General features: G+C 42.1%; 51 protein-coding genes and 1 riboswitch. Of the genes, 28 read left to right on the forward strand and 23 right to left on the reverse strand.

The window, feature by feature from the left end:
* Nucleotides 1-27 precede the first annotated feature (27 nt).
* The 3 genes from BCU57_RS14030 to BCU57_RS14040 form a co-directional block, all read right to left on the reverse strand.
* Entirely contained in the window at nucleotides 28-438 is a 411-nt protein-coding gene (locus tag BCU57_RS14030) for a hypothetical protein (RefSeq protein WP_241903494.1), read from the reverse strand.
* A gap of 158 nt (nucleotides 439-596) precedes the next feature.
* Nucleotides 597-782, reverse strand: a complete 186-nt coding sequence (locus BCU57_RS14035; RefSeq protein WP_102437637.1) for a DUF3012 domain-containing protein — start codon at nucleotides 780-782, stop codon at nucleotides 597-599.
* A gap of 36 nt (nucleotides 783-818) precedes the next feature.
* The gene (locus tag BCU57_RS14040; protein WP_102437635.1) at nucleotides 819-1,172 is read right to left on the reverse strand and encodes an STAS/SEC14 domain-containing protein; all 354 of its coding nucleotides are present in this window, start codon (nucleotides 1,170-1,172) and stop codon (nucleotides 819-821) included.
* Nucleotides 1,173-1,344: 172 nt separating this feature from the next.
* Between BCU57_RS14040 and arfB the strand changes: the two genes are divergently transcribed.
* The 3 genes from arfB (at nucleotide 1,345) to BCU57_RS14055 (ending at nucleotide 2,764) form a co-directional block, all read left to right on the forward strand.
* Complete coding sequence (arfB, locus tag BCU57_RS14045; protein WP_076538839.1) at nucleotides 1,345-1,761, forward strand: alternative ribosome rescue aminoacyl-tRNA hydrolase ArfB; 417 nt, start codon at nucleotides 1,345-1,347, stop codon at nucleotides 1,759-1,761.
* Between the two features lie 129 nt (nucleotides 1,762-1,890).
* Nucleotides 1,891-2,334, forward strand: a complete 444-nt coding sequence (gene aroQ / locus BCU57_RS14050; RefSeq protein WP_076538836.1) for a type II 3-dehydroquinate dehydratase — start codon at nucleotides 1,891-1,893, stop codon at nucleotides 2,332-2,334.
* A gap of 37 nt (nucleotides 2,335-2,371) precedes the next feature.
* Entirely contained in the window at nucleotides 2,372-2,764 is a 393-nt protein-coding gene (locus BCU57_RS14055; protein ID WP_102437633.1) for a DUF3859 domain-containing protein, read from the forward strand.
* Between the two features lies 1 nt (nucleotide 2,765).
* On the opposite strand, the gene BCU57_RS14060 is transcribed toward BCU57_RS14055, so the two are convergent.
* A complete protein-coding gene (locus tag BCU57_RS14060; RefSeq protein WP_102437631.1) occupies nucleotides 2,766-4,724 on the reverse strand; it encodes a tetratricopeptide repeat-containing diguanylate cyclase in 1,959 nt (652 codons plus the stop codon).
* 442 nt (nucleotides 4,725-5,166) lie between these two features.
* Between BCU57_RS14060 and BCU57_RS14065 the strand changes: the two genes are divergently transcribed.
* The 3 genes from BCU57_RS14065 to gltS all read left to right on the forward strand — a co-directional run bounded on the left by BCU57_RS14065 (nucleotide 5,167) and on the right by gltS (nucleotide 8,489).
* On the forward strand, nucleotides 5,167-6,174 hold the full coding sequence (locus BCU57_RS14065) for a class I SAM-dependent rRNA methyltransferase (RefSeq protein ID WP_102437629.1): 1,008 nt from the start codon (nucleotides 5,167-5,169) through the stop codon (nucleotides 6,172-6,174).
* Nucleotides 6,175-6,488: 314 nt separating this feature from the next.
* On the forward strand, nucleotides 6,489-6,698 hold the full coding sequence (locus BCU57_RS14070) for a TOBE domain-containing protein (protein WP_076538818.1): 210 nt from the start codon (nucleotides 6,489-6,491) through the stop codon (nucleotides 6,696-6,698).
* Nucleotides 6,699-7,265: 567 nt separating this feature from the next.
* Nucleotides 7,266-8,489: a sodium/glutamate symporter gene (gene gltS, locus BCU57_RS14075; RefSeq protein ID WP_076538815.1), complete on the forward strand. Its 1,224-nt coding sequence runs from the start codon at nucleotides 7,266-7,268 to the stop codon at nucleotides 8,487-8,489.
* Between the two features lie 114 nt (nucleotides 8,490-8,603).
* Here the strand turns inward: gltS and BCU57_RS14080 are convergent, their stop codons facing one another.
* On the reverse strand, nucleotides 8,604-8,870 hold the full coding sequence (locus tag BCU57_RS14080; RefSeq protein ID WP_102437627.1) for a YecH family protein: 267 nt from the start codon (nucleotides 8,868-8,870) through the stop codon (nucleotides 8,604-8,606).
* Nucleotides 8,871-9,056: 186 nt separating this feature from the next.
* On the opposite strand from BCU57_RS14080, the gene BCU57_RS14085 reads away from it, so the two are divergent.
* A complete protein-coding gene (locus tag BCU57_RS14085) occupies nucleotides 9,057-9,383 on the forward strand; it encodes a DUF2956 domain-containing protein (protein WP_102437626.1) in 327 nt (108 codons plus the stop codon).
* A gap of 106 nt (nucleotides 9,384-9,489) precedes the next feature.
* Here BCU57_RS14085 and BCU57_RS14090 read toward each other — a convergent pair whose 3' ends face one another.
* The 6 genes from BCU57_RS14090 to BCU57_RS14115 all read right to left on the reverse strand — a co-directional run bounded on the left by BCU57_RS14090 (nucleotide 9,490) and on the right by BCU57_RS14115 (nucleotide 17,426).
* Nucleotides 9,490-10,752, reverse strand: coding sequence for a hybrid-cluster NAD(P)-dependent oxidoreductase (locus tag BCU57_RS14090; RefSeq protein WP_102437624.1), 1,263 nt, complete (start codon nucleotides 10,750-10,752; stop codon nucleotides 9,490-9,492).
* Between the two features lie 102 nt (nucleotides 10,753-10,854).
* Nucleotides 10,855-12,516, reverse strand: a complete 1,662-nt coding sequence (gene hcp, locus BCU57_RS14095; protein WP_102437623.1) for a hydroxylamine reductase — start codon at nucleotides 12,514-12,516, stop codon at nucleotides 10,855-10,857.
* A 299-nt stretch (nucleotides 12,517-12,815) separates the two neighbouring features.
* The gene (locus BCU57_RS14100) at nucleotides 12,816-14,489 is read right to left on the reverse strand and encodes an FG-GAP repeat domain-containing protein (protein ID WP_102437621.1); all 1,674 of its coding nucleotides are present in this window, start codon (nucleotides 14,487-14,489) and stop codon (nucleotides 12,816-12,818) included.
* Between the two features lie 157 nt (nucleotides 14,490-14,646).
* A complete protein-coding gene (locus BCU57_RS14105) occupies nucleotides 14,647-15,426 on the reverse strand; it encodes an EcsC family protein (protein WP_102437619.1) in 780 nt (259 codons plus the stop codon).
* A gap of 51 nt (nucleotides 15,427-15,477) precedes the next feature.
* Entirely contained in the window at nucleotides 15,478-15,972 is a 495-nt protein-coding gene (locus BCU57_RS14110; protein WP_102437617.1) for a peptidylprolyl isomerase, read from the reverse strand.
* 101 nt (nucleotides 15,973-16,073) lie between these two features.
* The gene (locus BCU57_RS14115; protein WP_102437615.1) at nucleotides 16,074-17,426 is read right to left on the reverse strand and encodes a M20 metallopeptidase family protein; all 1,353 of its coding nucleotides are present in this window, start codon (nucleotides 17,424-17,426) and stop codon (nucleotides 16,074-16,076) included.
* 168 nt (nucleotides 17,427-17,594) lie between these two features.
* On the opposite strand from BCU57_RS14115, the gene BCU57_RS14120 reads away from it, so the two are divergent.
* Both BCU57_RS14120 and BCU57_RS14125 read left to right on the forward strand, forming a co-directional pair.
* Nucleotides 17,595-18,032 (forward strand): cold-shock protein, encoded by a 438-nt coding sequence (locus BCU57_RS14120; RefSeq protein WP_241903497.1) that lies wholly within the window; start codon nucleotides 17,595-17,597, stop codon nucleotides 18,030-18,032.
* 207 nt (nucleotides 18,033-18,239) lie between these two features.
* Nucleotides 18,240-20,066 carry a mechanosensitive ion channel family protein gene (locus BCU57_RS14125; RefSeq protein WP_102437613.1) on the forward strand — a complete coding sequence of 609 codons (1,827 nt, stop codon included), beginning with the start codon at nucleotides 18,240-18,242 and terminating at the stop codon, nucleotides 20,064-20,066.
* An 85-nt stretch (nucleotides 20,067-20,151) separates the two neighbouring features.
* Here the strand turns inward: BCU57_RS14125 and BCU57_RS14130 are convergent, their stop codons facing one another.
* Nucleotides 20,152-20,412 carry a DUF5062 family protein gene (locus BCU57_RS14130; RefSeq protein ID WP_102437611.1) on the reverse strand — a complete coding sequence of 87 codons (261 nt, stop codon included), beginning with the start codon at nucleotides 20,410-20,412 and terminating at the stop codon, nucleotides 20,152-20,154.
* Between the two features lie 223 nt (nucleotides 20,413-20,635).
* On the opposite strand from BCU57_RS14130, the gene BCU57_RS14135 reads away from it, so the two are divergent.
* Complete coding sequence (locus BCU57_RS14135; RefSeq protein ID WP_102437609.1) at nucleotides 20,636-21,688, forward strand: phosphotransferase; 1,053 nt, start codon at nucleotides 20,636-20,638, stop codon at nucleotides 21,686-21,688.
* Nucleotides 21,689-21,991: 303 nt separating this feature from the next.
* Entirely contained in the window at nucleotides 21,992-24,076 is a 2,085-nt protein-coding gene (locus tag BCU57_RS14140; protein ID WP_102437608.1) for a diguanylate cyclase, read from the forward strand.
* Nucleotides 24,077-25,048: 972 nt separating this feature from the next.
* Here the strand turns inward: BCU57_RS14140 and BCU57_RS14145 are convergent.
* Nucleotides 25,049-25,381, reverse strand: a complete 333-nt coding sequence (locus BCU57_RS14145; RefSeq protein ID WP_102440695.1) for a DUF6482 family protein — start codon at nucleotides 25,379-25,381, stop codon at nucleotides 25,049-25,051.
* 657 nt (nucleotides 25,382-26,038) lie between these two features.
* Between BCU57_RS14145 and BCU57_RS14150 the strand changes: the two genes are divergently transcribed.
* The 6 genes from BCU57_RS14150 (at nucleotide 26,039) to BCU57_RS14175 (ending at nucleotide 33,478) form a co-directional block, all read left to right on the forward strand.
* Nucleotides 26,039-26,941, forward strand: coding sequence for a hypothetical protein (locus BCU57_RS14150; protein ID WP_102440696.1), 903 nt, complete (start codon nucleotides 26,039-26,041; stop codon nucleotides 26,939-26,941).
* A 56-nt stretch (nucleotides 26,942-26,997) separates the two neighbouring features.
* Nucleotides 26,998-28,188, forward strand: a complete 1,191-nt coding sequence (locus BCU57_RS14155; RefSeq protein ID WP_241900991.1) for a DUF5692 family protein — start codon at nucleotides 26,998-27,000, stop codon at nucleotides 28,186-28,188.
* Nucleotides 28,189-28,312: 124 nt separating this feature from the next.
* Nucleotides 28,313-29,161 (forward strand): hypothetical protein, encoded by an 849-nt coding sequence (locus BCU57_RS14160; protein ID WP_102440697.1) that lies wholly within the window; start codon nucleotides 28,313-28,315, stop codon nucleotides 29,159-29,161.
* A gap of 100 nt (nucleotides 29,162-29,261) precedes the next feature.
* Entirely contained in the window at nucleotides 29,262-29,825 is a 564-nt protein-coding gene (locus BCU57_RS14165) for a chalcone isomerase family protein (RefSeq protein WP_102440698.1), read from the forward strand.
* Between the two features lie 207 nt (nucleotides 29,826-30,032).
* Entirely contained in the window at nucleotides 30,033-31,481 is a 1,449-nt protein-coding gene (locus BCU57_RS14170) for a methyl-accepting chemotaxis protein (protein ID WP_102440699.1), read from the forward strand.
* A 322-nt stretch (nucleotides 31,482-31,803) separates the two neighbouring features.
* Nucleotides 31,804-31,936: riboswitch (glycine riboswitch) on the forward strand.
* Nucleotides 31,937-32,092: 156 nt separating this feature from the next.
* Complete coding sequence (locus tag BCU57_RS14175; protein WP_102440700.1) at nucleotides 32,093-33,478, forward strand: alanine/glycine:cation symporter family protein; 1,386 nt, start codon at nucleotides 32,093-32,095, stop codon at nucleotides 33,476-33,478.
* Between the two features lie 151 nt (nucleotides 33,479-33,629).
* On the opposite strand, the gene BCU57_RS14180 is transcribed toward BCU57_RS14175, so the two are convergent.
* The gene (locus BCU57_RS14180; RefSeq protein ID WP_102440701.1) at nucleotides 33,630-33,944 is read right to left on the reverse strand and encodes a DUF3861 domain-containing protein; all 315 of its coding nucleotides are present in this window, start codon (nucleotides 33,942-33,944) and stop codon (nucleotides 33,630-33,632) included.
* Nucleotides 33,945-34,226: 282 nt separating this feature from the next.
* Nucleotides 34,227-35,072, reverse strand: a complete 846-nt coding sequence (locus tag BCU57_RS14185; protein WP_102440702.1) for an SDR family oxidoreductase — start codon at nucleotides 35,070-35,072, stop codon at nucleotides 34,227-34,229.
* 401 nt (nucleotides 35,073-35,473) lie between these two features.
* On the opposite strand from BCU57_RS14185, the gene BCU57_RS14190 reads away from it, so the two are divergent.
* Together BCU57_RS14190 and BCU57_RS14195 are read left to right on the forward strand one after the other, a co-directional pair.
* On the forward strand, nucleotides 35,474-35,656 hold the full coding sequence (locus tag BCU57_RS14190) for a hypothetical protein (RefSeq protein WP_076538754.1): 183 nt from the start codon (nucleotides 35,474-35,476) through the stop codon (nucleotides 35,654-35,656).
* A gap of 163 nt (nucleotides 35,657-35,819) precedes the next feature.
* A complete protein-coding gene (locus BCU57_RS14195) occupies nucleotides 35,820-36,185 on the forward strand; it encodes a response regulator (RefSeq protein ID WP_102440703.1) in 366 nt (121 codons plus the stop codon).
* An 88-nt stretch (nucleotides 36,186-36,273) separates the two neighbouring features.
* Here BCU57_RS14195 and BCU57_RS14200 read toward each other — a convergent pair whose 3' ends face one another.
* Nucleotides 36,274-36,771, reverse strand: a complete 498-nt coding sequence (locus BCU57_RS14200; RefSeq protein WP_102440704.1) for a hypothetical protein — start codon at nucleotides 36,769-36,771, stop codon at nucleotides 36,274-36,276.
* 17 nt (nucleotides 36,772-36,788) lie between these two features.
* Nucleotides 36,789-37,598 (reverse strand): cytochrome C, encoded by an 810-nt coding sequence (locus BCU57_RS14205; protein WP_102440718.1) that lies wholly within the window; start codon nucleotides 37,596-37,598, stop codon nucleotides 36,789-36,791.
* A 557-nt stretch (nucleotides 37,599-38,155) separates the two neighbouring features.
* Here BCU57_RS14205 and BCU57_RS14210 point away from each other — a divergent pair.
* From BCU57_RS14210 to traF, 3 genes are all read left to right on the forward strand, one after another.
* Nucleotides 38,156-38,905, forward strand: coding sequence for a winged helix-turn-helix domain-containing protein (locus BCU57_RS14210; protein ID WP_102440705.1), 750 nt, complete (start codon nucleotides 38,156-38,158; stop codon nucleotides 38,903-38,905).
* Nucleotides 38,898-39,422: a hypothetical protein gene (locus tag BCU57_RS14215; RefSeq protein WP_133149402.1), complete on the forward strand. Its 525-nt coding sequence runs from the start codon at nucleotides 38,898-38,900 to the stop codon at nucleotides 39,420-39,422. Before BCU57_RS14210 ends, BCU57_RS14215 begins: the two co-directional genes overlap by 8 nt.
* Before the next feature lie 289 nt (nucleotides 39,423-39,711).
* Complete coding sequence (gene traF, locus BCU57_RS14220; RefSeq protein WP_157936473.1) at nucleotides 39,712-40,917, forward strand: conjugal transfer protein TraF; 1,206 nt, start codon at nucleotides 39,712-39,714, stop codon at nucleotides 40,915-40,917.
* 174 nt (nucleotides 40,918-41,091) lie between these two features.
* Here the strand turns inward: traF and BCU57_RS14225 are convergent, their stop codons facing one another.
* Entirely contained in the window at nucleotides 41,092-43,122 is a 2,031-nt protein-coding gene (locus tag BCU57_RS14225; protein ID WP_102440708.1) for an alpha/beta hydrolase family protein, read from the reverse strand.
* A 326-nt stretch (nucleotides 43,123-43,448) separates the two neighbouring features.
* Between BCU57_RS14225 and BCU57_RS14230 the strand changes: the two genes are divergently transcribed.
* Nucleotides 43,449-44,156, forward strand: a complete 708-nt coding sequence (locus BCU57_RS14230; protein WP_102440709.1) for a hypothetical protein — start codon at nucleotides 43,449-43,451, stop codon at nucleotides 44,154-44,156.
* Nucleotides 44,157-44,282: 126 nt separating this feature from the next.
* On the opposite strand, the gene BCU57_RS14235 is transcribed toward BCU57_RS14230, so the two are convergent.
* Nucleotides 44,283-45,803 carry an aldehyde dehydrogenase family protein gene (locus BCU57_RS14235; protein ID WP_102440710.1) on the reverse strand — a complete coding sequence of 507 codons (1,521 nt, stop codon included), beginning with the start codon at nucleotides 45,801-45,803 and terminating at the stop codon, nucleotides 44,283-44,285.
* Nucleotides 45,804-46,085: 282 nt separating this feature from the next.
* Here BCU57_RS14235 and BCU57_RS14240 point away from each other — a divergent pair, with 282 nt between their 5' ends.
* Entirely contained in the window at nucleotides 46,086-46,994 is a 909-nt protein-coding gene (locus BCU57_RS14240; RefSeq protein ID WP_102440711.1) for a helix-turn-helix domain-containing protein, read from the forward strand.
* 20 nt (nucleotides 46,995-47,014) lie between these two features.
* Here BCU57_RS14240 and BCU57_RS14245 read toward each other — a convergent pair whose 3' ends face one another.
* The 4 genes from BCU57_RS14245 to BCU57_RS14260 all read right to left on the reverse strand — a co-directional run bounded on the left by BCU57_RS14245 (nucleotide 47,015) and on the right by BCU57_RS14260 (nucleotide 52,335).
* A complete protein-coding gene (locus BCU57_RS14245) occupies nucleotides 47,015-47,695 on the reverse strand; it encodes a Fe2+-dependent dioxygenase (RefSeq protein ID WP_102440712.1) in 681 nt (226 codons plus the stop codon).
* Nucleotides 47,696-47,709: 14 nt separating this feature from the next.
* Nucleotides 47,710-50,025, reverse strand: coding sequence for a TonB-dependent receptor (locus BCU57_RS14250; RefSeq protein WP_102440713.1), 2,316 nt, complete (start codon nucleotides 50,023-50,025; stop codon nucleotides 47,710-47,712).
* A 385-nt stretch (nucleotides 50,026-50,410) separates the two neighbouring features.
* The gene (locus tag BCU57_RS14255) at nucleotides 50,411-50,839 is read right to left on the reverse strand and encodes a hypothetical protein (protein WP_102440714.1); all 429 of its coding nucleotides are present in this window, start codon (nucleotides 50,837-50,839) and stop codon (nucleotides 50,411-50,413) included.
* A gap of 293 nt (nucleotides 50,840-51,132) precedes the next feature.
* Nucleotides 51,133-52,335, reverse strand: coding sequence for an ammonium transporter (locus BCU57_RS14260; protein ID WP_102440715.1), 1,203 nt, complete (start codon nucleotides 52,333-52,335; stop codon nucleotides 51,133-51,135).
* 443 nt (nucleotides 52,336-52,778) lie between these two features.
* Here BCU57_RS14260 and BCU57_RS14265 point away from each other — a divergent pair, with 443 nt between their 5' ends.
* The 4 genes from BCU57_RS14265 (at nucleotide 52,779) to BCU57_RS14280 (ending at nucleotide 57,566) form a co-directional block, all read left to right on the forward strand.
* Nucleotides 52,779-53,840, forward strand: coding sequence for a polysaccharide lyase family 7 protein (locus BCU57_RS14265; RefSeq protein ID WP_102440716.1), 1,062 nt, complete (start codon nucleotides 52,779-52,781; stop codon nucleotides 53,838-53,840).
* Between the two features lie 959 nt (nucleotides 53,841-54,799).
* Nucleotides 54,800-56,455: a SulP family inorganic anion transporter gene (locus BCU57_RS14270; RefSeq protein ID WP_198589947.1), complete on the forward strand. Its 1,656-nt coding sequence runs from the start codon at nucleotides 54,800-54,802 to the stop codon at nucleotides 56,453-56,455.
* 188 nt (nucleotides 56,456-56,643) lie between these two features.
* Entirely contained in the window at nucleotides 56,644-56,889 is a 246-nt protein-coding gene (locus BCU57_RS14275; RefSeq protein ID WP_102439323.1) for a YdcH family protein, read from the forward strand.
* A gap of 227 nt (nucleotides 56,890-57,116) precedes the next feature.
* The gene (locus tag BCU57_RS14280) at nucleotides 57,117-57,566 is read left to right on the forward strand and encodes a hypothetical protein (RefSeq protein WP_198589337.1); all 450 of its coding nucleotides are present in this window, start codon (nucleotides 57,117-57,119) and stop codon (nucleotides 57,564-57,566) included.
* Nucleotides 57,567-57,671: the final 105 nt, after the last annotated feature.

The raw sequence follows: 57,671 nt of genomic DNA on the forward strand, positions 1-57,671 counted from the left end.
ATTAATCACATAAAAATCAAAAAGGATTTATGCGATAGGGGGGCGGTAACTTAGACGAGATTCAGGCGGTAAGTAATCTTCAATGAAGGTTTTTGGTGATTCAGAAAAGGGAATACTTGGCAGCAGATTAGCCACAATGCCAATGGCAGTGGCTGAACCACCGTGACACTGACAATCTAAACAAAGCTCATAGCTTTGGTTTTGAGTATTATCATTGGTCGCATGTTGATGGTCTGCTACGGCAAATAAACTATCAACATCATTCTTATCACAAATATCTACTGGGGCAGAAAAAACCAAATGTGAATGATTTACGTCTTCTTGTTCGCTTTCTCCAAGATGCAGTTGATGCCCGCCAAAGTTAGTACTGAAAAACTGCAGTAACATAACGGCGATCATATACTTGGCATATTTTTGAATAACGACCAATGAGTGCAAAGCGTACCTTAGTGGTTCTGAGTGATTAAATCTTAGCGATTAAGTTGTGTAACTGAATCGGTAAATATGACTGCGAGTGTAACTGAAAGTTCACCACTCGCGACCATTAAATTCATCAAGCAATACTTAGATCACAAATTATCATGCTAAAAAATCAATTAAAATACACAATGCTTCGCATAATCAGCCGCTTCATTAGCAGTCCAATCACCGCTAGGTTTTTCTTTCATTTGCTTACACCACGCCTCACTGCCTACTTCTGGTGAACAGGCACTTAGACCGATAATTAATAAACCTGCGCTTAATACAGCGGCGATTTTTGAATATGATTGTGTCACTGACATATTTTCTACTTCCTTGAGATAATTAACCAAATATAATTATTGTTGTAGCCAAGCTATGGCTTGCTGCTTTTGTTCAAGTGGAAACCATGCCACTTCGCCCTGCATAAAAGGGCCGAGTAAATTTACCGCATTACCAACCCAGTCAGGGCCGCCGACAAACACTAATGCATCAAAATGGGGTAATTGCACTTTATCGCCCCCAGACAAGGAGCTGACATCCCAACCTTCAAGTAACACGTCCGCCTCTATGTATAAGAAAACCTTACCAGTTTGCTCGCGATAGTCTGTGATTAAAGGTTGTAGTTGAGTGCGATAGTCTTGGGTAGATAAACGCCCACTAACGAATAAGCTAATAACGCCTTTAGCGATATCGGGGATTTGGCACAACATAAAGCAACTCCAAACGGTCAATGTGGCCTAGTTTCTAGATAATTATTGATAGTAACAAATCTTATCCGCAGTACTAAACAAAAGTTTGTTAAACTCAAGTGGTAACAAACAATAAACTCGAATCAGCCCCCTTAAATAGACCCAAGTAAATGGTAAAAAGTAGAATCATATAATGATCAAGATAACCAACAGCGTCAGCATCGAAGATAATGAAATTGAATGGCAATTTATCCGTTCAAGCGGCGCTGGTGGGCAGCACATTAATAAAGTTTCCACTGCAGCGCAGATTATTTTTGACATACGTCAGTCATCGCTACCTGAGTTTTATCAGCAAAAGCTATTGGCCAAAGCCGATCATCGCATTACTAAGAGCGGTAAAGTGATCATAAAATGCCAACAAAGCCGCAGCCAAGATTTTAATCGTCAGCTGGCATTAGAGCAGTTTATTGAGCTAGTAAAAAGTGTCGGTATAGTGCAAAAAAAACGTATTGCCACCAAAGCAACTAAAGGCAGTCAACGCCGCAGAGTCGATGCCAAAAAGCAGCGCGGCGCTACGAAAGCGCTACGAAAAAACAAATCTGATTATTAAGCTGCAATCGTTTTCAAACTCGCCTTAATACAGCCATGAAAATTTATCCACTTATGGCAATAATTACATGATAAATTAACCTTATTCGGTATTATCAATACTCATCAGTAGCAATTTTAAGGAAAGTGCATGACGCCCAAAGCCAAGATTTTACTAGTTAATGGCCCTAATTTAAATTTATTAGGCCGTCGTGAGCCAGGCCTTTATGGCAGCGATAACTTAGACACCATTGTGGCAAAGTGTCAGTCTCAAGCCCATGGTGCCGAATTAGACTTTGATCATATCCAGTCTAATGCCGAACATGCACTTATCAATGCGATTCATGCCACTGATGCCAAGTTTATTGTGATCAATCCTGCCGCCTTTACCCACACCAGTGTCGCCCTGCGCGATGCACTGCTTGGGGTGAATATTCCGTTTATTGAAGTCCATATTTCAAATGTTCATGCTCGCGAGCCTTTTAGACATCATTCTTATTTATCAGATAAAGCGGTCGGGGTAATTTGCGGCTTAGGCATTCAGGGCTATGAGTTTGCAATGCAAGCCGCTATTAGCCAGCTGAGCAAGGATTAAAGAAAGGACTAGCGTTAGCTATAGAGATCTACAAGATATGAGTAAATTAAAAGCAGATGTCAGTATTATTCAAGCGGGGATTTTCAGTCAATGGGATTCTGATAGTGATGAACTGCCAAGATTTTTAAAAGCCACCGTACATGTGCCTGCTGAAATAGACATTGAATTTGGCTTTGTCACCCGTATTCGCAAAGCCAAAAATCAAGTGTTAGGTTACTGTATTTATCACCCCGATATTCCCGATGCAGAAGGCAATATTCAAGCGCCTTTCGATGGTGAAGTGTACATCAAAGAAAACGATTGGAAGTTTTACCTTGGAGACTGTATTTGGGCGCCAATTGACAACAAAGTCGGCAACTGGCGCATGACCCTAGAGCTAAACGGCAAAGTTATCGCCGATAAAACCTTTAAAGTGCATTTGCCTGAATAAGTTATTTTTCCGCAATAACCGCGCAATTGCGTCCAGCTTGTTTAGCTTGGTATAACGCGGTATCGGCAAGTTTGAGGATTGAATCCCACTCTTCGACTAGCCTTTTGGCTGTTGTCGGTCGACTTGCGCCAATCGATACTGTCACCACTAAATCAGCAGCTGGAGTTATAACGGCTTCAGTGCTAATAGCCTGATTAAAACGGCTTAACACTTCATCCAGAGAGGTGGGGTCGGCTTCGTCAACTTGCAATAATATAATAAACTCTTCACCGCCCCATCGTACTAATACATCCCCTTTACGAATGCTGTTCGATAAACGCTTGGCAATTTCTGTGAGCACGATATCCCCAGTATCATGACCATAATTATCGTTCACTTTTTTAAAGTTATCGCAGTCAATCATCAACATACAATAATAAGCATTCGGAAATGCGGTTAGCTCATGATGAATAAAGTGCTCGATATAGCGGCGGTTGTGTAGTCCTGTGAGTTGATCGTTATTTGAAGCTTTATACAAACTTTTATTTGATGTTCGCAGGCTATCGATGTTCTTTTCACTTAAAAAGTAACGTCTAATTAATAACACTAAGCCAATAGCTAAAATAGCCAAAGCTAACAACCATATTCTTTCTTGTAGCTCTTTTTTATCAAGAGTGGCGGCCTTCAGTTCATTTTCTGCGGTTAATAAGGCAATTTTTTCATCTTGAAGCTGGCCTTCATACAAGGCTTTTAAGGCAAATAACTGTTCTTCACGCTGATTGAAAAGCAGCTTTTGGGTGCCTTCATAATAAGTGGTTAATTGCTCAATGGCCTCAGGGTATCGCTGCTGTGCTTGATAGACTCGCGCCAATAATTCATAGGACTTTAATAGTGAGTCTTGGTTATCAATGGCCTTAAGCCCTGCCATGGCATTGTTGGCATAATCACCAGCAGTGGCGCTATCACCCTTAAATAAACTGACCTCGCCGAGACCCATTAAGCATTCGTTATAAGGTAATTGATCATGCACTTGCTTCGCGAGCTCAACACATTCCATTGCCACTGGCTCAGCCTCAGCAAAGAGTTGCTGACTAATTAATAAGTGGGTCTGGGTCATTAAGGCGTTGACAATAAGCTGGTTATTATTGGACTCCCGTGCCACGGCAATGCTTTTTTCACTGTATTGGGTCGCCGCTTCTATATCATTAATTTCTAGCATATTGTTACTAGCATTACTGTATAGGATCACTAAGTACTCAAAGCTGACATTATCACTTTTAAGATATAACTCAGTGGCTTTTTTATTGTATTCAATCGCGCTAGGCCAATCTTCAACCATAGAATAAAGCACTGATATATTTGAATATAACTTAAATACAAAATCGCTATTATTGGTGGTTTCAGCCAGTTTAATCGCTCTTTGATAATCCTCAATCGCTAATTCATAAGCTAAACTACGTGAGTGAATTATGCCTCGTATATTAAGTGCACGAGCCAGTAAGCGGTCATAATGCAGTTGTTCGGCTAAGCTGATCGCTTGCTCTATCAGTCGCAGCGCTTTTTTACCTTCACTTTTTCTCGCCGCCAAGGTGCCTTTAATGGTTAGGCCTTCGGCCACAATCCAGTCTTGGCCGCTATCTAGGCCAAATTGATATAAGGTTTTAGTGGTTTTTTCTGCCGCCTCAACATCAGACAGTACAAATTGAACGTTATAAAGGATCAGATAATAAATGGTTTTAAAATAGTCATTACCATCGATAACACCTTGGGATTTTAGTTGCTCTAAAGCCGTTAAGGTGCCTTCAGGGTCTTTATCAGCCCCAAGATATAACGCCGTTAATTGCGGCCCGTGTTCAATGCTGGCAATCTCATCTAATAAATCGAAAACTGGCGGCTTTGCTGCAGTTGCTGCGGTCGAAAAAATACCGCAAAAAAAAAGCAATAATACGGGTAATAGTGAATGGCGCAGCAGATGATTCAAATGAACCTCGTCGTTTTAGACTGAATGTGTCGGATGAGTAAATCGAATAAAAAACAGTTGGCATAACTAAAGCTAATAACCGTCACGGTAAAGTCTAAATTTAACGGCAACATAGGTGAGCCAACAAGCCCCAAAAGCATTATCTGCTATGTAGCTCGGTAATCACGATATAAAAAACTATTGTTATTAATTTCATACATTTACAGTATATAAAAGATAACATATTTACTTACAGCAAGTCGCCAAATTCAATTAAAACATAGGGCTAAGCTACAATTTGTTACTTTTGAATAGTAAATTGTAAGCGTATTATCAGTGCTTGTTGCTACTGTAAAATGTGGCGAGTCAATAAAAGCTCACTTACAAGCTCTAACACATACCGACAAGCCGCTATAAGCTTGGTATAATCTGTTTTTGCCTTTTCATGCTAACGAGCACAACTATGTCATTGCAGTCTTCTCTTACTCACGCCATTAATCAACGCGCTGAATTTTTTAAACAAGCAGCGCTTCAACAAACCGATTGTTTTCGGGTATTTCATGGCACAGTTGAAGGCGAAAATGGGCTTAATATTGACCGTTATGGTAATGCGTGGCTCATTCAAACATTCCATCAGACCTTAACTGAGCAACAACTTACGCAAATAACCGAAATCCTTAACGCACATCTTGAGTTACCTATTATCTACAATGACCGTGCTAAACGTAATTCACGCATTGAAAATAATCTTGCTGATGACTTCAATGACTTTGCCTGCTCAGAGCAAGTTATCCAAGAAAATGGCATCAAGTTCACCTCAAAATTACGCCATGAAGGCCAAGATCCGTTATTGTTTCTCGATATGCGTATCGGTAGAGAATATGTCAGAGCCAATAGCCAAGGCAAAACCGTACTAAACCTATTTTCATACACTTGCGGTATTGGCACTGCAGCAGCCATAGGCGGTGCAACTCGGGCAGTTAATGTGGATTTCTCATCATTTGCTTTGGCTGCGGGTAAAAAGAATGCTGAGCTCAATGAGGTGGCTGATACTTGTGAGTTCATTCAAAGCGATGCCTTTCCTGCGCTGCGTCAATTAGCTGGTCTTAAGGTTGGTGGCCGCCGCGGGCAAAAATTACCTAAGTACCCTAAGTTAGCTGCGACTCAATTTGATTTGGTATTTTTAGATCCGCCACGTTTTGCAAAAAGCCCATTTGGCACCGTTGACCTGATTAATGATTACCAAGGCTTATTTAAGCCTGCCATGCTAACAACAAAAAGTGGTGGCACCATAGTGTGCTGTAACAATGTCGCCAAAGTGGAACGACAAGCCTGGCTCAACAGCTTAGTGCGCTGTGTTGAAAAACAAGGCCGCAGTGTCAGCTCAATTGAATGGTTGCATTGCCATGAAGACTTCCCGTCATTTGATGATAACCATCCCCTAAAGGTTGTCGCACTAACGATTGATTGATTGATTGATTCTTAATGATAAAAAAAGCCAGCTTGCATCATAGATACAAGCTGGCTTTTTACTTTATAGGCCATTATTTTCTATTCATAACGCCCATCAATTAACCCATTAGGTTTTACTAATTTTTTAGCACTTATCCCTCGCAAAACTTAACCTCTGAACAAGCAAAATTGAATTTATCAATTAAACTTAGGCTCATGGTTCATTTTTACGCACAGTGGAACGAGCCATACATTTCGCTTTAAAAATTATAAATACCTTATTTTTATAATTAATATCAGCATATTGACTCATTAATAGGAAATTTAAATATTATGAAAATCAGCGCTCGTAATTCACTGGTTGGTAAAATCACCTCAATCGAAGAGGGTTCTGTAAACAATGAAGTGGTCATTGAACTTGCACCAGGAGTTGAGATCACATCAGTAGTCACTAAAAAGTCTTGTCAGCAACTTGGCTTAACCGTGGGCGGCAATGCTTACGCGATTATTAAAGCTAGCAATGTCATGGTTGCTGTTGATTAATACCCTTTAGCATTTGGCTGTTACAGGTTTATTTAAAGTACATAAAAGTACCTATTCGCCCGCTTTAGCCAGCGCTATATGAGCGAAATGAACTTCCTTTTATTTCGCTCATATATCTATAAACATCAGCATCGGCAAACCACTCCAATGAGCAATTTTTCAGTTTTAGAATAAATAGCACACACCATAAAACATACTATGTAATCTGCTTTGATTGAGTCTAGCGGCAATTATTTATCTTAAACAGAGCCAGATACAGTCACTAAAGTGACTTTTTATTCCTCAAAACTCAGATTCTCCACCTGCAAATTCACAACATAAGCAGTGCAATTAAGCTAACAAAGCCACCTTTACAATTAACATCAAGGGTTTAGCTTTTAATAACTTGTTAAATCAGCTCAACAAATGAACGACACTTGGCCTTTTAAGGCAATCCCCATGATATTTACCGCTAAGTTCCTCTATAATCAATATAACTAATAAATTAAAGCAAAATATTTATGCATATCTAATTGTGATATCTAATCACATTGTGTAACTCATTCAGTGCAAAACAAAAGGAGTTCCATGAATACTGTTTATTCTATTGGAGAGCTTGAATCTTTCCTCGTGGCAATTTTGGTACTATTCATTGGCCATACAATTAATCGACACGTACCTTCTTTCAGAAAATATAATATCCCAGAACCCATCGTGGGTGGACTTATCGTTGCAGGCGTAATCACCATATTACACTTCAACAAAATCAGTTTAGAATTTACTCTTTCAATGCAAAATACCTTGATGCTGATGTTTTTCAGTACCGTGGGGTTAGCGGCAAGTTATAAGCTATTAATGAAAGGCGGTACTAAGGTCATTGTCTTTTTAGGCATTGCATCTTTATATATCATTATTCAAAATGCGGTGGGCGTTAGCTTAGCCAGCGCTTTAGGGCTAGAGCCGATAATGGGCTTAATCGCTGGTTCAATTACCTTATCAGGTGGTCACGGCACGGGTGCTGCTTGGGCGCAAACCTTCCAAGACAACTATGGTATTAATACTTTAGAGTTTGCCATGGCAGCGGCCACCTTTGGTCTAGTCATGGGCGGTATTATTGGTGGTCCAGTTGCCCAGCGCCTTATCAATAAACATAACCTTGTTTCTTCATATGGTGTGGGTGGTAATCATCACGTAGATCATCCTGACTTAGTAACCTATGACCAATTAGAAATTGATCGCGTTACCGGTAAGAAAATTTTAGAAGTGCTATTCATTCTGCTGCTATGTGTGGCTGGGGCTAAGTGGTTCGGCAAATTTGTTAGCTCCATGGATATTGCATGGTTAAAAATGCCTGACTTTGTTTATGCCTTATTCTTTGGCGTGGTCATCACCAACGCCACTGAGTTGAGTCGCGGCTACAAAATCAACAGTGAATGTGTTGATATTTTAGGTACTGTGTCCTTGTCACTGTTCTTAGCGATGGCGCTAATGAACCTTAAGCTGTGGGAAATATTTGATTTAGCGGTACCGCTATTAATCATCTTAGTGTCTCAAGCGGCTATTTTAGCGGTGTTTGCCTACTTTGTTACCTTTAGATTAATGGGCTCAAACTATGACGCTGCAGTGATGGCTGGTGGTCATTGTGGTTTTGGTATGGGCGCAACCCCAACTGCGGTAATGAACATGGGCGCATTAGTTTCACGTACAGGTCCGTCGCCACAAGCCTTTATGGTAGTGCCTATTGTAGGGGCATTCTTTATTGATATTGTGAATGCCATTATCTTGCAAGGCTATTTAAGCTTTATGGGCTAGCGCTTAATACGCGAGTTTAACCGCTCGCTTTAGGGCTTAGTTAAAGCTAAACACAGATACAAAAATGCCAGTCAGTGACTGGCATTTTTGTCTTAAAGAAAACCGAATCCGCGACTAAGCCGTTGCCTCTTGGGTTTCTTTACCTGCACAGTGACCACATTGATTAATCACAAAACCAGCTTCAGTTTCAGTTAAACGACCGTTGCTAATAAACAGTTCAACTAACTGTGCGGCGCTCATATCACTGGCACGACAAGTATGAAACTCTGCATTTTCACCAAATTCTGCTGCCATCAACGCCAGCCATTGTTGTTGTGGCTGCGGGGTATTTTGATCTTTCATCAATTTGATAACGTTACGACCATGAATTGATTTTGACATTAGAATTCCTCAACAGTTAAAAAGCTATTTTACGACACAATCACTATTCCACTATTGCGTTAGCTCATGGTTTAACAAAAATTAACCTACTGAATTATCATCTAGACGCTGATTGGCTATAGTGAGCCGCCCACGAGGCTGTTAAAGTAGTAACTAAGCAGCAATCTAATCAAGAAGTAGAGCAACATGGCAAAAAGTATCTCTCAAGAAACCCAAGCTGAAGCAATGAAAATGGCTAAGGCTACTCAAAAACCTTCACAAACTAAAGAACAGACCAAACTCATCGCTCAAGGTATTGAGAAAGGTATAGCTGAATATAAGAAGTTGCAGAAAGCCAAAGCTCGTGGGGCTGATAAACAGCGGAAACAGAATCTTAAAGCTAAAAACCAGCTCAACCATGATGTAGTTGAACAGCAGCAGCCGCCACAGTCTCAGAAGTCATATTTACCCTGGGTGTTGCTTATCGCCAGTTGGGTCGGATTTATTGCATCTCATGTCCTGCAAGCAAACTGATCATTCTTAGCTAAGGGGATAAGGCGCCCCATTTATTATTTTTGCCACAAAGCAAAACAGTCAGCATAGCTGACTGTTCTTAAATTAAATCTTGCTGCAAATTAGCTTACATTTTTAAGCTGACATCTGAAGTGATTTTAGTCGAGCACGCTAATACATACCCTGCGGCAATTTCTTCAGCTGTTAATGTCATGGTACTGCTAGATTCAGTAGTCCCTGAGGTCACCTGGCACTTACAGGCGCCGCACACACCACTTCGGCACGCTGCGATTATCGGTAGCCCTTCAGACTCTATGCCATCAAGTAAGGTTTGCTCAGCCGATAATGCAACTTTTTTATCCTTGATTGAAAGCATGAAGTTGCTAGTTGTAGCCGCAGTATTTGTGCTGCTTGGGGGTGATTTAACCGCGCCAGTAAAGCTTTCTTGATGGAAGTTTTTCATCTCGAAACCACTGGTTTCAATCAAGGATTTAACTGACACCATGTAAGGCTCTGGGCCACACACAAAAATGGTGCGAGTCATAAAATCAGGCACTAATGCTTGCAGCTTTTCAATATCGATACGGCCTAACATACGGCTGTCGTTGCCAGTATGATTAACGCCTTCAACAAGCTCATCTGCATTTTCAAGCAGGTAACTTAATTGAAATTGAGCACTGCGATAAGCCATCGCACCTAAGCTATCAGCAAAGATAATATCTTCATCTGTTCGAGCGCTGTGCACAAAGGCAATATCACTGCCTACTTTGGTATCGAGCAGCCAACGTGACATTGAATACATTGGGGTAATGCCACTGCCAGCACTTAAAAATAAATACTTTTCAGCCGCTATATCCACTAAGTTAAAGGCGCCATCTGGGCCGACTAAGGTGATGATATCGCCTTGATTAACCTTATCAGCTAAAAAGTTTGACACTTTGCCACCAGCAATGCGCTTCACCGTGACCACAATTGAATAAGGTCTAGATGGAGACGATGACATGGTATAACTGCGATAAACTATTTCGCCTTCAATCTCTAATTTGAAGGTAATAAATTGCCCCGGTTTGTAGTTAAACTTAACAGGGGTTAAACCTTGAAAACGAAAGCTCACTACATCATGGGTTTCATGCCATTTTTCAGTACAGCGCAATTGCACTTCACCACGTTGCCACTCATCAGCATTTAATAATAACTGATTTGCATTGATGGATTTTTTTGCTTCAGCAGTAGTTGTAACCTCAGCCGTTTTCTTTGCTGTGGCAGCCAATGCACCCGATATTGAAAAACTCGGCGCAGCGCTGACCTTAGCAACTGACTTTTTGTTGTCATCTTTTGTTGATTGGGCGGCTGATAACGCTGCTGAAAATGAAAATCCTGATGAACTCATATTGCACCTGTATGGGAAACCATGTGTTAGAAGTAGAAAGTAAAAAACAGACAATAAAAAGGTGATATAAGCGCTAAGCCTATATCACCCAATAACCACTATTTAAGCCGCATTAATCATCGCTTTAAGATCTGACTCAACATCAGTGGTGTTACGTAAACCAAATTGGTCTTCTAACACTTTTGCTAAGTTTTCAGTCAAAAATGCTGGCGGAGTTGGGCCTGTACGAATGTTTTTAACGCCCAGTGATAATAGTGTCAGTAACACCACAATCGCTTTTTGCTCAAACCAAGACAGTACCAAGCTTAAAGGCAGTTCATTGATATCACAGTCAAAAATATCTTTTAATGCTAAGGCTAACTGTATAGCAGAGTAAGCATCGTTACATTGACCCACATCTAATAAACGTGGAATACCATTAATATCGCCAAACTCAAGTTTGTTGAACTTGTACTTACCACACCCTAAGGTCAGGATAATGGTGTCATCAGGCACTGATTTAGCTAAGTCAGTAAAGTAGCTACGTTCAGATTTATCGCCGTCACAACCACCGATTAAGAAAAAGTGCTTAATAGACCCATTTTTCACGTTCTCAACTACTGTTGGTGCCGCTTCCATTAAGGCATTACGTGCAAAACCAATCGTAATCGCATGTGGGATTTCATCGTAGCTAAAACCTTCAAGCTCAAGGGCTTTGTCAATCACAGCGCTAAAGTCTTCACCTTCGATGTGAGCAACACCAGGCCAACCAACAATGCTACGGGTGAATATACGATCTGAATAATCGCCCACATTAGGGTCAATAATACAGTTTGAGGTCATCACAACAGCGCCTGGGAAAGTGCCAAATTCACGCTGTTGGTTCTGCCATGCGCTGCCGTAGTTACCCACTAAGTGTGGGAACTTTTTAAATGCAGGATAAGCTAATGCCGGTAACATTTCGCCATGGGTATAGACGTTAATGCCCTTACCTTGAGTTTGCTCTAAGATAAGTTCTAAATCTTTCATGTCATGACCTGACACTAAAATCGCCTTACCTTTAAATGATTTGGTGTTTACTTCAGTTGGCTCAGGGTGGCCAAATGCCGTCGTTTCACCCGCATCTAACATCGCCATTACGCGATAGTTTAATTGACCGATTTCCATTGCGGTAGCAAATAGCTTGTCGCCATCAACTGAGTCTTCGCCAAGGAATGACATGATTTGGTGAAATTCACCGGCCACATCGGCATCAGTTTGCTCAAGTACACGTGCATGCTCCATGTAAGCTGCTGCGCCTTTAAGGCCATATAAGCAAAGTAAACGTAAGCCCATGATGTCTTCATTAACATCGTCACCACGGTTTGGCAGTGCAACTGGAGCTTGTAGTAGCATTTCAGGCTGAGAAGCCGCTAAGTTAAATTCAGCTTGAGCTATCACTTCTTCAGCAGCAACGCCTTTTTCAGCGCAGGCTTGTTCGTATGCCGCTTTTAACTTGTTACGGTAAGTTTGAGCTTGATGTGCGTAATCAGCTAAACGTCCATCATCAAAGTTCACATTAGTTAATGTGGCAAAAAATGCCTTAGGAACAAAGGTATCAATCTCGGCATCGATGATATCGAACTGACGCGCCTTAACCGCATAAGCAGAAACGCCCTGCAACATGTAGATTAATAAATCTTGTAGATCTGACGTAGATGCTAACTTACCGCACATACCTTGAGAATAACTACAACCGTTGCCTGCTGGGGTTCTAACTGTTTGTTCGCATTGAATACAAAACATCACTTTGCTCCTGAATTTAATCATGCATAATATTTACATGTTTAGATGCAGTGTACTTAGATCAGCAAAAATCTAAACTGATTTTTACAATATTTAATCGATTTTATGATCTAGATCAGTTTCAGCATTCACTAATATTTAGCCCTATTCACATCGGTTTTATCAATAAAGGCATCATTTAATTAGTCATTTTGTAGTTCATTTAATCGCCAAAACCAAATTGAAAGCACAAAAAAACCAGCAAGTGATTGCTGGTTCTTTTCGTGTGTGTTTTGAGGCGTTATAAGCCTTAAAACTGATTACTGCGCCAATAGTACTGAGAAGCTTCGCTGCAGATTGTCAGGATCTTGTTTGCCAAATTTAACTAATAAATCATCTTTACCATCGGCATTGATATCGGTTGCCGACAGCATCGAACCTTCAACTGGAATGATCATATCCCATTGCTGAGATCGTTTACTAAAAGGCGCGCTACCTGCCTGACCCAAATAAATATCTAAGGTTTCATTATCATCAGACAACAATAACTCTTTATAACCATCGCCATTGATATCCGCTAAGGCCACGACAGGCTCACCACTTTGGCCAGAACTTAGGCTGAAGTTTAATTCAACTTCTTTACTGGCATTGGCCTTTTCACCAAATTTATTCGCACTATTCATTTTAAACACATGAACATCTTGATCAATACTGCCAGACAGCAAGGCGCTGACGATCTGCGAAATACTAATATCAAAACCTGACACAATCACCTCATCGACATTGTCATTATCAATATCATCAAAACGTAGCCCTGTTAAGGTACCTTCAGCTTTAATAATCGTCTCAGGTTCGCGGCCAAAAGCCACCAAGCCATCGTTATTACGTCCTAAGTAAATTTCATAGTCATTGGTACGATCAAACACCCCAGAGCTTTTGGTATATCTGACCACCAAGTCAGTAATCTCATCGCCATTCACATCACCAATACGCTCAACTTTACGGTATAGCAAATCACTTTGATCTAATGATTTGCCATAGGCATCACGCTTATTCCACCAATCAATACCACTGATGGGTTGACTCACCGAAATATATTCTGCGATCGCGGCGAACTGCCCTTGATCGTTTTGATAATACACTTCGAGCGAGCCCTCACCGACTTTGACAATATCATCGCGACCATCAAAGTTCATATCACTGTGATAAAGCGTAGCGCGGCTATATTCAGCGCCATTATTGGTCAGCTCAACTTGAGGCAGTAACGGCAGTGATTGTCGGATGAATTGAGTATTACCAGCACCGAGCAATACATGCATTTCTCTAAAGTCACTTATCAGTACATCAGCAATATCATCATTATTAATATCACTGACAAAATCACCACGAGAGATAAAATCAGCATGGCCTGTAACAGCTAATGAATTAATATCAGCAACGGCAACTAACTCACCAGAAAGCGGTTTTGCTGCAGTATCTGTTTGTTGGCTGGTGATTTGTTTAGGTGAAAGTGAAGCTGAAGGATCTTGCACTAGCATGTCATCAGCGGAGATCGCATCTGCTGGGAGCATACTCACATCTAGCTTGTTAATAGCGCTATTAGCCGTAACTGGGGCATAACGTAGTAATTGCTCTGCAGTGACGAAATACAGCTGTTGCAGCGCAAGCATGCTATCAGTATTAGAGTCGATTTCATTAATATCAAAGCTATAAATATCTTTGTTTAATAATACTTTATCTAGCATCACTAATTGCTTATCGACAATGCCGTATACAGCAAACCAGCGCTGATGTTCATCATCAACACCCAGTGCTAGTAACTCATTGCCCTCATTATCGAGTAAGTTAACGCTTAATACTGGATGAGTCAGTTCAAATTCGGTATCAACTGTAAAAGTGGTGAATTTTAGCTCTGTATCTGCAGCAAAAGCTGGATGGATAAAAGGTAAAATACAACAGCTTGCTACCAATAGCGCGCGGGTTAATTTATTCATCCTGAAAACATATCCTTAAACATTATCTTTAACTTATATAGTTAAGATAACCTTGATTGAATAAAGTTCATACAATGAAATTGTTACCACTTACGTATCGAGAACGATTCAAGCTGTAAAAGGAATAGGAATTGACTAACAACTTATCTTGCCAAGATCAAAGTGTCTGATAGGTTAGCTTTACTAGTTCTTCACCGTACTTACGCTCAAGTTTACGCACGATAAAGTGACCTCTTGCCATGTCTTGAAAATGATCGATAAATAAGGTGTTAATGATCGCCCCACCCGCAGCGCCTATGGCAGGTACAGCTTGAGCGGCCACCTTTTGAGTCACCTGCACGCCAAAGCGCTCTGCCACCACGGTCACTAATTTAACCATCATTGGCGCAGCTTCTTTACTAAAGCCTTTAGTGGCAACGTATTCAGCGGCTTCAGCAATTGAATTGGCTAATACGGTGCGCACCGCAAAGTAGCCTTTTTCAGCTTGATCGTCATCATTTGACTCACCCCCTAGGGCAAAGACTTCTATGCAGGCCATTTTAGTGGCCACTTCATCGAGTTGCTCACCCTCACTGCGAGCAATATCGGCAATGGATCGCAACATGATAGTGGTTGAAATCGGTAGCTCTAATGCCAATGCGCTTAAGCCGAAAAAGCCCCCCACACCACCACTCACTGCAACACCGAGTTTGTGCCAACGATCAGAAGATTGCTCATGGGGGATGTTTTTCATGGTAAATAGCGCCGCATCCGAGGCTTTCATCAACGCCATTTCTGTGACTTTGCCAATACCATTACTGACACTTTTAGGCAGTAGCGCAAAACCTTGCTCAATGGGCGAGCCAATAAAATCTGTGATTTTGGCTGCTAAGCCGGGGTTTTCAAGTAACTGCTTAGCCTGCACTAATTGGGCATTATCTTCTACAGATAGACTCATGGCTTTCCCTTCTTTCACAGCCGCACGATTAACAACAGCGCTAATAGCTCACTAGATAATGGTGACTTTCTCAATCACTATCGCCGTTTTAGGCACATCGTCATGACCTGCTACCGTGGCCGTTTTAGCTTTTTCAATTTCTTTGACCACTTCAATACCGGCAACCACTCTGCCAAAAACCGCATAACCCCAACCGCTGTTGGTGGTCGCTGTGTGGTCTAAAAAGCTATTATCAGCAGTATTAATAAAAAACTGCCCGGTGGCCGAATGCGGCGCATCAGTTCTTGCCATTGCTATGGTGCCAAGTGTGTTACTCAAGCCACGATTAGCTTCATTAACGATAGGATCGCGAGTGGGCTTTTCTTTCATCTTGGCAGTAAAACCACCCCCTTGGATCATAAAGCCTTTTATCACCCGATGAAAAATAGTGTAATCATAAAAGCCATCCTGACAGTACTGTAAAAAATTCTTCGAACTAACAGGGGCTTTTTCCATATCCAGTTCAATATGGATATCGCCAACATTGGTGGTAAAAATAACGGTCATGGGATCTCAATTTAACAACGAAAAGTTAAGCTCAATTATAGCGTTTATCCTATGCTTCAGGCTATAAATAAGCGTCATGCTTTAAGTCAGATAAAGTAAGCTTATTTGCTACTATTAAACAAATCCATTGCCGCGCGTGTCATTGCCCGCACGCCGGTGCTGATAGTTAACGGATAATCTGGGGCAAACTTACTCGAATGCAATGATGGCAAGCTGTCGCCGCTATCAATACTGGCTTGATACACGCTTGGCTCAACAGCCCCTAACCAAAATAAAGTGATCGGAATATTTTGCTCAGTTCGGCCATATAAGCCAAAATCTTCTCCGGCCATAACCTGTGGCGCTAGCACCACATTATCTTTTCCTAGTTCAGCTTCAATGCTGGCCTTAACTTGGGCAGCCAATGCTGGGTCATTATAAGTCGAAGGTATTTTTTCATCTTCATGCACATACACTTCAGGCATCAGTTCATCAGGTAAACCCGCACTAATCGCAATGCCCTTAGTGATACGTTTTATGGCAGCGATTTGCTGCTCACGTACTTCAGGGTTATATGATCGCAGAGTTAATTGCAGCTTCACTTCATTGGAAATAATATTATGTTTTGAGCCGCCATGAATTGAACCTACTGTGACCACGTTTGGCTCAAGGGGTGACACTTCACGGCTTGGAATGGTTTGTAATGCTAATACTGTGCGCGCCGCCAGAACCACAGGATCGATAGTTAAATGGGGGTAAGCACCATGGCCACCTTTGCCTTTAATGCTGATATCCACCGAATCCACATTGGCCAATGCATAACCACTAATAGAGCCGACTTTACCAGCAGGAATAGATGCACTGACATGCAAACCTAACACCTTATCAGGAGTGGGAAACTCGCTAAATAAACCTTGCTTGAGCATGGCTTTTGCGCCGCCGCCCATTTCTTCTGCAGGCTGGGCTACCATCATCAAAGTGCCTTGCCAAGCTGACTTGTGCAACATCAATTGCTCGGCTGCGCCAATCATGCTGGTCATATGAATATCATGGCCACAGCCATGCATAATGCCCACAGTATTGTTATGTGCATCTTGGGTTGTCACTGTCGATGCATAAGCTTTGCCCGTTTGTTCAATAATAGGTAAAGCATCAATATCGGCGCGGATCATCACCGTAGGCCCGTCGCCATTTTTGAATATGCCCACCACGCCGTAGCCGCCATAATTATCAGTGACTTCAAAACCTAATTGCCGTAACTCTTTTGCCATTCTGGCACTGGTATTTTTCTCTTGATAGGACAGTTCAGGGTGTTGATGAAGGTGAGTATAAAGCTGTTCAAGTTGTGGTAATGCTTTGGTCACTGAATCATCAAGATCTACAGCGCGTAACGAGGTGGTGGTTATCGTTGCAGCTAAAGCCAGTGATATCGACAATGCTGTTGGTATGGCTGTTAAGCGTGCTGATAATGTCATGGTGTCTTCCTTGTTGACTGTTCATCTTGACTGAGAATCTTGACTGCTAAAAGTCGTAGTCGCTGATAATTACTATTTATTATATTGAATTAATAACCTAGCATAGCCTTGGTCAATTTTATAATGTGTTGTAAACATTTAGCCGTTCAAAAAGGAAACATACTCGTGATGATGGAAACAGGTCGATTAGTTCGCTGGAATAGCAGTAAAGGCTTCGGTTTTATTGAGCCTGATGAAGGTGGCAAGGACGTGTTTATTCATATTTCAACCCTTAAACATATGGCGAGAAAGCCCATTCAAGGTGATCAAATTGCGTATATCGTAGAGCAGCAAGCTGACGGTAAAATCAAAGCAAGCAAAGCGCACATAGTGGGAGTTGTCACAAAATCAGACAGCCATGCCCACCAAAACTCAACACAAAATAACATCGGCAAAAAAAGATCGCCGATTAAAATGAACAAAGCCACCACGGCTTCAGGCACCATGAGTCGAATCATTATTATTTTGATTGTTATCGCCATCGGTCAATTTGCTTATCAAGCTTACTATGACATCACCAATTCAACAGGGGCAGAGGTCAGCACACAGCCACAAAAAAGTAAATAATGAGCAAAGGCTAGCCAATCGATACGAACCAGTATCATCCTGCCATATGCAATAAAAAATGGGTGTCTTACTGTAACGTTGAGCAAGTTGATAAAGTTGAGACACCCATTTATGTAACTTTTACTTACTTAGAAGTGTGCCGCCCTAGCAGTCTGAGGCTAAAACACATATATTTGAGCTAGATATTGCGCTTTTAGGGATAAAATCATGCTGCAAACAACATGGCGAACGCTTTTTACTGCTTTTGTGTTGTTATCGATGTCGAGCCTAATGCCAACCGCCATGGCTGCGGACGATATCAATTTAAAAAAAGTTGCTGAAGCAGAAAAGCGCAGTGAAGCCATAGCCGAAGCTCAAGGTGGACTCACCCTCGCCCGAGATGGCGAAACTCCTTTATCAGCCCTCATTGAAATCGGTCGAGCGGTACAAGAAAACGACTGGGAAGCTGCCACTGAGTTTATTGATCTGCGTTACCTGCCCAAAGATATTAATCCCGAAGATGGTGCCGATTTACTGCGTAAACTGGCGATATTATGGAATAAACAAAACATCCTCGACCTTTCGCAGATCAGCGATCAACCAGAAGGACACCTTAACGATAAACTGCCAAGCTATCGTGATTTGTTAGGGGTACTAGAAACCAGTAAAGGCCCTGTTCCGGTCTATTTACAGCGAGTTCCAGACGGTAAAAAAGGCAAAATTTGGAAGATCTCTAACGCCACTATAGCCCAAGTTCCTGAGCTATGGGACGAATATGGCTACAGCCCGCAAATCGAAGCACTGGCTAACGTTTTACCGCAATTCACCATGTTCCATATGGAAAACTGGCAACTGCTGATCTTTATTCTGTGTATTTTCTTTGGTTGGATCGCCACCGGATTAATCAGCATTGCCGCCAAAACCATTGCCGCTAAATTTGAACATAAACTGGCTGGATTAACCCGTTTTTCAGGCAACAGCTTGCGCTGGTTTTTATATCTTTCGAGCTTGCAATATGTGGCGCTGTCATTAGGTTTATCGATTAGGGCAAGGGTTTGGTTTGATAACAGCACCTTGCTGTATATCGCCAACACCATTCTAATTTTAGGTTTAGTGGAATTGTATTCCGCAATAAAATCCAAGCAATTAAACGATCAAGATAAAAGCTACTCCGTGGCCTTACTCAGGCCTATGGTAGCAATATTAAAAATCGTCATTGTGGTGGTTATTGCCTTAATGTGGTTTGAAAGCTCAGGATACAACATGGCCACCATTTTAACCGGCCTAGGTGTCGGCAGTTTAGCCATTGCCTTGGCGGCGCAAAAACCATTAGAAAATGTCTTCGGCGCATTAACTTTATATGCTGCAAGACCAATAAAACCGGGGGATTTTTGCCGCTTTGGCACCACTATGGGCGTAGTTGAAGAAATTGGCTTACGCTCGACGCGGATCAGAAAACTCGATCGCACCGTAGTGCATATCCCTAACTCGGTATTTTCATCCCAAGAGTTAGAAAACTTCTCTGTTATCGATCGTCGCCGCTATAAGCACGATCTGCGCATTAGCCTTGATACCAGTAAAGAGCAACTGCAAATGCTGTTAATGGAACTGCGAAAATTATTATTGTCACACCCCAGAGTGTTAGAGATTGCTCAGCGGGCGCGTTTTCTTGCCATTGAGCGTGATGCGTTTGTCGTCAACGTAAATGCCTATATCGATACCGGTGATATCAATGAATATTTTGGTATTGCTGAGGATTTAAACTTTCACTTACTGAATATTTTAAAGCAGTTAGACATTAAAATTGCCCCTATTGGTCAAAATGTCATGCTACAAAATGCCAGCAGCGCAGACGTCGAGGTACAACAACAAGCGGAGCAAACCATTAAACAATTAATCGAGGAAGATGCCTTACCTTTTCCCAATTACAGCGAAGCTACCCGTGATGAATTTAAAGGCACAGTGCCCTACCCACCTGTGGGCAGTGTCACTAAACCTAAAGATGTGATGAAATCACCAGAAGAAACTGACATTGAAGTAGAACTGAAAGGATAAGTTTTACATTCCAGTCGCCATTAAAAAAGCCGAGAACATCTCGGCTTTTTACGTAATCGGAATAACTAAGCAACTCACCCATGGGTTAGTTTTTAAGGGGATGATCTTCAGGAAGTTGGCGACTGATCCACAAAATCAATTTATGCTTACGATTTGGGCCATCATCATTATCTTCAGCTAATGCTTGAATTAGCCCATCTTGCACCAATAAACGGTAAATACATTCCACTTTATCTTTTGGCGATATACCAACACCAAAGTTTTCAAAACCGCGACGTTTTGCATAACCCTCACCAATTTCCATTGCGAGTTTAAGCAATTTAGTATCGTTCTTACCTGGCTTCATATAACCACTCTCGTTTGGGGCTTTACGCTAAAACTACGCTATTGGGGATAAAATTCAATCACTGCTGCGTAAAAACAGCAGCCAATAACTTGTTTTATTCTTAGTTGAGCAATTATCAATCGATTAACTTATCACTTTAGCTATTAAGTAAAATTCTGGCACAATAGCTAGATTATGGTTTTATGAAGTGGCTACAACATCAAAAAGGGAAAGTAAGGGTTTAATGACGATAGATAAAGCAGTTATTAGCAAGATTACCACGGCATTAAAAGCTCAAAGTATAAGCGAGATTGAGGTAATTCAATCCCTATGGGGCGGTTATGGCGAACTATTTCGCGCTAAGCTTACTGGTAGCCAATATTCATCTGTTATCGTTAAACACATTAAACTGCCACAGCCAGAGTCGCATCCCAAGGGCTGGAATAGCGCCCTATCACATCAACGTAAACTCAAATCTTATCAAGTTGAAGCTAACTGGTATCAGCACTACGCTCAGCTATGTGGCAGTGGCAGTGGCAGTGATAATGATCGTCAAAGCGAAAACAGCGTGCCTCAATGTTTATACATTCAGCGCAGCGAACTAGAAACCTTACTGATCCTTGAAGACTTACATACTTTAGGTTTCGATCAAGTATTAACCCATGCCGATCACACAGCCATTTTGGCCAGCCTTAAATGGCTAGGGCATTTTCACGGCCAATTTATGGCTAATCAATTTACAACTAGCCAGCCATCAACCGTGAATACCACCGACCTATGGCCCACAGGCAGCTACTGGCATTTAGATACTCGCCCCGATGAATTACAGGCACTCAGCGATCAGCCGTTAAAAATGGCAGCCAATACAATCGATCGCACTTTAAAACAGACGCCATACCAAACAATAATCCACGGCGATGCCAAACTCGCTAACTTTTGTTTTAATACTCACCACGACAAAGCTGCTGCGGTGGACTTTCAATATGTGGGCCAAGGTTGCGGCATGAAAGATGTGATTTTACTGCTAAGCAGTACGCTGACATTTACCGAACCACATAAACTAATCGAGCAATATTTGGATTACTATTTTAGTCAGCTCGCCAGCAGCATTAATCTCCATCAGCCAGATATTAATCCTAAAGAGGTTGAACAAACTTGGCGCCCTTTGTATTGCATAGCATGGGCCGATTTTCAGCGCTTTATTAAAGGCTGGAGCCCAAAGCATGTCAAAATAAACGCTTATACAGAAATGTTAACCGCACAGGCCTTAAGCCAGCTAACGACATCATCAAAGTAGCCAAACCTACAAGTGACTTTTTAAGGACAATATCGACAACGACTATCTAGATAACAACGGTTTTATTAACAAGCATAGCGACAAAAGACATAGCGATAAAAACTAGCCTCGCAAAATCTACAGAATAAAAGCCAAGCAAAATCGCCTGACAAAGATATCCACTCTGTTTGCTTGGCGATCGCTCACAAAAACAACCATTTATTGATATAACTAATGTCTAATGTACTAATTTTGCATATCAAAATCTTGTCGTTTTTTAACTCACGACATTGAAAAATAGCTGATATTCAATGGATTGTAATAATGAGCAAAGATATATTTTTCTTTGGTGACTGGCAGGTTGACCCTAATAGTAACTCCCTTAGGCAAGGTAAAAAAACCAAACAACTTGAGCCTAAGGCAATGGATGTTTTATTGCTGTTATGTCAACAGCAAGGCGAGGTACTCAGCAGTGATGACATTGTCAATCAATGCTGGCCAGAAGCCGATATTGGCGATAATCCACTGCATAAAGTCATTAACCAATTACGCCGCGCATTGGGCGATAAAGCCACTGAACCCAGCTATATTGAAACCATTCGCAAGCGCGGCTATCGCACTCTTGCTAAGGTAAATTTCCCCATTGGCCATGAAACCGTGGCCGACAGCCTGACGTGGCAAGCAGGATCACCCTTTCCGGGCTTACAAGCCTATAGCGCCAATTACGCCGAGGTGTTTTTTGGTCGCAGCAAACAAATTGCCACCTTGCTTGAACGCATCAGTGTACAAGTTAAGTATGGCCGCGGATTTTGTTTAGTTTTAGGCCCTAGCGGCAGCGGAAAATCATCACTCATTAATGCCGGAATCATGCCCAATTTAATGGCTAATACGGGTTACAACGGGGTAAAGGTTGCCAGCTATAGCCATTTAGATTTTGCCAATGTGGCTAAAACACAATTATTTTCCGAACTGGCCAGTATCATGCTGGACTGGGAAATCAACGATATTCCCGTATTTAGTGGTTACAGCGCCGTAACCCTGCCGCACAAGCTAATAACAGATATGCCCACCATTATTGAGCAATGTCAGCAGGCCATCAAACTCAGCAGCACTAACGAAACTCACTTAGCATTGTTTATTGATCGCTTAGAAGTCTTTCTGTCATCGCCGATCTTTACAGATGATCAACGTTATGCATTTATTGAGATCTTAGAAAAACTGGCCAACTCTTCTGTGGTATTGATTATCAGTGCTTGTCGTAATGAGTTTTACCCATTACTAGTGACTTATCCCAGTTTAATGGCGGGTAAAGGTAAAGGGGCTCATTTTGATTTAGCGCCGCCTTCGCGTAATGAATTACTGCAAATGATCCGCCTGCCAGCAATTGCAGCCAATTTAAGCTGGAGTGTCGATCCTGAAACAGCCATGCCGCTAGATGAAATACTCTGTACAGAGGCCGCCAGTAACCCTGATGCATTACCTATGTTGCAATACATGTTGCAAGCGCTATACCTGCAACGCAGTAAAGACAATCAATTATTGTTTAGTGTTTACCAACAATTAGGCGGTATCGAAGGCGCAATAGGTAAAAATGCCGATGAAGCCATGGCGCAATTAACTGACTCACAGCAAGCCTGCTTACCCCAAGTATTGTCCCTATTGGTAACACTGCGAGAGGATGAAACCTCCATCACCAGCCGCACCGCAACCTGGTCACAACTGCAAAGCAAAGAACAGCACACATTGACCCAAGCTATGGTCAATAGCCGCTTATTTGTGTCCCACCTGCAAAATGGCCAAGCCTGTTTTAGCATTGCTCACGAAGCATTATTAAGGCGCTGGCCACGGGCAACCGCCTGGATTAACGAACACAATGATAGCCTGCGAATAAAAAGTCGCTTACATCATCTGACTAAACGCTGGCTGGCAGAAAATAAGCATAAAGCCTATTTGCTAGCAGAAGGAAAACCCCTAAAAGAAGCCCAAGCACTTAAACATAATCCACTGTTTGCTCAAGATCTAACACCACACGAGTTGGCATTAATCAGCGCCTCCAATAATCATGAAAAACGTCAACGCTGGCAAAAAGTCGCCGACGCCATTAAAGCCTCTGTGCCTAATAACGAATGCACCGTGGCCAGATATGGCGGCGAAGAGTTTGCACTGATATTGCCAAATTTAAGCACTGTAGAGGTGGAGCAAATAGCCTTACTCGTTCAACAAAATATCAAGGCCCTAACTTTTATTGATATTGGTTTGGATGAATCAGTCAGCATTAGTGTAAGCCAAGGCTATGCATGTGAAATCAATAGCCAATTTCGAACGGCTAAAGCCTTGTTATGCGCTGCAGACACCGCATTGTATCGCGCCAAAGCCAATGGCAGAAATCGTATTAATGCGTCTTGTTAACCACTTCAATAAGCTAACTAACTGACCCCCCCTAAATAAGTAAAAGGTAAGCAAATGTAAGTAAGCACAAACTCACACCTTAATCTTATCTAGCTTGGGTTAAGGATGTTGCAGCGAGTACAACTAACAATACTCGCTGCCAAGTCACAGGTCTCATAGTACTTAACGTCAATTCGGATACTCTGTTTTACAGTTATAGCTTCATGCTTTCGTACTGGTTAATTGTGGCCATTCGCAGGCCAAGCCTCACAGTTCAAAGCATTGGTAACCAAAGGATAACTGTTATAGCGTTATGCTTTCGTACTGGTTAATAGTGGCCAGTCGCTGCCAAGCCACACAGATACCCTGTTATAGCGTTATGCTTTCGTGCTGGTTAATAGTGGCCGTTAGCTGCCAAGCCACTAGTCTTATAGTACTTATGTCAATTCGGATACCCTGTTACAGCGTTATGCTTTCGTACTGGTTAATAGTGGCCAGTCGCAGGCCAAGCCGCACAGTTCAAAGCATTGGTAACCAAAGGATAATTGTTATAGCTTTATGCTTTCGTACTGATTAATAGTGGCCATTCGCAGGCCAAGCCGCACAGTTCAAAGCATTGGTAACAAAAGGATAATTGTTATAGCTTTATGCTTTCGTACTGATTAATAGTGGCCATTCGCAGGCCAAACCGCACAGTTCAAAGCATTGGTAACCAAAGGATAATTGTTATAGCTTTATGCTTTCGTACTGATTAATAGTGGCCATTCGCAGGCCAAGCCGCACAGTTCAAAGCATTGGTAACCAAAGGATAATTGTTATAGCTTTATGCTTTCGTACTGATTAATAGTGGCCATTCGCAGGCCAAGCCGCACAGTTCAAAGCATTGGTAACCAAAGGATAATTGTTATAACTTTATGCTTTCGTACTGATTAATAGTGGCCATTCGCAGGCCAAGCCGCACAGTTCAAAGCATTGGTAACCAAAGGATAATTGTTATAGCTTTATGCTTTCATGATAATGACCATTTGCAGCCAAACCACACATTTCATCATAAGCTGTTTGATATACCACATTAGCCCTGGAATAATAATGGCTTCGCAGCAGCGTCTTAGCCTCTGCGAGTGAATTAACTACTGTGCAAGCGCTGCCTGCTGTCAGTCCTGAAAAGTTATTATCCGCATCCACTACGCCCACCAGATAGTGAGTCGAATCTGCCACACCGATGATCGTTGGCTGACTGTCGTTATACACAGACTGCTCGAAGGTATTCAGCCCATGTTGACTCGTATCTCTTGGGTTATTAACGGCTTTATTTATACTAGGCATAGTGGTTCCTCGGATGTAATAACTGATGCTTAAAATCAAGCTTCATTAACTGCAGCGACTAACTGCGGCAATTTAAGACTTAATGACTGCTCTCAGCACTGAGTTGTTAAATAAATTACGTTCAATGTCCAAAAATTGTTCACTACAATGACTACAGCCACAGTCACAATCCCTTTTTCACCCACACTTAAAAGTAAAATTGTTACTGAAATGTTTACAACAATAGCCAATATATATCCCGCCCCGTAGCACTTGAAAGCGATTCCCTTCCCAAAGTGGCTCCCACACACATAAGTAATTTATATAACTTCTAATTTACTGAAAATATTGAATAAATTATGGCAACCTAATATATAAATTTAACGAAACCATGAATTAATAGTCACTTATTTAGCGATTAAACAACCTGTTAACTCGATCACACTAACAAGCTAAACACCTTTAGATAACAACCAAAACAGAATCATTACTTGATTTAGATCAAGGTCTAATTAAAACCCTAAGTTAGAGTAAAGACTCTAAAGTAGAGTTATTGCTCTAACTTTGGGTGTTGAAGATCTATTCGAATAAGAACTAAACAAAAACGTGAATTTTTTTGAACATAGCTCCATCAGTTAGGAGCTATAGATTGCTAAATAACATGCTCTCGGAGGCATTATGGACATCCCAGTCTGGCAATATTTCGTATCAATGACAGGTTATATTGTTTTATTACTCGTTTTGGTTGAAGGTATGCGCCGAACACCAAGATTAACCGCCGCTTTTTGGCTACTTTCATTAGTGACAGCCCCACTATGGGCAGATCAACTTGACGGATGGTTCCGTTGGGTTAAGACGGTCAGTGTATTAATCCCCACTGCAATTGTTGTTGGTGGTGCCCGTATCGCGTGGCTATATCATCAAAACCCACACAAGGTGCTGGCTTTTTTCCGCGGCGACTGGGTGTTAAAATTTCTATATGCAGTTTTAGTGTTAAACATTGCAGAAGCCACATTAAAAGACTTTGCTACAGCAAACTACTTTAACGCAATCTGTGGTGTCATTCTTTGTGTCACTATTCCTTTCCCACGCTACAAAAATGGTAAACGTGTCTATTGGGTTATCGGTAAAGACAAACCAAACGACTTACTGTTTTATTCCACAGCGGCATGGAACTTCCTCTATACCACCTGGAACCTAGCCTTTGTATTCGGTGAGAGCCCTGCGTTCTTCGCAAGTTCATTCTGTATCTTGATGGCGGCAGAGCTATACCCATTAATCAAAGGTCGACCAGAGCTTTACGTAATCGCGCGTGTTTACACCTTGGCATTCCACCTACTGATCCGCGCTAACAGCGACGTGTTTGTACCACTAATGGATTCAAGCAGCTGGGCCAACGATAACGTGCTGTATTACTGGGGCGTCATCAACCTTGCTTTACACGTTCCTTTCGCAATTTGGTACTTCACCATGCAGAAGAAAAATGGTGAACCACCATTTGGTGAAAAGTCTCCACCACCATTAGTCAGCGAATTAGAAGATGATCAAACGGCTCAAGATAAGAAATTAGCAACAGCCTAATCACCTCCAACCGAATACCACATCGGTATTCGGTTAATACAACACGAGACGTTGTTATGAAACATAAACTAATAACACTATTTAGCGCGGTTTTTGCGTTAATGATGGTAAGCATCACCAGCGTAGCTAACGCTGATGACGCCATTAATCATCAAGTAGAAACTCAGCCGCTACCAGGGCAAATATGGCAAGGCACCAGAGACGGCAAACCCGGCGAAGGTAGCTTGTTTTATCGAATGGAATTTGCTGAAAACAATCTTGTCAGTGTCACTAAACAATCTGGCGGCTTTAATAAAGTCGAAACCCAGCGTTGGCAGCAAACTGCCACAGGTGTGGTGATTAGCAGCCAAGCGGGTGATGAGATTAATGACTTTGATGGGGCAACATTAACTTACGTTGACAGTGAAGAAATCCGCTTCACCTTAGCAGACGATGGCTTCAACATTCACAAATGGTATGAATACCGCGCTTATGGGCATGTATTACTGGTGCTATTTGGCTTAATTGCATTAAACGAAATGTGCCGACGCTACAAATGGAGTAACTACGTTTTTTGGTTCATCTTACCCATAGCGCTTATTCCACTGTGGTCAAGCTATGAGATCACCTACTGGTTCAAATGGGTAAAACTGTACTCAGTTGTTGGTGCTGCAGCCTTATTTACCTTAATCCGCTTTACCAAAGTCGGTGATATGAAATGGGCAAAATTCGGCGCTGCTGCATTCCTCGCGATTAATATTTCAGAAGCGGTAATGCAAGACTTCAGTATGGGTAATCTTGCCAATATCCTCAATGCAACTGGTGGTGTGCTATCTATTATCACCCTTGCAGGTTGGGCGAAAATTTTCTCAGACAAAAGTAAGCAGCAAGACATGATTTGGCCAGCAATGACCACATTTTGGATTATCGCCTACGACGTTTGGAATATTGTGTTCGTTTACCTCAATTTCCCAGGCTCTGCGACGGCGCAAATGATGGTGCTAATCGCAGCAACATTACCAGCGCTATTCATTAAAAAAGGCACTTGGTTACAGGCTCGAGCATTCACTTTAGCAGGCTCGTTCATGTACTACTTCAGCTGCCCATTCATGTACGAAAGTAACGTGGTTCCACTACCACGCAATGATGAACTCATGCTGGCAGCAGGTGCAGCTAGTTTCATCATTAATGCTGCTTATGCTTATGTATTCTTTAGTAAAAAATATACCAACACCCGTTTAATGGCAGGTTCATACCAAGCCCAATAAAACGTGAAGAAGTAATGGGTACTGGCGCAACCTATCGCCAGTACCACGAGGATTAGTCCTCAGAAATTTATAACGCTAATGATAAAAACTAATTAAAAACTAATTACAAAATAATGGAGTTACCATGAAAACACGCATTCTAAGTATGGCAATACTCGCTTCAATGACTTCTGGTTTAACTTATGCTGCTGACACAGAAGCAGATATTGATATGTCTAATCCAACTGATGTTTACACCTCTATTGGCGCATCATACGGCAGTGAAGGCATGAACATTAAAGGCCAATTAATGCTGTCGGAAAAAACCGCTGATTCAGGTCAAAAGAGTGGGGTTATTTTCGAAGCTAAAAATATCTTTAACGAAGGTGATAAAAGCCCTAAATTTACTGGGATGATAGAGCATCCTGATTACGGCCTTGTACCAACATTTAATGATGAAACCAGCAAGCGTTCGTACCGTTTACGTTATGGCACTATCAACACCACAAACGGCACCGGCTGGTCTATTGACGCCATCCTAGCTGACCATCCTTTTTATGGCAGCATGGCAGTGGTGCAAGCGGGTCCTGTGATGACGATTCCGGTTACTGATAACTTCTATATTTGGCCAATTTTATATGCCGGTGCTGTGGTCGTTGGCGATAACATGCAAGATATTACAGCTACAGACATCCCGGTAACCAGCAGTGGCATTGATGTTCCATCACTCATTTTAACCGGTATGGTTTATGCCCGTTATGCCTTTAATGATAACTGGTGGATGCTATTAAGCGCTTCTTATACCGAAGAAATGCAAGGCAAGTCATGGAGCGATGACATCATGGATGGCGGCTTACAAATGGCAAGCTTTAGCGGTGAATTATCTTTGGCATATCAAATGAACAAACGCCAAAACGTGCGAGTGAACTATAAAACAGACAATAGTGATAGCACTGATGATAGCTATTGGATTGAATATAACCACGCATTCTAGCCAGTGTATTTTTAACTAATAGCCACTAATGCTCTTTCGCTGCTAAATACCAAACTGTTTCAGTATTGGCAGCGCTTTTTAATCCTTAATGGAGGATGACATGATTAAACGCATTATTACCGCAACGAGCTTAATGTTCGTGTGTGCCAGCGCCTCAGCTGCCGTTGATATTTCAGGTGTCAGTGTGCCTGAAAACGTGACTTTAAATAACAGCACTATGGTGTTAAACGGCGCCGGAGTTCGGAGTAAATTTTTTATCGACTTATATGTCGGTTCTTTGTTTACCACCAGCACCAGTACCCAAGCACAACAGGTGATTGATAGCGACTCCCCAACTGCGATTCGGCTTAATATTACCTCAGATATGATCACCTCAGAAAAAATGATCGATGCCTTAAATGAAGGCTTTGATCGGGCAACAAACGGCAAAACGGAGCCGATTGCCGCCAGTATTGAATCCTTGATCAACTCTTTTTCTGATCCCATTAAGTCAGGCGATCAATTCACCTTAATGAGCGTGCCCGGTGAAGGTGTGATTAGTTACAAAAATGGCCAGCAATTGGCTGTCACTCCAGGTGAAGACTTCCGTAAAGCGGTGCTCAGTGTCTGGTTAGGCAAAAAGCCAACCGATAAAGGCCTAAAAAAATCGATGCTAAAAGGTTGATCTAAAACAATAAAAGTGACGATAACCATGGTCTAAGGCGATAACTGTTTGCCGCTGTCACCTTAGCCATGGTAAATCTAGAACAAATTTTAATAAATCAATAAAAAAACAATAATTTAGATGTGAATTATTTAGTTTAGGCTAAGGTAAGTATTCGGTTTTTTATCCCCTAGGCCTTTTCTACTTTGTATTATAAGAGGCAACTTTATGACTCCTTTGGCAATGTGGCGTGCTGCTTTTTTCCCGACCAATAATACCTGGAATGACACTCAACTCAGGTATGTGGAAGTCATTCTATTTTTCTCACTTTTATCACTATTTACCGGCCTTTACAGTCTGTTTAAATGGCTGCAATTTGATCATAGTTTATTGATCTACACCTCTATATTTTTAATTATTGCCGAGATAAGTGCAGGCTTAATTTTGCGCTTGGCAAAAATGCCGACCCTCGCGCTTAATGTCGGTTTCCTTGGTATGGCTCTACATGCACTGAACCTTATTTATCAGGACGGTGGTGTGCTCAATTCAAGTCAGAGCCTATGGTTAACGGTATTACTGATCGCCTTCTTTTTAACTGCAGGTATTTTAATGGCGACGATTTGGAGTGCGCTGGTGATCGCAGCGTCATCTTGGATGCTAATGTTAGAGTTACAAGGGGTGAGCATTCCGGTTATGGAACTGTCTGATACGGCATACATGACAGAGGCTTGGTCTGGTTTATTAATGCCACTGATTATAATTGTTATCGCCCAAGCCTTTACCGCCAAGCAACGTAATAAAGCCATTGAGCATGCTGAAAAATCTCAGCATCAAACAGAAAAAGTCGCAAATGATGCAGAGCAAAGCGCCCAGCAATTATCGTCGATTTTACATCGCGCGGGTGACAATGCGGTGCAACTGTCTAGCATGGCTGAGGTACTTGAAACACAATCTGAAGACTTGCATCATCAAGTGGATGATTTAAATCAAAACTGCCAATCTCAGGCCAGCGCCGCAGAAGAAATGAACCAACAGCTTAGCCGGATGACTCAAGATGTTGAGCAGTCAGAATCATTTGTGGTCGATTTACGTAATCGCAGCCAACTTATCAATGATCAGGCTCAGCTAAGTGCCTCATCACTGGCGGCTACTACAGAAGCTATCAGCAAAATTTTAGTCAGTAATAAAGAAATTATGTCAGTGGCAGATTTAATTACCTCGGTGGCAGACCAAACCAACTTATTGGCACTCAATGCTGCCATTGAAGCGGCTCGCGCTGGTGAGCATGGGCGCGGTTTTGCAGTAGTGGCTGAACAAGTGCGCGAGCTGTCAGCTAAGAGTAATACCTCTGCAGTCGAAATTCGTAGCCTGTTAGATCGTAGCCAAAAAGAAGTGCTGCACGGCCAAAGTGTCATTGAGCAATCCAGTAATGAGCTCACCAGTATTATCGCTAAGGTCGCAGAGACCCTCAGTGATATCAATCAACTTGCCGATACCATGGTGCATCAAGTTCAGGCAGTTCAAGAACTTAATACTGCCAGCGCCGAAGTTGCTAGCAGTGTTGTTAAAACTCATCAAGTATCAGAGTCTGTTGCCAACCAAGGCGAGAAGCTTACCCACCAGGTTGAAACGCTAAAAAGGTTAGCAACTGATTTGAATATGGCAGTCAGTAGCTAGTATTGCCAAGCTGTAAATACGAACCCTAACAAAGAGCGCTAACAAAGAACACTCGAAATTAGCACTCGTTCAAATATAAACCAGTTAAACAGCCTGTTGATAAAACTGTGATACAGATCTCTTGAGCACATGGGTAACATCACGCATGCTGTCAGTCCTTTTTGTTAAACTTTTTAATCGCTTAGCAAAAAGATCCGTTCGGATGAAGGTAGCAGGAGAGTGGGGAGCAACCCCACACCGACGAGGCAAGTTTGTTGGATGGTATTGATATCATTTAATAAACCACTCTTTCAGGTGCCACTTAGTGGTGAGGACTGTTACTGGACGAGCCTCTGGAGAGACTGTAAGCATTAGTGGTTCGCAGCTTAATGTCATTACAGCGCCGAAGGCGAAAGTGGCAGTTGAATTAATTCAACTGCCGCGAAACGCTCAGGCAAAAGGACAGAGGAGAGGATGACTGTATTCATTTATGGTCACTGTCGTTTTCTGCTGTGCCTAATGTCATCAATCATGATGAACACCTGCATGAGCTGTATTCCTCAGTACCACAAATCCAGCCATTTCTTTTCCTCCTCCATATTAATTTTGTTGTTTAATATTCGAGGAATACCATGAATTTTCACGCGCTTTTAGCCGATATCAATGCCATTGTTTGGGGCCCTATAACCCTATGCTTACTGATCGGCACCGGGCTATATCTCACCATTCGCCTAAAATTACTCCAAGTCCTTAAGCTGCCACTGGCCTTAAGCTTATTATTTAAACCTGCTAGCGGCAAAGGCGACTTATCTTCCTTCGCGGCCTTATGTACAGCGCTATCTGCCACTATCGGTACTGGTAATATTGTCGGCGTCGCCACCGCGATTAAAATCGGTGGGCCGGGCGCCCTTTTCTGGATGTGGCTAGCAGCCTTCTTTGGAATGGCAACCAAATATGCTGAATGTATGCTGGCAGTAAAGTATCGCACCACCGATGCCAGAGGTAATATTGCTGGCGGGCCAATGTACTACATTGAGCGTGGTCTCGGCTTAAAGTGGCTAGCCAATATTTTTGCTATTTTTGGTGTCGGCGTAGCCTTTTTCGGTATCGGTACTTTCGCCCAAGTGAATGCCATTAGCGATGCCATGACCATTGCCTTTGATGTGCCGACTTGGGTTACCGCCCTCGTACTCACCACCCTTGTCGCTGCGGTGACGATCGGCGGCGTTAAACGCATTGCCAATGTGGCGCAAAAGTTAGTACCTACTATGGCGCTAGGTTATGTATTGGCCTGTTTGTGGATTTTATTTAGCTTTTCTGAGCAAATCATTCCGGCCATTGAATTAGTATTACACTCAGCCTTCGCCCCTATTGCTGCAGCAGGCGGTTTCTTAGGCGCAACGGTGGCGCAAGCCATTCAAATTGGTATCGCCCGCGGGGTATTCTCTAATGAATCGGGTTTAGGGAGTGCGCCCATTGCGGCCGCTGCCGCTAAAACTAAAGAACCGGTCGAGCAAGGCTTAGTCAGCATGACCGGCACCTTTTTTGACACTATTTTGATTTGTACCATGACAGGCTTAGTGCTGATTATCACCGGTGTGTGGAATGGCGATACTGCTGGCGCAGCAATGACCAGTGCAGCCTTTGCCTCTGGCGGCTCAGTGATTGTCGGCCAGTATGTGGTGACCATTGCTCTAGTGTGTTTTGCCTTTACCACCATTCTAGGTTGGCATTATTACGGCGAGCGTTGTTGGTACTACCTAACCAGCAAACGCTTAGGTGAACAAGGTATTAAACTATATCAGTTTATCTTTTTAACTTTGATTGCCGGCGGCGCGTTTATTCAACTAGACCTTATTTGGATGCTGGCCGATACCGTTAATGGCTTAATGATTATTCCGAACTTGATCGGGATTATTGGTTTAAGACACATTATCTTAGCCGAAACCAACAAGTACTTTGCTAAGCAGCTAGGTAAACATGCCTCTTACAATGCACTGGACTCAGCAGTTAAGTAACGAGGTTTACTGAAATACCTTAAGCCCTTTTTTAATGTTTAAAAACAGGCTTAAATAATAAAAAGGCGCAGTCAGTGAATGACTGCGCCTTTTTTGAAAGCTGATTATCTCAGCACACATCATCTTGATAAGCATCAAATTAACCTAGGGATTATTTAGCTGTGATGGTTTGTTTTACTGTGCTTTTTAGATTGTTCATAAAGGTTTTAAAGTGAGGCATAAAATCCAAAAATAGTGGATGCTTACGGTTTTGCATCATCACAGGCCCTAACAGTCGTAAGGCTACGGCGACTCTGGTGGCAAGCGGCGCTTCTAAGCCACTGCCCTTTTTTATATTTTCAACAGCGTTGAATAGGTCTTCCCTATCTTGAAACTCAAAGCTTAAGGTTTTGCCAGTATCTTGGCCTGAGATCTGCTCTTCAACGGTAATGCGGTAGCGATTTTCTCGGTTAATTTTAGGGATCATAATCTCTCTCCGGCTTAATGAAACAAGTTAAAACTAGTTGATAAGGTCAACTATAATTGCGCTGGTTGATTTTGTCAACCATTTAATTGTAGCAATGTTAACCAGTAGAGAGCTGTTATAAGGTTTACACAGGGTTTGGATTAACTGGTTACGCTTCAGCAAGACGCAACCAGTTAGTTTGAGCTAGGACCTTGTTAGTTTCAGCCTGCTTTTTATGACGTTAAACTTTTAATTGCCGCGCATTAACGGCGACATTAAGCTTTAAGGCTTGGGCTTTAACACTTAAGCGTTAAGACTTGAGAAGTAATCATCCCAACTTTGATGCTTACGACCTGCAGCTTGGGTAAAGTCGCTGGGGTTATCTGATTTACCATTAAGTATGCCTTGGTAAATACCTGCAATCACCGTACCCATAAATTCACCCAGTTCAGCGGTGCGATCGTCGCGGTATTGCGCCACTGAAACAGGAATATATTTAAGGCTAAGCTCAAAACTCTTATTCAAGTATTCAGCCAATTGATATTGAGTTATTGACTCACCATGGAGGTTATAAACATGGCCGTTATGTTTATCTTCAGTCAACATGCAGGCATAGGCAAATGCCAGCTCTTTTCGAGTGGTGTAACCGCACTTGCCATCGCCAGCGCAATTGGAAATAAAGCCGGCCGCCTTGTAGCTATCAATATACTCAATATCTGGCTCAATATAGATACCGTTTCGGCCTATAACCCACTCAAGTCCTGAGCTCTGGACGTCTAGCTCGGTTTGTCGATTACTCTGAATAACCGGAGAAAATGCAGTGTCTTCCTCAGCGCCTTGAACGCTGGTATAGACAATTTTTTTAACCCCTGCCTGCTTGGCTGCTTGAATAACATTACGATGCTGAGGAATACGCGCTTCAGGGGCTGCCATACCTGATACCAGTAATAAGGTATCGACACCATTAAGCGAAGTCTCAAGCTCAGCGAGATTATCGTAATCACCTGGGCGAACTTCAACCCCAAGGTGTTTGGCATTGTCGACGGTTCTAGCAAGGGCGATTACATTGTAATTGGGGCCTAAAGCAAGCAGGGCATTTACTATTGCAGCGCCAAGTTGACCACTAGCTGCTGTTACAGCAATATTCATTGGATATTCTCCTGTTCAAAGCATTTAATCCATCGGCGAGTGCCAATCTACAAAAATTAAAGCATAGCAGCTTATTTGCGCAGCCGAATAACTGCTAGTGAATAACCGCAGCCGAATAACCATTGGTGAACACCATCAACAAAGGTTAACCCTAAAGAATAGGCGAAAAGCAGCATTAATATCTAAATAAGGCTTAAAGTAAGCCTCTTTTAGTGTTTTGTGTTACGAAAAGTCTTTTCCCATCCAACAAAACGCTATCTCAATTGATGCAGATCAAGGTGCTCCTAGCTTAACTATTGTCTTATAAAGGTGACTAAGATCACTAAAGCACATTCAAACTGTGCTTTAGTGTCACAAATATAACCCTACAAGCTCCATCACATAAAATAATAGGTGTACTCATGGAATTACTACCGAACTGCTATACCGACGTGTGTATCAATGGAAAATGGTTTCATTACGATCACAACAAACAAGCGGCATTTATGCTTAATGGTAGCGATCCGCTCTCAATTGAACTTGAGATTACCCCCACCACAGAAGCAGAACTTGAAGCACACCTGGCCTCTATTGCCACCTTCTAAGCAAACTAACTACCGCAATATCAAACCTTGGTTTGATAACGACAATGCCAGAAACAAAATTCCCCTCAATATTGTTTCTGGCTTGATATTTCATTTTCCGCTGTCGCTTTAAGCTATAATGACAATACAACACCAAGAGTATCTAGTTGTTAATGAGGCATTAATGGAAAAACGTACGGTTGTAGTTATTGATGACGATCCTGTTTGCACAGGCCTGTTACTGGCAATTTTGGGCGATGAATATCGGGTTATGACAGCAAATTCTGGCGATGCTGCTATCGAAATGTTTGCAAGCATTCGCCCTAATTTAATTTTCGTCGATATCACTATGCCTAATATCAATGGCTATCAAGTAATCAAGTTTATTAAAGATCAGCCTGAAATCGCCAATACTCCGATCGTAGTAGTCAGCTCACTCATTGAAGCATCTGATCAAGAGTTAGCCTTAAAAATTGGTGCTGATGATTACCTGACGAAGCCCATCATGCCCAATGATGTGCAAAAAACTATTGATCGCTTTCTGAGTTAATCGATCATTTGAGCAGTAAAAAAGCCTTTTCATAATGAAAAGGCTTTGTCATTTTTACAGCTAGCTTAAAAGTACATTGGTAAGTACCTTAATCCATAAACACTAATTCATAATGAGCTTTGTCACCTTTAACTTCTAAGGCTACCCGGTAAGTCTCAACCGCAGTTTTCCAATTCACACTGTCTAAGGTTAAATAATACAGCCCTGATTCAGCTTCATTGATATCAAGTGAGCAGGTTTCAGCCTCAATGCAATTTGCATGACTCGCCTGATGCCAATCCAGATTGTACTTGGTTGACGACTGCGTCTTTGAAGGGTAACCCATAATAATCAGGTTAAATGCACTTGCGTCAGTGACCGACAAATCATCATCACCTGTCAGTTTTACTGTCACTGCGCCATTTTCTGCATCAACAGATTGTAAGCTAGCAGTTAAGGTCTCAGTTTGATCAATATTGACCGTCAATACCGGAGGCTCTACAGGTGGCTCAATTGGCGGATCGATAGTTTCATCATCAGAGCCTCCACAGCCAAACAACAACATCGAACTCAAGCCAATGACACTACATAATTTAAGATGTTTCATGTTATTACTCCCAGCAATTAGTGGCCGCCGTGACAGGTATTACATGACATATTCGTTTGCACACTAGGGGCAAATGTTGATGACGATGTATGACAACCTTGGCAATCTTGAGTCGCATCTGAAACTGGGTGATCATTTACGGTCTCACCATCAAAAGCCTTGTTAAGCATTGCAACTAATTCATAGACCACAGAGGCTGAAAGCTGTTTACAGCGCATGCCTTTTTCACTAAATGACTTACCATTTTCACTGGCCCAAAGACTAATAGAGCTGTGACAAAGGGTGCTATTTGCCGCTGTAGGTTTACCGACTTGAGCTAAGGTCTCTGTCATGTCAGCGCCTATGCCTTCAATAAATTCAGCCGTTTGAAACGGTAGTGTTTCTGATTCATAAAAACGCATGGTTTGACTTAACATTGCATTGGCAGGCTCACCATTAATGGATAATAAATTAACCAACATACCTGTGGCGTTAATATTGCCACAAACAGTGCCTTCTCCTAGCATGCCTGCATAGCCATAATGCGCCATGGCGGTTGGTACTTGGGCGAACTTATCAGCATCAACAGAATCTGATTCTGCCAAGCTTTGAATAATGCTATCAAATACTTGGAACATACAGCCATTACCGGTTTCATAAGCACGTTTTGCCACAACCATGGGATCAAGTTTGCTATAAGCTAAGCGGGTACCCACTTCTAATTTCCAATCTCCGCTAACGTTGGTCACTGCCGCTATAACAGGATTAGCGATAAGTGCCCCGCCCGCTGCCGCAGTAGAAATACCAATAATACGGTTGATCGCTTGTCTTCTATTTAGAGTTTTCATAATCACTTGCCTCGCATTTTTATATTTATTCCCAACTTTTAAGCTGAGTGTTGATAACTGGCAGAACGCTAAAAAGTACATCTTCAGCACTTACGTTTCTGGCTTGAGATAAGCATGACAGACAGGAAAAATGGCAACGGGAGCTAGTTCAAAGTAATATTTCAGTTAATCACTCCATTAGAAAAATCGAATTGAAGATGGATTAAATAGCGAAAAAACTCAACTTAACAGCGTTAAATATCAAAAAAGCACCCACATTTAGCACGTAATACTAATTACAGAGTTTTACTTTTGAGATTACTTAAAATCTAATGTGACCCAGATCACGTTAAGTTAATTGTCCGTAGCAGAACTAGCAATATCCGAAGCGCGGGAGCTTGATACGAGCAGCCGCGACTGCAATGGCTATTGGTCATAACAAAGAAGTAATGAGTGGCTTTTAGCAAAAGCCAGCTGCAAAGTTAGTGCTGTATGGTAAAACTGTGATTTGTAGAATGTTTGTAATTATTTAATTGCAGTAAACTTAACAATAGAATGTTTATCTGAGTGTGATTTAAATGCGCATTGAAATCTTTGAATTTGATATTGCCAATAGCCAAATACTCAATACTGAATCTCAAGTTCAGCTGCACCTTACCCGCACCGAAAGTCAGGTTTTAGAGCAATTAAGTCTTCACCCCAATCGCATCATGACCAAAGGCCAATTAGCCTGTGCTGGCTCCCAAAGCCCTGTTATGAGTGAATCGGCAGTGGCAAAAGCAGTATTTACTTTGCGTAAGTACTTTGGCGAAAATTATGCTGAATTAATTGAAACCATTCCGCGTAAAGGTTATCGGCTCAATATCACCCCACCAGCAGCCAGTTGGATTCAGCAATCTGCAAAGCATAAAAAACACTTTATCTATACCACTGCATTGGTGCTTGTAGTGTTAACCGCCATTATTGCAGCAATGCATCAATACATACTGTTTAAACCTGCACAAACGCCAGTCAAAAATAGCCGCATTGTGCAATTAGATAATCAGCAACAAATAAAACTGACGTGGCTTGAGTCACCCAGCATATCAATGCAACAAGATAAGCCCACTGAAGAAAAAATCATTGCTGCTCTCAACCAATGCAACACCTTAGTGTGGCAACAAGTGTATCTGGCATTTTCTAACGACATGCAGGTGTTAAATATCTCTTTAGCTCGGCAAAAGCCAAATGGCGATAACTTAATGCGCAATATTAAAAGCAGTGATTTTAGTTTAACCCCGAATTTTATCTCCGATAAATGGCTAGCTGAGGTATCACTCTGTGACTAATCGCATCATATTCAGAATACTGGCGGCCTTAATGGCCATTGTCAGCATCGTCATTGTTTACCAGCATATCAAAGCCACCGAAGTGGATATGGTGCTATCTTGTCGCAATGAATTAGTGGCGAAAAACCCTAATAGTGACACCATTGAACATCACTCGCTGATCGCTGATTTTACCTTACAAAAACGTTCAGCCAGTATCAGCTACCGTTACTTCACGACCGATGGCAATCCTATTGCAACCCTGTATTTAACAGGCGATGTACTTAGCGCTTATAAAGAGAAAGACACCTACATTTTAAACTTAACCCACAATGAATTAATTAGGCATAATACTGAGCTGCCATTACCACAACATGCCAGCCACTTAGAGGCCTTTGCTAAAAGAAATATCAGTAAAAAAGGCGTCCATAACCTTACGATCCAAATTACTAATCGAAATGCGCAACTAAATACCGTGTTACTGTATTTTTTACCCAGTACTAATATCTGTGCCTGCAACCTCGTGGAAATGAAGTAACTGAGCTAATGATTTAAAGTGATGCTTTAAAGTGATGCTTTAAAGTGATGCTTTAAAGTGATGCTTTAAAGTGATGCTTTAAAGTGATGCTTTAAAGTGATGCTTTAAAGTGATGCTTTAAAGTGATGCTTTAAAACCGTCACTTGCTAATAGGCTAAAAAATATAAAAACAATGCAGCTCAGTTCACATAAGCACAAACACTTGGTAACAACAAACCTAAGCAATGCTATAATCCCGCTTCGAACAACTTCAATAAAACTATTAATAACAATATGTTGCTGGATTAATATGCCTATAATAACCACAAGAACACTACGCTACCTTCCTTTATGCATGGCCGCGGCCTTTGCTACCTCAGTTCAAGCTAACAATCACAGTTTTGATGCGCGCTCACATGCCATGGGCGGCGTTGGCGTTAGCAGCGCCGATTATTTAACGGCGCCGTTTCATAACCCTGCATTAACGGCGCGTTTTAAAGAGTCAGATGGCGTGGCGGTATTGTTCCCTGCTTTTGGGGTACACGCTAACGATCCCACTGACACTATCGAGAATGTTGAAGATTTTTCAGACGTTTATGATGATTTTAAAAACATCAGCATGCCAACTGAAGCTGATGCCCAAGTGGTGATCGATCAACTGCAGTTGATCCAAGGCAATTACGCCCAAGTACAAGTGGGCACTCAGTTAGCCATTGCGATCCCCAATAAATTTGTATCGGTCAACCTGTTTGCCCAAGCCTATGCCGATGCACTGGTGTTTGCTGATATTGCTGATAGCGATCTTGATCCAAGCAATATCATCAACCAAGATCTGAACTCTCAAGCGTTAACCATGGGTGTAGTTGTTACCGAAATTGGTGTCAGCTTAGCTAAGTCGCATCAGTTTGCCACAGGCGAGATCTACTATGGGGTGTCACCTAAATATCAGCAGGTAAACACCATAAATTATATTACCGACATTGATAACTTTGAGTTTGATGACTGGGATGATGATCGCTACCAAAACGATCAAGGCAATATGAACCTTGATGTCGGTATTGCTTATCAACATAACGCCGGATTTGGCTTTGGTTTTGTGGGGAAAAACTTAATCGAGAATAGCTATGACACTGAGCTAATTAATGGCGTGCAAGGTCAATATGAAATAAGCCCGACTTATACTATCAGTGCAAATTATCAAAACCGTTTTATCACCGCAGCCATTGATGTGCAGTTAAATGAATCTGAAGGTTATAGCAATATTGACGGCACCCTGAACCAGTTTGATAGCAGTAATGACAATCGCCAACTCGCGGCTATTGGGCTTGAGTTTACCCCTGCTAGCTGGGCTAAATTGCGCGCCGGCTACCAAACAGATTTAACAGATAATATCGATAACAGCGTGACTGCCGGTTTAGGCTTATCCATTGCTGGAGTATTTAATATCGATATTTCAGCCAATTACAGTGATGAAAATAATATGGGCGCAGCACTGCAAACCAGCTTCACTTTTTAGGTTTTAGATTTAAAGTTTAAGCTTTCTGAGCAGAGATTTTTAAAAAGTAACCATAATTAACAACGCTTACGTTGCTGATAATAAAAAGGCTGTTGCAGAAAGTTCTGCAACAGCCTTTTTTATAAGTGATATTTAATCAGTTAGTAAGGCTTAAATATTTGTATTTCGCCCCTACTATTTAGCTCCAGGTTCAGCAAAGCGGTTCATCCACTGCTCAACTTGGTTATACCAATAAATTGAATTATTCGGCTTCATGATCCAGTGGTTTTCATCAGGGAAGTAAATCATCTTCGACTCGACACCACGGGTTTGCAGAGTGCGGAATAATTCAAACCCTTGGCCGACTGGCACACGGTAATCAAGCTGACCATGAACCACTAAGGTTGGGGTATTAAAGTTTTCTGCGCCATAATGGGGCGAAATTGCCTTGTAGATTTCTGGCTTGTCCCAGTAGTTACCAAAACGGGTACTGTGAACCGAGAAATCTGCCGCCATTTGCGAGTACATGTTATAGACCGCAGCGTGGATAAATAACGCATTAAATGGCTGTTCTTTTTGACCTAATATAATCGAGGTTAAGTAGCCGCCATAGCTTGCACCACCCGCCACTAAACGATCGTTATCGATCCAGTCTTTTTGCTTAAACCACTCTGTCGCTTTAAACACATCTTCCAGTGACTTGTTTTTCCAGTCTGGGTTGATGCTGTCAGCAAAGTCTTGACCAAAGCTGTTTGAACCATGAAAGTTTGGCCACGCCGTCACATAACCCCATGACGCAAAGGTTTGCGCATTCCAGCGATAGTGGAAACCATCAGAAATGGCATTGTGTGGACCACCGTGGATCAGCATCATTAATGGGTATTTTTTGCTGCGATCAAAACCCGGAGGATAATGAACCCACATTTGAATGTCTTGATCGTTATAACCTTTATAGGTCACCGACTCATAAGTGCCCACATCGATATCCGCTAAAATTTCATCATTAAAGCTGTCTAAACGGGTACTATTACCATTACGTGGATTGATTTTTACCAAGCGCGCTGGATAAGTAAAGCTGTCATTGGCGGCCACTAAGGTGCCGTCATTCGCCAGCGCAGGCATACCAAAGTTAGTCGCTTTAGTGATGGCTTTTACTTTGCCATTTTTAGCATGGATGTGGTAAATACGTCGGGTCGCAGCATCATCAATCGCAGCATAAAAGCCTTTGCTGTCAGCAGTCCACACAAAACGCGCGACGCTGCGATCCCAGTCTTTGGCAATCACTTTTTCGCTGCGCTTGTTAACATCGAGCAAAATTAGCTTGGCAGTATCGGCATAAAAACCATGAATCGTTTGGCGGGTAAAAGCCAAGGTTTTGCCGTCTGGGCTAAATGTTGGGTTTGCATCTGGCGCTTGGTTGTTCGGGGTTAGGTTTTCAACCTTAGCGCTACCGATTTTTGCTAAAAAGATATCGATTTTAGCGTCAACTTGGTTGTCCCAACCGTTGCTATTAAAGGCAATAAAACCCTCAGCTGGATCGATGTCATAGCTAGCTGCACTTTGCGACGAACGTGGTAGCTGCTTGTTTAAAGGCTGAGTAATTGGCTCAATATCGCCACCTTTAGCAGGGATACGAAACACATGGGCTTCACGGTCTTCATCCAGCCAATGATCAAAGCTTGAATAGGGTAGTGCATTCCATTGGTGGGCTGATACTTTATCGTCTTTATCAGCTTTTAATTGCTCGGCTACTTGATCCCAGTTTTTACCTGGAAATACTGAACTGATAAAGTAAATATGCTCACCCACCCACTTAATTCCATAAGCGCCACTTGGCACCTCAGTTAAGCGCTGGGCTTCACCTGGTGAGTTCATTGGTAATAAGTACACTTGACCCGCTTCGTCTTTATCACGCTTGCTGATAAAAGCTAAAGTATTGCTGTCTGGTGAGAAGGTTGGCTCACTCACACGTAAACCTTGAGCGGTAATTGGGCGCTGGCTGTTGCCCTCTTTATCAAATAACCATAATTGAGTTGAGCCTTTATCTTCAGGCACATCGTAGTTAGTGACAGGTGCAATGATGTAATCGCCATTGGGGGAAATAGTAGGATTACCTAAACGGCTTAGTTGCCACAATACATCCACTGAAAGGGTTTTGGTTTGCTCTGCAAACGCTGTCGCTATTGGCATAAACATGCACAACAGCACGATCCCGACTCTCTTCACGTGTCGTCTCCTTTAAATTTTGTTTTAATTATTTTATTTTTGCTAATAACTTTGTCTGTTCATGCGGCGATAAAAGTTAACTAAATTCTATCGTCATCAACAAATAGCAGTGGCTCAGTTGGCAAGTTGTTACTGTTATCACATCACTATCATCAGGCTTAACACTTAAATAAAACTTAAACCTGAGATTGATAAGCAAAAACCACAAATTTAGAGCTTATCAGGCTAGTTTTTGACCTAAACACCATTGTAAGCAGTTTATAAAAAAAGCTACCATTATTAAAATTAGCTGTTGATTAATAAGGGGAATATAACAATGGTGCAACATGGTTGATTCACATCAAGACAAGATAAAACAGCAGCTTTCAGCGGTTTTTTTAACTGATTATAAAATCAGTAAATTACAATTTAATTTGCTGATTTTTCTGGCCATCATTTGGGGGGGAGTCTGTAATTATTTAGCAATTAGTTATATTCCCATTGAGTGGTTCAATATACTCGGTTTTTGGCCCATTTTAGCCATGTATTTGTTCTTCAGCATTGCTGGGGCGCTGTTATTAGACCAAAAGTTGCCGATAAAAATCTTTGCAGGCTTCAATGTTATTGTCTTAGGCGCGGGAATACTGCTCAGCTTTATGCTGAAATCGGTTGCCGCAGACACCATTTATACCTTCTTTCAATATGCGGCCTTAATGACCTTATTGATGCTGTTTATCATCCATTTTTTGCCTAAAACTCTGCTAACCAAGAAGGTGGTGGCGACTATTGCACTGGGACTAATCATACTAATAGAGCTAGTATCATGGTCACTTTGGGGAGTAACCAGCAACCTATTTAGCTTAGGCATTCTGGTGATGGTTTTTAGTGGCAGCAGCAGTCTTTGGGCTGAAGCCAATGAAGAATATGATGGCAGTGTCGGTTATTGTGCCGAATTAGACTATAAAATAAGTGATGCCATCTCTTGGAGCGCATTTGTGTATATGGGGTTAATTCATTTACTCATGACCCATCTCTCTAAAAGAGAGTCGTCTTAGATTATAAGTAGGGCAAGCAAGCTAACTTGTTTGCCCTATTAATATTTAGCTTGAAAATAGCCTGTTAAAATGACCTTGAAAAATAGCCTTTAACTATCAAGCTGCAACTATCCCATGATTAATCGCTTAGAAAAAACCTAACGGGTTAATGTCGTAACTCACCAGCAAGTTTTTGGTTTGTTGGTAATGATTTAAGGCCATCTTGTGGGTTTCACGGCCCACGCCTGATTTTTTATAACCGCCAAATGCCGCATGGGCTGGATACATGTGATAGCAGTTGGTCCACACTCGGCCTGCTTGAATATTACGCCCCATTCGATAAGCCAAGTTAGTGTCTCGGGTCCACACTCCTGCGCCCAAGCCAAAGTCAGAGTTATTGGCCATGGCGAGTGCTTCGGCTTCATCCTTAAAGGTGGTGAGCGATATCACTGGGCCAAAAATCTCTTCTTGGAACACGCGCATATCATTGGTGCCTTTAAGCAAGGTTGGCTGAATATAATAACCACTATCAAAATTATCACCCACAGATGCAATCTCGCCGCCTAATAACACTTCAGCGCCTTCTTTTTTGCCGATATCAATGTAGCCTAATATTTTATCGAACTGCTCTTTCGATGCCTGCGCGCCAACCATGGTGTCGGTATCTAAGGGATTACCACGCTTGATCGCTTTTGATCGCTCTATCAGCATTTCCATGAATTGCGGGTAAATATCTTCTTGGATCAGTAACCGTGACGGACAGGTACATACTTCTCCTTGGTTGAAAAAGGCCAGTACCGCGCCTTCTACGCACTTACTTAAATATTCATCTTCAAAGTTAACCACATCGTTAAAGATGATATTGGGTGACTTACCACCTAGCTCGACCGTGGAGGGAATAATGTTTTCAGCGGCGCATTTTAAAATATGCGATCCAACAGGAGTTGAGCCAGTAAAGGCAATTTTGGCAATACGCTTACTGGTTGCGAGCGCTTGACCTGCCTCTTCACCAATACCATTAACGATATTAAGCACCCCAGCAGGCAGCAGATCGCCAATTAACTCCATTAAAAATAGAATCGATGCTGGTGTTTGCTCCGCAGGTTTAAGGATCACGCTGTTGCCCGCAGCGAGCGCAGGCCCAAGCTTCCACGCCGCCATTAATAGAGGAAAGTTCCACGGAATAATTTGCCCAACAACCCCTAACGGCTCATGAATATGGTACGACAAGGTATTGGCATCAATCTCTGCGGCGCTGCCCTCTTGGGCACGTAAACAGCCAGCAAAGTAACGGAAGTGATCAACTGCTAAGGGAATATCGGCATTAAGGGTTTCGCGCACGGCTTTACCGTTATCCCAAGTTTCGGCCACTGCCAGAGCCGTTAGGTTATTTTCGATGCGATCGGCTATTTTTAATAAAATATTAGAACGCTCCGTGGCAGATGTTTTACCCCAAGATGCTTGAGCTTTATGGGCTGCATCAAGGGCTAACTCAATATCTTGTGCATCTGAACGGGGAATTTTACAAAAAACTTGGCCATTTACTGGGCTGATATTGTCAAAATACTTGCCATTAACAGGCTCAACCCACTGACCGCCTATGTAGTTTTGATATACCGATTTATAGCTCATTTCTGAACCTGCTTCGCCGGGTGCTGCGTAAATCATGCTACTTTCCTCTAATTGTATTTTTTGGATAACTAATTAAGCTAAATCAATTATTGGAAAGTGACTATTCTGAGAATCCACAGCTGTTGACTCACAGTACAAATGATTGTGAAACTACTGTCTAGCTCATGGCGACATTACCCATAAGCTGAGCTAAGTTAATGATTTAAGTTAACGAATTAGCTCCGAGTTTTAAGGGAAAAGCTATCACAGCATAAGTAAGGATTGTTGTTCAGGAACAAATATACCAAATGACTTGGTATCACTCTGTGAGGGAATAATATGATCAGTGGACGCCTACAACTGCAGCGCAGCAAGCCAAAGGTACTAGTAGAAAACAAGATTAGTTTTGCTGGACCTGAATCTGAACTGAGTATTTACGATACCTTTGAGCAAGCCTCAAAGGTGGCGCTTCAATCTGACCAACTGTTATTTTGCGGCATGGTGACAGGTAAAAAAGTCATGCATTCGGTAAATGATTATGAGGCGGCCTTTTACCCCCATGAATCCTTTATTATGGCGCCCAATCAGGCCGTAGAAATTGATTTTCCTGAGGCTAAAATCCATCAACCCACCACCTGTTTAGCCATTGAGATTTCAACCGAACGGGTACAACAAATTGCCGATAAACTCAATCTGAGCGCGCCTATCGATAAGCAATATGGCCACTGGCAATACCAACCATCTTTAGTGCATACTCACCATAATCAGCAAACACAAGCGCTATTAGACAGAATTGTGGCGATTTATACCGAGAATGAACAGGACCGCAGTTATCTGATTGATTTGGCGATTTCAGAATTAATAGTGCGCTTAATGCGTCATCAAACCCGTGACTTTTTATTGCATCACAGTCATAACGACCCGCAATTTAATGGCCTCAACGCCGCGTTACACTATATTAAGCAGCACCTCAGCGAGCCATTAGATATTAATGCCTTGTGCCGACAAGCCTGTATGAGCCGCAGTAAGTTTTTTCAGCAATTTAAACAGCATTTGGGCTGCACGCCGATGGTTTATCAGCAGCAAAGCCGCTTAACTCAAGCGGCGACGCTGATAGAGCAAGGTCAGCAAATAACCCAAGTGTGTTATTCACTGGGGTACCACAGTGCTAGCCATTTTAGTCGACTGTTTAAACAGTTTTATGGCATTTGCCCTGTTGATTATAAACAGCGCCATTTAGCAAGTTAGCTTTTAACACGGATTTAAGCTTACAGCTGAGTAAATTGACGGATCAAGTTATGGTAAACATTGTGCAGTTTATCTAACTCACTGCGATCGGTATTACCTTGGCTAATGAGCTTTTGAATGGTTTGATCAAGCTGATAAAGGTTTTGCCTTAAACTGCCATCAGCCACCATGCTTTGCATCCAGGTAATAGCTGCTACTCGTTCACCACGGGTCACTGCCGTTACCTTGTGTAAACTGCTAGATGGATACAATACTGCGTAACCTGCAGGCAGCTTTATTTGCTGCTCGCCAAACTCGGTAGCAATGATTAACTCGCCGCCATCATACTCATCTGGCTCACTTAAAAAGGTGGTCATCGACATATCACTTCTTAGCACCTCATTGGTGCCCGGAATGCGCATCACTGCAGCGTCTACGTGAAAACCATATTCTTCAGATATACCATAGCGATTAAAGCAAGGCGGAAAAATTTTATGGGGTAAGGCCGCCGAAACGACCTTAGGGTTATGACCAAATTGCGCCAACAACTTATTAGCCAGTTGGCGCACCACATCATCATTGGCATCAGCTTGATGGTTATTTTTGACTGACGCCGCCATGCCCATGGCGGTTTGCTTGCCATCTAACCATGGCGCATCAGCTAATTGCTGTCTAAATAAGCTCACTTCTTCAGCAGTCAATATTTTCTCAATAACAATCATGATGATCCCTTTAATTAAAATTCAAATGTCGCAGTTAAGTTGGCGTTTCTTGCATCACCAAGATACATGAATGAGCCTGAACGATATGCTGCAGTCCAGTATTCTTCATCTAATACATTACCTACATTAACGCGGAAGGTTAAGTCCTCAGTGGCATTGTAATTAGCGAATAAACTCACCACTTGGTAAGCGGGTACCACTACGCTGTAACGGTCATTTTCAGGATCATATCCTGCTGCTGTGTCAGGCTGTCCGCCGTACATTTCGCCTTGATAAGTGTAACCACCACCAATGACAAACATGTCATTAATCTCATAACGGAGCTGTAAATAGGCACTTTCATCAGCAAAGTTACTCAGTTTTTTACCGATATAATCTTCATTAAATGATTCAAGTACTTCTGAGTCCATTAATGACGCTGAAAGCTGAATACTAAAGGCATCAGTAATGTTACCCACCATGCCAATTTCAATCCCTTCTACACGGTTTTTACCGGTATTGAGGCTACCTAAGGTTGAATAGCTATCACCGACGCTTTCCATTACATCATCTTTAGTGATTTGGAATACCGAGGCAGAAAACATCACGCTATCGTCAAACAGCATCCATTTAGTACCCAGTTCAATATTCTCAACCAATTCTGGATCCGCTGCCAGTACTTGCTCAGGTGTGCCACAAAGTCCACCATAACCACAACTTGCACCAAGGTCTGACTCACCGCCATTGATGTTAGTCGCGGTACTGTAGCTGGCGTATATATTGCCTGCTTCTGTCAGGCTATACACTAAGCCAACATGGCCGTTATACATGCTGTCGGAATAGTCATATAAAATATCACCATTACGGCTACTTGAAGTGTCATTGGTGTAATCAAAGCTATCTTGTCTGAAGCCGAAAAAGAGTTCTACCTCTTCGGTGATTGCCACGGTATCCATGAAGTAAGCCGAGATGGTTTCGATGTTATATATGGCATCAGATGCCCCTTTTGAATAAGTACGGCCCATCAGCTGGTCGATATTATCAACTTCATCGCCATTACCATCAATAATACAGTAAGCACCAGACTCGCCTCGGCGGCCATCGACGATACAATTAGTGGCGTTATTATTGACGATATCATACAAGCCGTTATCCACTGATTCATCGCTATATTCGAGTCCAAATACCCACTTATTCTCCATACCTAAAATATCGGTATTCCAGAATAAGTTGAACTGAGTGTTCCAGTATTCAACATCTTGGCGTCCTTGATGGGTGCTAATGGTTAAGGTTTCAGCCCCCGGCGCGTCAACATCGCTGGCTGCGCGATTAGTGCCACTCATACCCGTAGTTATATAGCCATTTTCAGTGCGACCAATACGAGTAGCATTGTAGAAAGTTAAGCTGTCTGAAATGTCATATTCGGTACGCAAGGTAAACGTGCTGACATCAGAGCTGAGAAAGTCAGAATCTTGAGCATAAACTGGAATATCTTCGATTGGCTTGCGAGTATCTTGGTCAAAGTAGCTACCTAAATCAGCCACATCATCGGCCTTCATGTAGTAACCATCGGCGATAAATGACAAAGCATCAGTCGCTTCATACACTAAAGACAATTGAGCACCATTTCTTTCTGAGCTAATGCCTTCACGGCCCGGCTTATCTTCATCGGCAATCAGGCCGTTAATTCGCAGCGCGACATCTTCAGTTAGCGGCACGTTATAATCAACAGTAAAACGAGTGTGATCATCGGTACCGACTGCGGCATCAACGCGGCCAAAGTTATAAGCAGTTGAGGCTTTTTTGGTGACACTGTTAACGGCACCGCCTGATGATCCGCGTCCAGCAAAGGTTGAACTTGGGCCTTTGGTTATTTCCACTTGTTCGGTGGCAAAACTTTCACGGGTGGTCATGCCCGGATCGCGCAAACCATCAACAAACACATCACTGCGGGCTTCATGGCCACGAATAATATAGCGATCACCAAAAGCATTACCGTTTTCACCGGTGCCCAAGGTCACACCCGCTTGGGTAGACAAAATATCTTTTAAATCGGTTAAGCCAGATTCTTGAATTTGATCTTGAGTCAGTACCGTGATCATTTGTGGGGTATCAACTAGATCGGCAACGCGACGTTTATCCCCTGATGTATCGTAAAAATACACCGAACTTTTCACCCCGTGGACTTCAATGCGCTCGATGGCTTCTTGTGACTGGCATTCAATATTTTCGCTTTTATCGCAAGCTTCAGTTTCTACTTCAGCAGCATAGGCAGGAGCGCCACTAAAAAACAAGGCGGTAGCAACGGCTTTTGCACCTAGGGATAACGACGTGTGATAGCGAGATTTCATATTAAAAACAATCCTTTTGTTAGAACCAACTAATTTAGGAGGCGATACTAACAAAGCGGCAACAACAATGTAAATAGAAACCATTACCATTTACATTAGTGTTTGAATTGTAAATTTAGTGATGTGAGACGTTTTGCTGAACCAACTGTGTTAGCAAGTCCCACGCAACAACTTACGGATTACACAAGACATTGACTAAACAAGACATTGATTAAAGAAGGTATTAATTCAAGAGGGGTATTGATTAAAGCGGCGAATAATTAAAGCGGCAGCAATAAAAATGGGCTGACCTGTTATAGATCAACCCATTGTAAAAAATAAGCTTATTTTTATAAGCTGAGCAAACTAGTCTTAAAAAGACCTAAGCCTAGTTCTAGTTAAAGAACTAGATAAGTGGGTTACCACCCTTGCTTTCCACTTGGCCGATAACTTCAATATTGCTTAGGGTCGATAAAATACCCCATTGCTGAATCGTCATCATGTCTGTCACTTCTGTAGTGCTAAAGCTCAAACGTAAGCCATCTTTTTGGTATTCTTTTGCTAAGTTACTTGGCAAAATTTGTTGGCCATCGTCAGTTAAAATGCCCCAAAATCCACCTTCAAGGTCAAAAAATCTGACTGTTCCTTCTAACATAACAATTCCTTTTTGAGACTGAATATCAGCTTTAACGTCTTCAGCTTCAGGAGCTTCAACCACAACGATAGCGGGTTCCACTGCAGGTGCAGGCTCTGATTGTGGTTCAGCTTGCTGATTACAACCCTGAACAAGTAATAAAGCGATAATAGATGCTGATAAGGTTAATGATGTGCGCATGGGAAATTCCTTTAGGCAATATAAAAACAGTTTTAAAAACTGCATATGAACTATCTGTATTTAACTATCTGTATTTGAACTATCTGTACCTGAATTTACAAGTAATTAAGCACTGTCTAGCAGAAGGTACGCTATTTTTAGCTTTAGCGACTCGCGTTAAGTGACTCTATTATACATCAATAATACATAACACTAATCAATCATGGCAATAGAACCCATTAAGGCGCCTGCTGGCGCCTTAATTAGCTTTTCATTCGCTTTAATCACTTATTCAGTCATAAGCAAACAACCGACTATTTATCTGAGTTAGTCGAACCTATTTTATGAATAGCTAGATCAGCGCCAATAAATTCATCTTCTTGGCTTAAACGTAAGCTAGAGATTTTATTGACGACGCCATACACAATAAAACCACCAATAAGCGCCACAGCAACCCCAGCGACAGTGCCAACCACTTGAGACATTACGCTTACGCCACCTAATCCACCAAAAGCTTGCTGACCGAATATGCCTGCAGCAACGCCGCCCCACACACCACATAAACCATGTAATGGCCAAACGCCTAATACATCATCAATTTTAGTACTGCGTTGTAAACGGGTATACACCATCACAAATAAACCACCGGCCACACCGCCAACAATAAATGCCCCTACTGGGTGCATTAAGTCAGAACCAGCACACACAGCCACCAAGCCTGCAAGCGGGCCGTTATGGATAAAACCAGGGTCATTTTTACCGACAATCAACGCGATAATGGTACCGCCAACCATGGCCATTAAACTGTTTACCGCCACTAAGCCACTAATGCCATCAAGGGTTTGCGCTGACATAACATTAAAGCCAAACCAACCGACAATCAGTATCCATGAACCGAGTGCCAGAAACGGAATATTAGAGGGTGCAAATGCCACACCCGGTTTACGGCCTTGGCGAGAGCCCAATACATATATCGCCACCAGCGCTAACCAGCCACCCATACCGTGTACCACTACCGAGCCTGCAAAGTCATGGAACTCAGCGCCAAAGGTGTCATTTAACCAAGTTTGAAAACCAAAGTTACCATTCCAAATCATGCCTTCAAACAGTGGGTATACCAACGCCACGATCAAAGCTGATGCTAATAAGAAAGGTTTAAAACTGCCGCGCTCGGCAATACCACCCGATACGATGGCAGGGATTGCTGCTGCAAAGGTGAGTAAGAAAAAGAACTTAACCAGCTCGTAGCCGTTATTAGCCGTTAGCGCATCAGCACTGACAAAAAAGTGACTGCCATATGCTATTTGGTAGCCAATGACAAAGTACGCCAGCGCTGAAAAAGCAAAATCAGTTAAGATTTTAACCAGCGCGTTCACTTGGTTTTTATGCCTAACAGTACCGACTTCTAAAAAGGCAAAACCCGCATGCATTGCCAGCACCATAATGGCACCAAGTAAGATAAATAATGTATTTGCACTTTGTGCCATGACGCTAATTGCATCACTAATGTTATCCATGCTTATCCCCATAAGTTTTTCTTTTATTAAATTCAGGGACTTACAAAAGCAAGAATTATTCCGTTATTAAGGTTTTGTCATACTAATTTGTACCAGTAAGGTGCAAGACATTGATGAATAAGGTGAAATAGCACCAATTACGCCCTAAATAAGTGCATAAATAACGATTAGCTAGTCGCTAAAGCAATATTAAATAACAAGGGTTGCACCACTGTGGATCACTCAACAAACTAACCGCCACTCACTGGTGCAAACCCATGCTTGATATCAATATTTTTACAGTGAAAACCACTGACAGCACGGCTAAACCTCAAATAGTGCACAAAGTTAGCTTAATTGTGCAGCAAAAAATTCATTTCCCTATCTCGATCACACTTTTGTAATACAATAATACTGTAGTATCCTTAAGCAATGAAATAGAGTTAATCCTAAGGGTAAAAACAATGAAAAAGCTCCATCTTAGTATACTAGCGGTTGCTATTCTTGCAGGTTGCTCCGCGACCTCACCGGCTCCACAAGTAAAAAAAGAGTTCAACTACGATCTCACTAAATACAATCTTGATGCGACTAAAGCGCCAGCACAAAACTTTGACCTAACAAAATGGAAAATCACCCTTCCTGAGCTAACTACAGAAGGCTCGCGTAAAGGCAAAGCCTTAGAGATTAATCGCCACGACCTTGGTAATACCCAAACCCCTTACGTTCACCCTGAGTGGTTTTATACCGACCCTAAAACCGGTGCCTTGGTTTTTGTTGCACCAAATGAAGCGCCTACAACGCCAAATAGTAAAAACACCCGTAGCGAATTACGCGGCATGTTGGCTGAAAAATACGATGATCCAAAAACCAATTTTGTAATTGCCTCTCACCCAGATGCAAGCGAGTACGGCGCAATTGGCGGCCAACTGAAAGCTACATTGGCAGTTGATCAAGTCAGTACCAGTGGTGAATACCGCAAGAACAATGCCTTTGCAGTGGTTATTGGCCAAATTCATGGTTCTGATAACGAGCCATTAAAAATCTTATATCGTAAGCTGCCAGGTCACGAATTTGGTTCACTGTCTTGGAACTATGAGCTAAATCCAATACCAGAATTACAAGATGCCAGAGATAGTAACGGCAAGAAGCTACGTAAAGATATTCGCCATAATGTATTCGGCACTTACAACCTACGTGAGCACCATGACGATCCACAAGATGGTATCCGTCTAGGAGAAATATTCTCTTATGAAGTGAATGTTGAAGGTGACATCATGAAGCTTACTTTCACCAAAAATCCTGGTGAAGCAAACGAAATCGTTAAAACCTTTGATGTGAACCTAGCAGAAGGTAATTACCAAGGTCACGAAGTTGACCAAGGTTACCAAGCTGATTGGATGTACTACAAAGCCGGTGTTTATAATCAATGTAATACCAAAGCAAGTAGCTCAAACTGTGAGTGGCGTGGTATGGAAGCCGGTGACTATGCCCAAGCAAGCTTCTATGAGCTAGAGCTTAATCAGTAACCGCTATTTTATTGATCTTTAATGGCGTTAAATCGCCGTTAGCTATATCGCCCAATGCATTGTCATTGGGCGTTTTTTTGTAGCGTTAATTATTAATTTTAACCCTGATTCAGGACTCATTGCTTCAATAGCTGCGCCAAGCAGTCGCTTATCGATATAAACAACCGACCTCTTATCTATACAAAATAGTTAAACATTTGCCTCTACAGCTGCGCTATTCAGTTGCTTATCGATATAAACAACCGGCCTCTTATCTATACAAAACTGTTAAACATTTGCCTCTACAGCTGCGCTATTCAGCCGCTTGTCGATATAAACAACCGGCCTCTTATCTATACAAAACTGTTAAACATTTGCCTCTACAGCTGCGCTATTCAGTTGCTTATCGATATAAACAACCGGCCTCTTATCTATACAAAACTGTTAAACATTTGCCTCAACAGCTGCGCCAACCTGTCGCTTATCGATATAAACAACCGGCCTCTTATCTATACAAAACTGTGAAACATTTGCCTTAACAGCTGCACTATTCAGCCGCTTGTCGATATAAACAACCGGCCTCTTATCTATACAAAACTGTTAAACATTTGCCTCAACAGCTGCGCCAACCTGTCGCTTATCGATATAAACAACCGGCCTCTTATCTATACAAAACTGTGAAACATTTGCCTTAACAGCTGCGCTATTCAGCCGCTTGTCGATATAAACAACCGGCCTCTTATCTATATAAAATAGTTAAATATTTGCCTTAACAGCTGCGCTATTCAGCCGCTTGTCGATATAAACAACCGGCCTCTTATCTATATAAACAACTGCCTCTTATCTATACAAAACAGTCAAATATTTGCCTTAACAGCTGCGCCAACCAGTTGCTTATCGATATAAACAACCGCCTCTTATCTATACAAAATAGTTAATTTTTTGATAAAGTTGCGCCAATTATGGTCTAAGAGGTTAGCATTTTGTTTAAGGAACGGTTCAAAGACGTCAATCTTAAAGGCGATTTGTTTGGTGGCGTCACCACAGCCATCATTTCCCTACCCTTAGCACTGGCCTTTGGTGTTGCCTCTGGCGCTGGCGCCGAAGCCGGATTATGGGGCGCGATACTAGTGGGCTTTTTTGCCTCCTTATTTGGCGGCTCATCAAGCTTAATATCTGAACCGACCGGCCCTATGACAGTGATTATGACCGCCATTTTAACCAGCATGGTGGCCAAATACCCTGAATCAGGAATGGCAATATCCTTTACCGTGGTGATGATGGCAGGCGGTTTTCAATTTTTACTCGGCATGCTCAAGCTAGGTAAATACGTCACCTTAATGCCATACAGTGTCATTTCAGGCTTTATGTCAGGCATTGGGGTGATTTTAATCATCTTACAGCTGTCACCATTGTTAGGTCATGCCGCCCCTGCAGGTGGTGTGTTAGGCACCTTATCAGCCCTCCCAGACACCTTAAGCAATATTAAGTTTGCTGAACTATTTTTAGGCTTACTGACTTTAGCGACATTATTTTTGTTTCCTCAGCGCTATCGTAAATACGTTCCTGCGCAACTGGTTGCCTTAGTCGCCATCACGTTACTGTCAGTGATTTTATTTGATAGTGACAGCATTCGCCGTATTGGGGTTATTCCTGCTGGGTTACCTTCTTTAGTGATACCGCACATAAATGCGGATATTTTTATTACCATGGTGATTGATGCCTTGGTGTTAGGCACCTTAGGCTGTATCGATACGTTACTCACCGCCGTTATCGGAGACTCATTGACCCGTAAAGAGCACGACTCAGACAAAGAGTTACGGGGTCAGGGCTTGGCTAATATGATTTCAGGTTTATTCGGCGCCCTGCCTGGCGCAGGTGCTACTATGGGTACAGTGACCAATATTCAGGTAGGCGCCCGCTCACCTGTTTCTGGTATGGTTCGCGCGCTAATGCTGGCATTAGTGGTACTTGTGGCTGGCGGCTTAACAGAGCCAATACCTATGGCCGTTTTAGCTGGTATTGCGGTTTATGTGGGCTTTAATATTCTTGATTGGAGCTTCATTCAACGGGCTCACAAAGTCAGTATGCAAGGCATGGCTATTATGTACGGGGTGATGATCTTAACCGTATTTGTCGATTTGATTGTTGCCGTTGGCCTTGGGGTATTTATTTCTAACATTATTATCATTGAACAATTAAGCCAGCAGCAAGCAAGGCAAGTAAAAGCCATTAGTGATGCCGATCAAAACGATGTGCCGCTGACTCAAAGCGAACGCGGCCTGCTGGATCAAGCCAATGGTAAAGTGCTGTTTTTCTATCTGTCAGGGCCAATGATCTTCAGCGTATCAAAAGCGATCTCTCGCCAACATACCAGTGTGAGTGATTATGAAGCGATGATCCTCGATCTTACTGACGTGCCGATGATCGATGTGACTGTTGGGCTAGCGCTAGAAAATGCCATTAAAGATGCCCAAGATGCCCATTGTGAAGTATTTTTATTGTGCCCTAACCTGCAAACCAAAGATCAGCTGCAGAAGTTTCATGTGATTGATTCGCTGCCAACTGAAAACACCTTTTTGTTCCGCTATGAAGCCTTACAGGCGGCCCTTAAACATGTGCAAGCTAACGGCTAGAAATATGAGTAACTGGATGGGTAAGTTAAGATAATAAATAACCCATCCTAACTTACTCAAATAAATCCTATTTTTAGCAAAAATTTCATTAAGATTTGTTAACCAGCTCGCCATTTTTAAACAACATAATGCTATAGTGAACTCAGTTCCAAAATACTGAATTTCTGTTCACCATTTAGGGGTTATCTATGTTAAATGAGAATCACGCACTAATTTTCGACTTTCCAGAATTTAAGCAAGACATTGTTGATTTAACACATAAAGATGAAACATTTCAAAAGCAATCAAAACAATACCACCTACTGGATTATGAAATCCGCCAGTTAGAAATTGATGGCAGCCCAACCGATGACGAACACATGCACCAACTTAAAGTGCAGCGGGCTAATTTAAAAGATGTGCTATTCCAACAGCTAAAAGCCCATCACGACTAATTCGTACCAAACCAGACCCAGCGAAGGGAACGATGCGATAAAACAATCATTCCCTTCACCGCTTGTTCCACTCAGATTTAAACCCATCCTCTCCCACTCTTTTTAGCGCTATTAAAAGCAGCTAAGCGTAAATAGAAAGTCTTCATTAAGCCTTAGCCACTCGCTATTAACCCATTCGTCACTATACTTCTCGGTGTTAATTTTTTAACAACCTAAGAGAGATTAAGATGAAATATATCGTATTAATAATCGGATTATGCAGCTTACTCTTTGCCGTTTCTTCTCAGGCTGAGCTTGAGATTTATAAAGACTATGACATTGGAAAAGAAGTGACTTCAATGACCACGGTGAGGATCGATCCCAACATGGAAGACGTTTACCTAGAAGGCTTAAGAGAAAGTTGGGTTAAAGCGGTACGGTTACAAAAAGAGCTGGGTTATATTAAAGATTGGAAAATTTTTGCCAGTGAATTACCACAAAGTGGCGAATTCAATATGGTGCTAATGGTGATGTTTGAAAATAGTGCCGATTTAGAACCCAATCAGGAAAAGTATAAAAACTTCATGAAAAGTTGGGGCCAAGCCAATCAAGACAATAGCCGTAAAATCACTAAAACTTATCCCAATGTAAGAACCTTAACCGGAGAATACCGATTAAGAGAAATTATCATGAAGTAGAAAAATTAAGTACAATTTAATCATTAACTTAATCCCACTTCACAATATCTAGACCACAGCCTCGCATTAAGGTTTACCCCAAATGCGAGGCTGGTTTTCAGTTTC

Origin of the sequence: Shewanella sp. 10N.286.48.B5 (genome assembly GCF_002874355.2) — a bacterium.
In the GTDB taxonomy this organism is placed as follows: domain Bacteria; phylum Pseudomonadota; class Gammaproteobacteria; order Enterobacterales; family Shewanellaceae; genus Shewanella.

Coding starts and splice junctions, on each gene's coding strand:
- hcp (WP_102437623.1), bottom strand. CDS start 12,516: ATGTTTTGTATTCAATGCGAACAAACAGTTAGAACCCCAGCAGGCAAC.
- BCU57_RS14110 (WP_102437617.1), bottom strand. CDS start 15,972: ATGACCGTTATTTTTACCACCAATGTTGGCGATATCCATATTGAACTG.
- BCU57_RS14070 (WP_076538818.1), top strand. CDS start 6,489: ATGAAAATCAGCGCTCGTAATTCACTGGTTGGTAAAATCACCTCAATC.
- BCU57_RS14040 (WP_102437635.1), bottom strand. CDS start 1,172: ATGTTGTGCCAAATCCCCGATATCGCTAAAGGCGTTATTAGCTTATTC.
- BCU57_RS14165 (WP_102440698.1), top strand. CDS start 29,262: ATGATTAAACGCATTATTACCGCAACGAGCTTAATGTTCGTGTGTGCC.
- BCU57_RS14035 (WP_102437637.1), bottom strand. CDS start 782: ATGTCAGTGACACAATCATATTCAAAAATCGCCGCTGTATTAAGCGCA.
- BCU57_RS14250 (WP_102440713.1), bottom strand. CDS start 50,025: ATGAAATCTCGCTATCACACGTCGTTATCCCTAGGTGCAAAAGCCGTT.
- BCU57_RS14130 (WP_102437611.1), bottom strand. CDS start 20,412: ATGAAGCCAGGTAAGAACGATACTAAATTGCTTAAACTCGCAATGGAA.
- BCU57_RS14120 (WP_241903497.1), top strand. CDS start 17,595: ATGATGGAAACAGGTCGATTAGTTCGCTGGAATAGCAGTAAAGGCTTC.
- BCU57_RS14140 (WP_102437608.1), top strand. CDS start 21,992: ATGAGCAAAGATATATTTTTCTTTGGTGACTGGCAGGTTGACCCTAAT.
- BCU57_RS14150 (WP_102440696.1), top strand. CDS start 26,039: ATGGACATCCCAGTCTGGCAATATTTCGTATCAATGACAGGTTATATT.
- BCU57_RS14195 (WP_102440703.1), top strand. CDS start 35,820: ATGGAAAAACGTACGGTTGTAGTTATTGATGACGATCCTGTTTGCACA.
- arfB (WP_076538839.1), top strand. CDS start 1,345: ATGATCAAGATAACCAACAGCGTCAGCATCGAAGATAATGAAATTGAA.
- BCU57_RS14275 (WP_102439323.1), top strand. CDS start 56,644: ATGTTAAATGAGAATCACGCACTAATTTTCGACTTTCCAGAATTTAAG.
- BCU57_RS14155 (WP_241900991.1), top strand. CDS start 26,998: ATGAAACATAAACTAATAACACTATTTAGCGCGGTTTTTGCGTTAATG.
- aroQ (WP_076538836.1), top strand. CDS start 1,891: ATGACGCCCAAAGCCAAGATTTTACTAGTTAATGGCCCTAATTTAAAT.
- BCU57_RS14175 (WP_102440700.1), top strand. CDS start 32,093: ATGAATTTTCACGCGCTTTTAGCCGATATCAATGCCATTGTTTGGGGC.
- BCU57_RS14185 (WP_102440702.1), bottom strand. CDS start 35,072: ATGAATATTGCTGTAACAGCAGCTAGTGGTCAACTTGGCGCTGCAATA.
- BCU57_RS14190 (WP_076538754.1), top strand. CDS start 35,474: ATGGAATTACTACCGAACTGCTATACCGACGTGTGTATCAATGGAAAA.
- BCU57_RS14255 (WP_102440714.1), bottom strand. CDS start 50,839: ATGCGCACATCATTAACCTTATCAGCATCTATTATCGCTTTATTACTT.
- BCU57_RS14065 (WP_102437629.1), top strand. CDS start 5,167: ATGTCATTGCAGTCTTCTCTTACTCACGCCATTAATCAACGCGCTGAA.
- BCU57_RS14280 (WP_198589337.1), top strand. CDS start 57,117: ATGAAATATATCGTATTAATAATCGGATTATGCAGCTTACTCTTTGCC.
- BCU57_RS14125 (WP_102437613.1), top strand. CDS start 18,240: ATGCTGCAAACAACATGGCGAACGCTTTTTACTGCTTTTGTGTTGTTA.
- BCU57_RS14200 (WP_102440704.1), bottom strand. CDS start 36,771: ATGAAACATCTTAAATTATGTAGTGTCATTGGCTTGAGTTCGATGTTG.
- BCU57_RS14080 (WP_102437627.1), bottom strand. CDS start 8,870: ATGTCAAAATCAATTCATGGTCGTAACGTTATCAAATTGATGAAAGAT.
- BCU57_RS14230 (WP_102440709.1), top strand. CDS start 43,449: ATGGTTGATTCACATCAAGACAAGATAAAACAGCAGCTTTCAGCGGTT.
- traF (WP_157936473.1), top strand. CDS start 39,712: ATGCCTATAATAACCACAAGAACACTACGCTACCTTCCTTTATGCATG.
- BCU57_RS14105 (WP_102437619.1), bottom strand. CDS start 15,426: ATGAGTCTATCTGTAGAAGATAATGCCCAATTAGTGCAGGCTAAGCAG.
- BCU57_RS14145 (WP_102440695.1), bottom strand. CDS start 25,381: ATGCCTAGTATAAATAAAGCCGTTAATAACCCAAGAGATACGAGTCAA.
- BCU57_RS14170 (WP_102440699.1), top strand. CDS start 30,033: ATGACTCCTTTGGCAATGTGGCGTGCTGCTTTTTTCCCGACCAATAAT.
- BCU57_RS14055 (WP_102437633.1), top strand. CDS start 2,372: ATGAGTAAATTAAAAGCAGATGTCAGTATTATTCAAGCGGGGATTTTC.
- BCU57_RS14265 (WP_102440716.1), top strand. CDS start 52,779: ATGAAAAAGCTCCATCTTAGTATACTAGCGGTTGCTATTCTTGCAGGT.
- BCU57_RS14260 (WP_102440715.1), bottom strand. CDS start 52,335: ATGGATAACATTAGTGATGCAATTAGCGTCATGGCACAAAGTGCAAAT.
- BCU57_RS14210 (WP_102440705.1), top strand. CDS start 38,156: ATGCGCATTGAAATCTTTGAATTTGATATTGCCAATAGCCAAATACTC.
- BCU57_RS14240 (WP_102440711.1), top strand. CDS start 46,086: ATGATCAGTGGACGCCTACAACTGCAGCGCAGCAAGCCAAAGGTACTA.
- BCU57_RS14160 (WP_102440697.1), top strand. CDS start 28,313: ATGAAAACACGCATTCTAAGTATGGCAATACTCGCTTCAATGACTTCT.
- BCU57_RS14180 (WP_102440701.1), bottom strand. CDS start 33,944: ATGATCCCTAAAATTAACCGAGAAAATCGCTACCGCATTACCGTTGAA.
- BCU57_RS14085 (WP_102437626.1), top strand. CDS start 9,057: ATGGCAAAAAGTATCTCTCAAGAAACCCAAGCTGAAGCAATGAAAATG.
- gltS (WP_076538815.1), top strand. CDS start 7,266: ATGAATACTGTTTATTCTATTGGAGAGCTTGAATCTTTCCTCGTGGCA.
- BCU57_RS14235 (WP_102440710.1), bottom strand. CDS start 45,803: ATGATTTACGCAGCACCCGGCGAAGCAGGTTCAGAAATGAGCTATAAA.
- BCU57_RS14100 (WP_102437621.1), bottom strand. CDS start 14,489: ATGAATAAATTAACCCGCGCGCTATTGGTAGCAAGCTGTTGTATTTTA.
- BCU57_RS14135 (WP_102437609.1), top strand. CDS start 20,636: ATGACGATAGATAAAGCAGTTATTAGCAAGATTACCACGGCATTAAAA.
- BCU57_RS14090 (WP_102437624.1), bottom strand. CDS start 10,752: ATGAGTTCATCAGGATTTTCATTTTCAGCAGCGTTATCAGCCGCCCAA.
- BCU57_RS14245 (WP_102440712.1), bottom strand. CDS start 47,695: ATGATTGTTATTGAGAAAATATTGACTGCTGAAGAAGTGAGCTTATTT.
- BCU57_RS14115 (WP_102437615.1), bottom strand. CDS start 17,426: ATGACATTATCAGCACGCTTAACAGCCATACCAACAGCATTGTCGATA.
- BCU57_RS14205 (WP_102440718.1), bottom strand. CDS start 37,598: ATGAAAACTCTAAATAGAAGACAAGCGATCAACCGTATTATTGGTATT.